Raw genomic sequence first — 57,671 nt, 5'->3', positions numbered from 1 at the left:
GTGCCAGAATCTATCTTGACTGTGGCAAAAGCTGTGAATTGCTCTGTCTATAGGGTGAATAGTGATTGGTATTATCAACAACTTAACAAAGATTCATGGGGTTTTGAGTCAAAATTTAAAAAGTATGAAAATTTACCTATTGCCAATGTTCCTTTAGCTAATGCAGCAACTGCAATTGCAGCTATAAGTTATTCACTACTTAAAATAACACAAGATGAAATAACTAAAGGACTGGCAAAATCCAATTTAATTGGGCGTTTTCAAATTATTCAAACATCACCACTGGTTATCCTTGATGTAGCACATAATCCACATGCTGCAGTTTATTTAACACAACAATTAGAAAAACTAAAAGAAGAATATTTGCATGTGGGTAAAGTTATATTTGTTGTTGGCATGCTTAAGGATAAAGATATTAAAAGTACCTTATCCAACTTAAAAGGTGATAAATGGTATTGTGCTTCACTTTATGGTGAACGAGGTTGTAGCGCTGAAGTGTTAAAACAACACTTACTAAATGAAGGTGAGCTCAATATATCAACATTTGATACGGTATCTAAGGCCTATCAAAAGGCAATGCGGGATGCTAAAGAGGATGATATTATCGTGGTATGTGGTTCATTTCATACCGTATCGGATGTTTTAGCTGAAACTGAGCTTTAAGTGAAATTAATCATGACGAACAATCAACAAATTAATTATAAAAATCAAAATAAAGTAAGAAATCGCCTTGTAGGTTTTGCTGCATTGTTACTTATTATTGCAGTATTTGCACCATGGATTTTAACGGATAAATCTAATTTACGAACTTCAACAACGCCAATTTTGCAACCAGAAGTGGTTACGCAACAAAATCAGAACGTAGCATCATCTAATGATATTAATGAAAATTTTACCAATAATCTATCAGAGACTCCTTATCTACCTGATTCAGATCAAGATTTAAGCTCGTTAGTTGCAACTGATATTGTTGATGATCCCGATGATTTGACAACAATAATTACACCTTCAATGTTACAGCAAGAATCTAAACCTTATCTTATCCAGCTTACCGCTTTAAAAAATAAACAAAAAATAGAAGAGTTAGTTGCATTGTTAAGGTTAAATAATTATAGCGTTAGAACGATACCTCAAAGACCTGAACCTAATCAATTAATTAAATTACAGGTTGGGCCTTATGCTAAAAAAGAACAAGCAGAACAAGTCATTATAAACCTGAATAATCTAACAAAATTGAAAGGTATTATTGTTGCTAATTAATCGTTGTTTTGCTTGTTTTATGTTGTAACCAATAATTAATATTAAATATTGTTAATATAGAATTGAGAGTTATTATGATGAACTGGGTTGATTTTACAATTATCGGTATAATTGCTTTTTCTGCATTAATTAGTATTGTACGGGGTTTTGTACGAGAAGCATTATCATTAATTAGCTGGATATTAGCTTTTTTTATTTCTAGCCGATTTTATACCTACGTTACCGATTATTTAACTTATTTTGATAGCGATGTTATACGTATTGCTGTAGCAATTGTTATCCTATTTATTGCTACCTTATTAGTTTGTTCGATTGTGTCTTATGTTATTGGACAATTAGTACAAAAAACAGGGTTATCTGGTACTGATCGTGTATTAGGTATCTGCTTTGGCACGTTACGAGGAATTTTAGTAGTTGCTGCTGTGCTCTTTTTTATTGATACTTTAACGCCGCTATCCCAATCCCATTACTGGACTCAATCGCAGCTAATTCCTCATTTTCATTTTATTATTCGTTGGTTTTTTGATTTTATACAACAGTCTTCTTCGTTTTTAGTATAATAAATTTGAGGTAACCATGTATGTGTGGTGTTATTGGAATTGTAGGATGTAGTACTGTTAATCAATCTATTTATGATGCATTGACTGTTTTGCAACATCGAGGGCAGGATGCAGCAGGTATTGTAACTATAGATAATCAAAATCGATTTCGTTTACGCAAAGCAAATGGATTGGTTAAAGATGTGTTTCAAGAACATCATATGCAGCGATTGCAAGGTAATTTGGGCATAGGACATATCCGTTATCCCACCGCAGGTAGTTCTAGCCCGTCCGAAGCACAACCTTTTTATGTCAATTCACCTTATGGTATTGCTCTTGCTCATAATGGAAATTTAACTAATACTGATGAGTTGCGTAAGAAAGTATTTGAACTTGCAAGACGTCATATTAATACAAATTCCGATTCAGAAGTGTTACTCAATATTTTTGCCAATGAACTTGACAAGTTTCACACCTATCCATTAACTGCCGATAATATTTTTATAGCAATACATAATGTTCATAACATAATTAAAGGGGCATATGCTTGTGTTGCAATGATTATAGGTCATGGTCTTGTTGCCTTTCGTGATCCTTATGGAATTCGCCCATTAGTTATTGGTAAACGAGAGCTTGAGGATCAAAAAATTGAATATATGGTCGCATCTGAAAGTGTGGCTTTAGATATTCTTGATTTTGAGTTTATGCGAGATGTTAAACCCGGCGAAGCGATCTATATTACTCAGGATGGACAATTATATTCTAAGCAATGTTCGAATAACCCTAAATATTATCCGTGTATTTTTGAATATGTTTATTTTGCAAGACCTGATTCTTTAATGAATGGTGTATCAGTTTATCAATCACGTATTCAAATGGGGAAAAAGTTGGGAGCAAAAATAGCAAGAGAGTGGAAGGACGTTAATATTGATGTTGTCATCCCAATTCCTGAAACTTCTTGTGATGCTGCCCTTGAAATTGCACGTATTTTAAATAAACCTTACCGACAAGGATTTGTTAAAAATCGCTATATTGGACGTACCTTTATTATGCCAGGGCAGAGCGCACGAAAAATATCAGTAAGACGAAAACTTAATGCTAACCGTATTGAATTTGAAGGTAAAAATGTACTATTAGTTGATGATTCTATTGTACGAGGCACAACCTCAAAAGAAATTCTTGAAATGGTACGTTCAGTTGGAGCTAAAAAGGTTTACTTGGCTTCTGCTGCACCAGAAATTAGACATCCAAATGTTTATGGTATCGATATGGCTGTTGCTAGTGAACTTATTGCTTATAACCGAACAGTTGATGAAATAGCAAAAGATATCGGCGCAGATAAGCTTATATTCCAGGATTTATCTGATTTAATTAATTCAATTACAGAGCAAAACTCAAACATTCATCATTTAGAGTGTTCTGTTTTTGATGGAAAATATGTTACCGAAGGAATTGATGATAGCTATTTATCATTATTAGAACAAAAAAGAAGGGAAACTAAAAAAACTCTAGTTTCTAAATCTAAAGAGTCAGAAAACTTAGAGATTTATAATGAAGAACAATAAACGATCATAATTAGCATAAATAATAAAACAACAGTAGGTTGTTTATAATTCATGAAATGTAGGTATTACTCGTTTTTTACATTGACTTGAACACTACTCTAATGAATAATATACTTAAAAATAAAACTAACACCTATTAAAACAAGAAATATGGCGTTTATATCATAAAGAAAAGGTAACTTACCGATTTAGCAAAACTCTTTATGGTCAATCGTTGTACTATTTATAACGTGCTAAAAAAGCCAGATTAAAGCTATCCGTTCCGTTAACTACTAAAAAAGAACGTTAAAACTATCAGTTATAGTAATAAACGTCTGGTTAAATTTGAAAAATTCATTTTAAGATAAATAAAGACAGCAAGCTAAACACGATCGGGGAGAAAAGCTTTATGTTGACCTCAAACGTTTTTCTTTTACTTAAAAATTAATTACACAACAAACTAGAATATATTAATCCTCAGTACCGATAATTTTTGTACGAGCTTTATGTGGGCATTTACATAGATAAATTTTAATTTAGTTTGTCGTAGTTTAGACTAACTATACATTAGGTTAATATCTTTATACCATTTTATAAATCAACAAGTTATGAAACTCAAAAGCCCATAAACAAAAGAGAAAACCGAAAAAAGTGATGCGTATTTTAATAGAAGTGTAGCATAGTAAACAAATAGTTAATGATTCAAAAGTTAGACAACAAAAGCCTAAGCGATTTATTCACTTTTATCGTACGGTGTGAAACACATAAAGCAATTTTGGAAGGAAAATGTCTTATGAGTTTTTAGAGAATTATTTTAACCATGATGTTTAAACAACATATCTCTTTCAGTAAATAACTATGTTTCATCAGAAAATAATTATAATTATTACGAAATTTTCATAATTAACTAAAATAAAAGCTATTGAATAATAAATATAAATATTAAATTTACAAAAAAATATCAAAAAAAAGCAATAAATTATTTTGATAAATGACTTTTTTGTAATAAAATTGTCATAACTTCTTAAGATTAAGAGGTTTTGTAAAGAAATTTAAAGCACGAAAAATAAATAGTGTTCTAAAAAATATACTAGTTAAAAAAACAATAAACACTCACGTTGATCTTTAAAAAAGAACAATTTATATTAACTATGTATTTTACGTGATATATTTTTGAAAGTGGAATATAAGGAATGTTAAGATGAGAAAGAATCTTAATTTAACAATTATCTCTGCATTTGTAATAGCTACATTAGGATGGCAATCTGTTTTTGCTGCTGAAGTGGAGGTATCACAAAGTTCTATAGATAGTGATAAAATAATTAAATTAAAAGATGGCACTAAAGCTCGCGAGATGATTAACAATCAACAACGTAGTCTTTATCAAATCGCTCTTTTAAGTAGTATTTCGATTTCAGAATTAAGGGCGATGAATTCGGGACGATTTGATAAGAAAGATGTTATTGAGGTTGGTGAGCGTATAGTTCTTCCCGAAAACTCCCCTTTGTTGCCTGCAATTAAATTAAAAGATGATAAAAAAGATAAGTATGGCAATTTACCTAAATTGGGATCAGATGATAATTATGATGTGAAAAAGGATAAGGAAGCATTATCAACTCAAGTTGCTTCAACGTTACAAACTTTAGCTAGTCAAGATTGGAAACAAATAACATCGCCAGAAAATGGTGGTTTAACAGGACATTTAAAAAATAAAGGTAAAGATTACGCAGAAAGTTATGTACGTAATGGTGTTAAAAACCAAGTTGTTGATCCAGTTCGCAATGCTGTACAGGATTTTTTAGGACGCTTTGGTACTGCTCAATTGCAATTTGACTTGAGTGATAAAGGGACATTTAATAATGTCAATCTGCAATTATTTAGTCCATGGTATGACACTGAAAATACATTAATATTTAGTCAAATTTCATTTCAAGAATATGAACACAATCGTCGAATAGGTAATTTAGGTATTGGTCAGCGCTGGGATGTTGCTGATAAAAAATGGTTAATTGGTTATAATGTGTTTCTTGATCATGATTTCCAGCGGGCACACAATCGTTTAGGTATTGGTACCGAAGCATGGACTGATTATATGAAATTTGCCGCTAACTATTACCATCCTTTATCTGATTGGAAAGATTCTAAAGATTTTGATGATTATTTAGAACGTGCAGCAAGGGGGTTTGATCTTCGATTCCAAGGTTATTTACCACAATATCCGCACTTGGGTGGATCGCTTATGTATGAACAATACTATGGTGATAAAGTCGCTTTATTTGGTAAAGACAATCTTCAAAAAGATCCAAGAGCGATTACTGTGGGTCTTGATTATACACCAGTTCCTCTTTTTACCATTAAAGCTGAGCATAAACGAGGTCAAGATAGTAAGAAAGCAACTAATGCTGAATTGACGATGAATTATCGTATAGGTACTCCATTAAAAGAGCAGTTGGATCCTGATATGGTTCAATCTGCGCGTTCTTTAAAGGGTAGCCGTTATGATCTAGTTGACCGCAATAACTATATCGTTCTGGAATATAAAGAAAAGAAAATGTCTGTCGATTTGGGGCTTGAACAAGTTCAATTAATTGAGGGACAAACTTATCCATTAAGCATTAGTGTTCATAATTCTAAAAACATATCAAGTTTAGCATGGTCTGGTGATATGCTTGAAATTGATGCAGGTGATGGTTTCTTATGTGTGACAACTGGGGTATGTACTGCTTCTTCTTGGCTTAATCCATCAGTTGATACAAATAACTGGAAAATTGTTGCACCTAGTTATGTCGACCAGAATGGTCAACGTCGACCCGTTTGGTCAAATGGTAAATATTCTTTATCGGTATCGGTTACAGATAGTCGTGGTAAATCTGCAACATCTAATGCTGTTAGTTTCGAAGTATTACCAGATCCAACAATGAGAAAAATTGGAGTATGGGCAGTAGATAGTTCTGGTAATAAAACGACTTTGGCGACTCAATCCGCAGATGGTTTAAGTAGTTTGACAGTACTAGCAACCCTAGTTAAACCGAAGGTGAATAATGGTTCAATCAACTCATTTCAAGATGTAGATGGTTTCAGAGATGATGAACTAATGAGTCGTATACCGGATACATTTAACGAATTTGCTGGATTATGGACCGCAACTAGTAATGGCCAAAAAATTGCTTTAATCAATGGTACATCGGGTAGTATAAGTCAATGTCCTGGGCATGAACCTTGTGTGATTGTAAAATCATTTGAAAAAATTACAAAAGGTCAAAAAGTTTCATCTCATGCTTCAACCGCAGCTGGTTTAGAAGTGATTGGTGATAGTTATGCATTAGATGTTGCTTCAAATATTCAAGGTATTGTAGATTTTTCTATTAACATTGATCAGTTTGGAGTTTCATTTAACAAGGCTTCTATTGATTTTTCAGGTGGTAAAGCAAGTTATATTGAAGTTTGGACTGCTTCTGGAGTAAAAGTAGCTACAAGTAATAATTCTATACTTCAATTTTCACCAGCAGGTCCAAATGAATGGCGAGTGGGTAATGAATATTATGTTAAAGCATTTACTGCAGGTGGTCAGCCAATTGCTAATTCATTTGTGATTTGGTCATTGGTTGGTTCAAATACTAGTGCTTGTCCTAGTTCAGCAGTGACATCATTACCTAATGATGTCTCTAATAAACCTAACGGACCGTGGTTTAATGTATCTATGGGAATGGATGCTCATTATACAATAAGAAGTAAAAATAAGAACAATTATAGTTATGCAACATCAGGTACTAGTATTCCAGCTGTCCAAGGTGCTCCAGATTATTTGGATTTAACTCCACAATCAGTTTCTGTACCTGCATGCGCTGGGGATCAAGGATTTAAATTACAAGTTACAGTTTTATAGTAGATAAAGTTTTTGATTACCAACTGGTGTTGGTAATCTAAAAGGGACACCAGTTGTTAATGGTGTGTTTATATAAGTATAATATTCTTTTATAAAAAAAAATAGGAAGTTAAACATGAAAAATTTAACAATTAAAAAGGTTGCATTAGGCTTATTTTTAGCTGGTTATGCAGCAAGTAGTGCGTTTGCATTAGATGCAACTACTCAAAGTGTTATTATGGGTAATGCACCAACGTTGAAAGCTAATAGCGCTTCAAATGATCACACTTTGACAGTTGGCATAACTTCAGACGCGGCTGGTAATAGCCCAATCGGTAACCGTGCAGCTAAAGTTGGTGATTATATCTTTATTAAATTTAATCTTTATGATGAAGATGGTGACATTGATAACCAACAAATCAAAGATACATTGACAGTCTTTGTGAAGAAAAATGGCACTTGGAATCAAATCACCACTCTTAGCAATTTAGACGCTTCCAATAATCAACAAACAGGTGACGGTGAGGTACATTTTCAAATAGATAGTAACTTTATTGGAGCACAGCAAATTGGTTTTAGAATCTTAGAAAGAACTGATTTCGGTCTTCCTTATGTTGGTAATTGGTTACAAGTAAATGATATTTGGGCAGCTGGTGTTACACCAAATACTAAGCCAGCAGATCCTAATGACCCAGATGCAAATGCACCTACAGATCCAGACGATGGTACTAATGGTAACACTCATGGACCAGGTAGTATTGAGAATGGTAGTGGTCATGGACCTATAGTATCAGATGGTGTCCGAGTTGGTATTTTCAAAATTGACGCAAATGGTACCGTAGATAAAACTGTAAACTACACTGCAGCGAATGCTCCGGCTCTAAATTACGGCGAAAAATTTGAAGCTATCGTGTGGGATGATGTTGATAATAATGAAAATATTGATCCTGGCGAAACTGATTTAACAAATTCTTATACCTACAAATGGTATCTAGATGGAACTTATGAGAATGTTACTGCAGATCCTGCTGAATTAACTGGTAATAATCTTTCTGGTCAAGACAATAGACAAATTACCTTAGGTGATCAAAGCGGCGGTAAGAATAATAGCATTTATGCAGCAGCATACAAAGCTGGTGCCCAAGGTTATCATCTTAAAGTTGAAGCCAACTAATAATTTTAAATTTAGTTATATACAGCATAAAAAACACTCTTTGGAGTGTTTTTTATTAAGAATGAAATACCACTCACTTAGTTATATGCTTCATATTATTTAAGGTTTGCTATAAAATAATTGCAATCTTTAATTCACTGTTATAAATATGATTATTCCTTGGCAAGATTTAGAACCTGAAACGTTAAATAACCTTATAGAATACTTCGTATTGCGTGAAGGCACTGACTATGGCTTGCAAGAAAAATCGCTACAAGAAAAAGTTAATGATGTTAAACTCCAATTGGAAAATGGTTTGGCAGCAATCTTTTGGTCTCAATTGCATGAAACAATTGATATTAAGTTAATTAAATAATGGTTAAAATGATTGTTTGTATATAATTTATTATGTAACTTTGTTATAGTGTCACTGTTGTAAATAAAATGGAGAGGTAGGAGTAATGATTGGAAAACAACAATCGGATACAACATTAGAATGGTTTTTATCTCATTGCCATATTCATAAATATCCGGCTAAGAGTACCCTTATACATCAAGGCGAAAAAGCAGAAACTCTCTATTATATTTTAAAAGGCTCGGTTGCAGTATTGATTAAAGACGATGAAGGTAATGAAATGATTTTATCCTATTTAAATCAAAATCAATTTTTGGGTGAATTAGGCCTTTTTAAGGAAGATACAGAGCGAAGCGCATGGGTTAAGGCCAAAACAAGTTGTGAAGTGGCTGAAATTTCATACAAAAAATTTAAACAACTCGTTCAAGTCAATCCTGATATCTTAATGCGCCTTGCCAGTCAAATGGCAAGTCGATTACAAGTAACATCTGAGAAAGTTAGTAATTTAGCATTTTTAGATGTTGCAGGGCGTATTGCGCAAACACTTTTAAACCTTGCTAAACAACCTGATGCAATGACACACCCTGATGGTATGCAAATTAAAATTACGCGTCAAGAAATAGGTCAAATTGTTGGTTGTTCGCGTGAAACAGTTGGTCGAATTTTAAAAATGCTTGAAGATCAACATTTGATTTCTGCTCATGGTAAAACGATTGTGGTTTATGGTACCCGTTGATTTGTCTAAATAATACAATTGATACAATGATTGATACAATACGAGATATCACATGATACAAAAAAGGTATATTCCAAGTCATGTGGCTATAATTATGGATGGCAATGGTCGCTGGGCTCAACAACGTAACCAGTTGCGTGCCATTGGTCATCGAGCTGGTTTAAAAGCTGTACGAAAAATTGTTGCTTATGCTGCAGGATTAAAAGTAAAAGTTCTTACTTTATATGCTTTTAGTAGTGAAAACTGGAAGCGTCCATCTAATGAAGTTTCAGCCCTAATCTCCCTTTTTATTTATGCATTAAATAAAGAAATTAAAAGTTTAAATAAAAATAATGTTCGATTGAATATTATTGGTGATATTTCACGCTTTAATGAAAATTTACAAAATATGATTATTCATGCGCAGAATTTAACAAAAAACAATTCTGGGCTAGTGCTGAATATAGCAGTCAATTATGGTGGCCGTTGGGATATTTTGCAATCAGCAAAAAAAATGGCTATGCAGGTTATTAAGGGCGAAATCACTATAGATGAAGTGACAGAAGACCGATTTGGTTCAACAATGTGTATGAGCGAATTTCCTGAAGTTGATTTAGTTATTCGTACTGGGGGAGAATATCGAATAAGTAATTTTTTATTATGGCAAATTGCTTATTCTGAACTTTATTTTACCGATATTTTATGGCCTGATTTTAGTCAAAGTTTATTTGATGATGCTATTAATGCATTTAATGCCAGAGAGCGACGTTTTGGTGGGATTCATAATAAGGAGCACTCATGTTAATCCATCGCATACTTGCTGCAATTGTGCTTATTCCTCTTGTGGTAGTAGTTATTTTTTTTGTTCCATTATCTGTATTTTCTTTAGCCATTATTCTGGTTTGCGGATTAGCTGCGTGGGAGTGGACTCAGTTCCTAAATATTAAAAAAAAATATTCAAAGTTAATTTTTGCCTTTTCAACTGTTATTTTATTGAGCATACTTTATTTGATTCCAAATTCAATTGAATTAAAAGTAAAACTATATATCACTATTTTATCTTTATCAGTTATATGGTGGTTAATTGCGTTGTGTTTAGTAACTAGCTATCCCAACACAACTAAATATTGGGGTAATTCAAATGCTATAAAGTTGCTATTTGCTTTTTTTACGATAATACCTTTTTTTATTAGTATGATTGAATTAAGAGCAATTAATTATAATGTTAATACTTACACTGGTGCAGTTTGGTTGCTTTACGTCTTTGTGCTAGTATGGGCGACAGATACAGGTGCTTATTTTGCGGGGCGCAGATTTGGTAAACGAAAATTAGCTCCAAAAGTATCCCCAGGTAAAACTGTAGAAGGATTTATTGGTGGTATCAGCGTAGCTATTGCAATTAGTATAATTACTTACATGTTTAACATGTTTAACATGACTTTCAGTACATTTTTTATTAGCTCTTTGTTAGCGGTTTTAGTTTCAGTTTTAGGTGATTTAACTGAAAGTATGTTTAAACGTGAAGCTGGTATTAAAGATAGTGGTTACATAATTCCTGGACATGGTGGAATTTTAGATCGTATTGATAGTTTAACTGCTGCAGTTCCTGTTTTTTCTGCATTAACTTTTTATTTATTATAAAAGGTGATGATTTTGTTGTGGTCACTGTTACTGTTTGTTATTACCATGAGTATATTAGTTACTATTCATGAGTTTGGACATTTTTGTGTTGCTCGTTTATGCAAGGTTCAAGTTGAATGCTTTTCAATTGGCTTTGGTAAAAAACTGTGGTCTCATAAATTTTTAAGTGGAACTGAATTGGTAATTGCTATGATTCCGCTTGGAGGTTATGTTAAAATGCTCGACGGTAGAGCAACGGCATTGTCAAGCAGCAACGAAAGATTTGCATTTGATAGAAAAAAGATTTGGCAACGGGCCGCAATCATTTTTGCTGGTCCATTTGCTAATTTTGTATTAGCTTTGATTATTTATTGGATTATTTTTTTGATAGGTGTAGTTGTTTATCCTGTCAAAATAAAAGAGATAATACCTAATACACCAGCCTCCACAGTAACTATTCCTGCTGGTGCAGAATTGAAGACTATTGATAATATAGAAGTAGAAACATGGAATGATGTTAATTTAGCTTTAATTGCAGCAATGGGAAAAGATAATGTTTCTTTGTCTTATATCGATAGTTCTGATGACGGTAATCAAAAAGAAATTAAAAAAAGTGTGGATATTAATAATTGGCGTTTTGATATAGAAAAAGATTTAGCTATTAGCGCATTTGGTTTTGTACCTAAAATGCTAGAAGTTCATCCTGTAGTGAGCAAAGTTGTTTCTGGTTCGGCTGCTGAGAAAGCTGGTTTACAAATTGGTGATAAAATTGTTGGTTATAACGATCAATCATACGTAGATTGGAATGATTTTTCCAATAACATTAAAAAAGCTCAGCTAATGATGCTAAAGGTTAATAGAGGAAAAAAAGATATTTATCTCAAACTCGTGCCAACTATTGGTATAGATGGAAAAGGTGTTGCTGGTTTGTATCCCACAACCGGGACAAAAATTGTGCAGTATGGTTTTTTAGAAGGTTTTAATAAAGGTATGGCGCAAACAATGTTAACTATAAAGTTAACAACTCGTTCGCTTTATCAATTAGTAACAGGAATTATTGGTCTAAAACATTTATCTGGACCAATAACAATAGCAAAAAGCGCAGGGCAAACAGCAAGTTATGGTTTTACTCCTTACTTATATTTTTTGGCTTTTATTAGTATAAGTTTAGGTATTATCAATCTTGTTCCATTACCTATATTAGATGGCGGCCACCTTGTATTTTTACTCTTTGAAAAGATAAAAGGTAAAGCCTTATCAAATAAAGCACAAGAGAGATTTTTTCGTATTGGTTTATTTTTACTGATGGTAATAATGGGAATTGCACTATTTAATGATATTTTACGATTGTGATGGGATGAGGTTATAAATATTTACGATGAAAATAAATAAATTACTTATAGCATCTTTGTTGTGTAGTACTACAGCAGTATATAGTTCCAACGTATTTTGTGTTGATGATTTTGTGGTCAAAGATATCAAATTTGAGGGTTTGCAGCGTGTCACTGTTGGTGCTGCATTACTTGAAATGCCAATTCAAGTTGGTGATTATGTCAGTGAAAATGATTTAGGTCATATCATCAAATCACTATATTCTAGTGGAAACTTTGATAATATTACTATCTCTCGTGATGGTGATAGATTAATTATCCACGTTCAAGAACGCCCTACTATTGCTAACATAACTTTTTCTGGTAATAAGTCTATTAAAGATGACATGCTGAAGAAAAATTTAGATAGTTCTGGTATTCGTGAAGGCGAAGCATTGGATCGTACTATGCTTTCTGGTATAGAAAAAGGTTTAGAAGACTTCTACTATAGTGTAGGTAAATACAATGCTCAAATTAAGGCTGTAGTAACTCCACTATCTCGTAATCGTGTCGATTTAAAATTAGTTGTTGCTGAAGGTAAATCGGCGTTAATTGATCAGATCAATATAGTTGGCGCAAAGGCTTTTTCATCTGAAGAGCTTATTTCACGTTTTGCTTTGCGTGATGAGGTACCCTGGTGGAACATGCTTGGAGATCGTAAATATCAAAAACAAAAATTAGCATCAGATTTGGATGAATTGCAAAGTTTTTATTTAAATCGTGGTTATGCTCGTTTTAACATTGAGTCAACGCAAGTTAGTTTAACACCAGATAAAAAAGGTATATACGTTACAATCAATATTCATGAAGGTGAACAGTATAAGTTATCTCAGCTTGAATTTATAGGTAATTTTGCAGGATATAAAGAAGAGATCGCCAAAATTGCGAAGGAAAAAGTAACAATTGGTGAGCTCTATAATGGAAAAAAAATTACTGAAATTGAAGATAATATTAAGCGTTTACTTGCTAATTTTGGTTATGCATACCCTCGAGTTTCAATCCGACCTGAAATGGATGATGCCTCTCATACTGTTAAATTAGTCATTCTTGTTGATGTTGGTGAACGTTTTTATGTTCGTAATATAAAAATAGTAGGCAATACTATAACAAGTGAAAACGTAATTCGCCGTGAACTTCGACAAATGGAGGGAGCATGGTTAAGTAATGGATTAGTTGAATTAGGTAAAGAACGTTTAAATCGACTTGGTTTTTTTGATACTGTTGAAGCTAATACCGAACGTGTACCTGGAGTCGCTGATCAAGTCGATGTTATTTATATCGTTGCTGAACGTAATACTGGTAGTATCAAATTTGGTGTTGGAATTGGTTCTGATAGTGGTCTTAGCTTTAATGCTGGAATTTCTCAAGATAACTGGTTGGGTACAGGTAATAGTGTCTCATTTGACATTAATACTACCGATACAGATAAAACTGCGTCTATTTCTATCGTTGATCCTTATTTTACCGTTGATGGTGTAAGCCTAGGTGGAAGTTTTTATTATAATACTTATAAAAATGACGATAAAGATGATGAGTCAGAATATTCAAGTAAGACTTGGGGGGCGTCAGCTAATTTTGGTTTCCCAATTAGTGAAAATAATTTTGTTCGTTTTGGTACTGAATTCGCTAACCATAAGTTGTCCGATATGAAGGCGCAATATGGCATGTGGCGCTATTTTAACTCTATGGGCGAAAAAGTTAAAAATAAAAATTCTGTTTCTTTTAGCACCAATGATTTATTATTAAATGCCTATTGGACATATAACTCTTTAGATCGTGGATTCTTCCCTACTGATGGATTAAAAATGACTACTAGTGCTAAAGTTACAGCACCATTATTTGATAATCGATTCTATAAACTAGTGTCAGATGCATCTTATTATTATCCAATTGACAATGACCATAATTGGGTCTTCTTAACTCGTGCTCGATTAGGCTATGGGGGCGGTTTTGGTGGTAAAGAGTTACCTTTTTACGAAAATTTCTATGCTGGTGGTGCGTCAGTGCTACGTGGATTTAAATCAAATACTGTTGGCCCTAAAGCGGTATATCTTAATAAAAGTGGAGTTTGTGATAGCTTAGATAATACATCTGGATGTACTAAATCAAAAGATGCAGTAGGTGGTAATGCTATAGCTTTTGCAAGCACAGAGCTGATTGTCCCAACGCCATTTGCTAGCGAAAAATACGCTGATAATATTAGAACATCACTATTTTTTGATGCTGGTACTGTATGGGATACAGAATGGGACCTAAAAGGAAATAATATTCCTGATTATAGTTCTCCGTCAGATATTAGAATGTCTGCTGGTCTTGCTGTGCAATGGATGTCGCCATTAGGTCCTTTGGTTTTTTCTTATGCTCAACCATTAAAAAAATATAATGGTGATTCAGCGCAACAGTTTCAATTTAATATAGGCTCTACATGGTAATTTCATGTTATAAATAAAAACAAGGTGATTAAAGTGAAAAAAATTATATCTATACTGAGCGTTAGTATAACATTACTTTTTGCAAGTTTTGCAAATGCTGAAGTTAAAATTGGTGTAGTTGATGTTATGTCAGTATTGCAACGCATGCCTCAACGAGAATCTGTTGCTAAAGCATTGGATAGTGAATTTGAAGCGAGAGCGAAAGCATTACAAGCTGAAGAAAAAAAAGCTGGCGAAGCTGATGCTCGTCTAAAAAAAGATGGTTTAACATTATCTTCATCTGAAAAAAGTAAACTGAATAAAACAATTTCTGAATTTGAAAATAAAGCTAAGACGTTTTCTGCAGATTATCAAAAACGTCAAAAAGAAGAGTTTGGTAAATTATTAACTAAAATCCAAGAAGCAGTAAAAGATATTGTTGAAACAGAAAAATACGATATTATCTTAAATGCTGAAACTACGCTATCAGCTTCAGATGTAGTTAATATTTCAGATAAAGTACTGGAAAAGGTTAAAAAATAATGTTTTCCATTCGGTTAGAGCAATTAGCTAAGCAACTTGATGCTAGGTTACTTGGTGATGGTGATTTAGTCATCACTGGTATAGCATCAATGAAAAGTGCAGTATCAGGTCAAATTACATTTTTATCTGATAAAAAATTACAAAAGAATTTATTAGAATGCAAAGCTTCTGCTGTGGTAATGACAGAAGCGAGTCTTGAGCATTGGAATAGTGCAGCCCTTATTGTAAAAGATCCATACCTTGCATATGCAAAATTAGCACAATACCTAGATACCACTCCAGCTCCAGCTAAGGATATAGCTACATCAGCAGTGATTGATTCGACAGCTCAATTAGGGAGTAATGTTTCTATTGGTGCTAATGCTGTTATCGAAAGTGGTGTGATATTAGGAGATAATTGTATTATTGGTGCAGGGTGTTTTGTTGGAAAAAATACAACAATTGGTGCTGGTACAAAATTATGGGCCAATGTCTCTGTTTATCATAACTGCGTTATTGGTGAAAATTGCTTAGTACAATCAGGAACTGTAATTGGTGCGGATGGATTTGGTTATGCTAATAATAAAGGTAAGTGGGTTAAAATTCCCCAATTAGGTCGTGTTGTTATTGGTAATGATGTTGAAATTGGTGCCTCAACAACGATCGATCGTGGTGCACTTGATGACACTATCATTGGTAACGGTGTTATTATTGACAATCAATGTCAGATTGCCCATAACGATGTGATTGGAGATCATACAGCAATTGCAGGTGGTGTTATTATGGCTGGAAGTTTAACTATTGGTCGACACTGTTTAATTGGTGGTGCAAGTGTGATTAATGGACATATGGAAATATGTGATCAAGTTACAGTGACAGGTATGGGAATGGTAATGCGCCCAATTACACAGCCAGGTGTTTATTCATCTGGTATTCCATTGCAGGAAAATAAAGTTTGGCGAAAAACGGCATCATTAGTTTTACATATTGACGAAATGAATAAACGCTTGAAAATGCTTGAGAAGAAATTATTAAATGTCTCGACGTAGGCGATTACGGTCGGTATAATGCATGCCTATTTTTTAATTTTTTAGCTCAATTATCGTTTTTATATAATTATGGGCAGATAATATTCAATAATTTCGAGGTATAAAGATGCAAGTTTCGGTAGAAACAACACAAGGGTTAGGTCGACGTTTATCAATTACAATTAAAGCTGAAGATATTTCAAAAGCAGTTGATAAAGAGCTTATTAATACAGCAAAAAAAGTACGTATTGATGGTTTTCGTAAAGGAAAAGTGCCTTTAAAAATTGTTGAACAACGTTACGGAGCTTCTATTTTACAAGATGTATTAAGTGATTTAATGCAACGAAATTTTGTGGACGCAATTATTCAGGAAAAATTAAATCCAGCCGGAGCTCCAACTTATACTCCACAAGAATATAAAAATGGTGAAGATTATACATTTACTGTTGAATTTGAAGTTTACCCAGAAATAAAAGTTGAAAATTTAGATAAAATTGAAGTTGAAAAACCAGTAGCAGAAGTTGCGGATGCAGATATTGAAACAATGATTGAAACATTGCGCAAGCAACAAGGTACTTGGAAAGAGGTTGAAAAAGCAGCTGAAGAACAATATCGTGTTACTTTAGATTTTGTAGGTCAAGTTGATGGTGCAGAGTTTGAAGGCGGTAAGGCTAATGATTTTGCATTAGTGCTAGGACAAGGTCGTATGATCCCTGGTTTTGAGGATGCTATTATTGGTCATAAAGCAGGTGATAAATTTGATATTAATGTTACTTTCCCTGAAAACTATCATGCTGAAAACCTTAAAGGTAAACCTGCTGTATTTGCGGCTACACTTAAAAAGGTTGAAGAACTTGAATTACCTGAACTTACAGAAGATGTTGTTAAACGTTTTGGTATTGTAGACGGTACCGTTGAAAGTTTACGAGCCGAAGTCTGTAAAAATATGACTAGGGAACTCAATGCAACAATTCGTAACAAAATTAAAACACAAGCTATTGATGGTTTAGTTAAAAATAATGAAATTGATGTACCGGGGGCATTAATTAACCGCGAAGTTGATGTATTACGTCAACAAGCTTTATCTCGTTTTGGCGGTAATGTCAAACAAGGTATGGAGTTACCGAAGGAATTATTTGAAGCTGAAGCTAAAAAACGTGTTACTACAGGATTACTGTTTAATGAAATCATTGAAAGTAATAAATTAACAGCGGAAGAATCGCGCGTTCAAGCATTAATCGAAGAAATTGCAACTGCATATGAAGATCCAAAAGAAGTTTTAGAATATTATCGCAAGGATAAGAAAGCGATGGAAAATATTAGAGCTGTTGCATTAGAAGATCAAGTTGTTGATCTGTTGTTAGCTAGCGCAAAGGTAACAGAAAAGACTTATTCGTTTTCTGAATTAATGAATCAGCAAATAGTCTAATTTATTAACCTTTTCGTTTAATCTAAAAAACTACTTTAAAGCCCAAATAAGGATTATCCGTTTGGGCTATTTTGTTAATTAGGAGAAAAAAATGCCTTTAGAATCATACATGGGTGTTATTCCAATGGTCGTTGAACAAAGCTCTCGGGGTGAACGTGCTTATGATATTTACTCACGACTATTAAAAGAGCGAGTTATATTTTTGACAGGTCAAGTTGAAGATAATATGGCAAACCTTATTATTGCTCAAATGTTATTTCTAGAAGCTGAAAATCCTGATAAAGATATCTATTTGTATATTAATTCTCCTGGTGGGGTTGTTACAGCAGGCATGGCAATTTATGACACCATGCAATTTATAAAACCAGACGTCAGTACAATTTGTTTAGGGCAAGCATGTTCAATGGGGTCATTACTTTTAACAGCTGGTGCTAAAGGTAAACGTTATTGCTTGCCTAATGCTCGTGTAATGATTCATCAACCATTAGGTGGTTTTCAAGGACAGGCTTCAGATATCCAAATACACGCACAAGAGATTTTACAGGTAAAAAATCGTCTAAATAGTATTTTAGCAATGCACACAGGTCAAGATATTAGTGTGATTGAAAAAGATACCGATCGTGATAATTTTATGTCTGCCGATAAAGCGGTTGAATATGGTTTAGTTGATGCCATATATAATAAACGATCTTAATGTTGGGTAGGTGATAAACGTGAATAAAGAAAGTTCAGAAAAATTACTCTATTGTACTTTTTGTGGTAAAAGTGAGCATGAAGTCCGTAAACTTATTGCTGGTCCAGCATCTATTTATATTTGTAATGAATGTATAGGATTATGTAATGATATTTTAAAAGATGAGAAAAAAAATTTTCTTTCTCATGAAGAGTTTATTAGTAAGTCATTACCGACACCACATGAAATTAGGGAACATCTTGATGAATATGTAATTGGTCAAGAACGAGCCAAAAAAGTTTTATCTGTTGCCGTTTATAATCATTACAAGCGTTTACGTAATCATGCTAGTCGTAGTGATGTTGAATTAGGCAAGAGTAATATACTGCTTATAGGACCTACTGGTAGTGGTAAAACGTTATTAGCTGAAACATTGGCCCGTTTTTTAGATGTACCTTTTGCTATGGCCGATGCAACAACATTAACTGAAGCCGGTTATGTTGGTGAAGATGTAGAAAATATCATTCAAAAGTTATTACAGAATTGCGATTATGATGTTGAAAAAGCTCAGAGGGGGATTATTTACGTTGATGAAATTGATAAAATTTCACGAAAATCGGATAATCCATCAATTACTAGAGATGTATCAGGTGAAGGTGTTCAACAAGCTTTATTAAAAATTATTGAAGGTACTATTGCTTCAGTTCCGCCAAAAGGTGGGCGAAAACATCCTCAACAGGAATTTTTACAGGTTGATACTTCAAAAATTTTATTCATTTGTGGCGGAGCATTTAGTGGCTTGGATAAAGTCATTGAAAATCGTGTATCGATTAATACAGGAATAGGTTTTGGCGCCGATGTGAAAAGTACCAAAAATAGACTTTCTGAGTCGGAGCTATTAGCACAAATTGAGGCTGAAGACTTGGTTAAGTTTGGTTTAATTCCTGAGTTTATTGGAAGGTTACCTGTCATTGGAAAATTATCTGAATTAGATAAAAATGCTTTAATTAATATTCTAACTGAACCTAAAAATGCTTTAACTAAACAATTTCAAACATTGTTCAAGCTTGATGGTGTTGAACTTGAGTTTACAAAAGAAGCTTTAGATGCTATAGCTATAAAAGCGATGCAACGGAAAACCGGTGCTAGAGGTTTGCGTTCAATTGTGGAAAATATATTATTAGATACAATGTATGACTTACCATCAATGAATACCATTAATAAAGTAGTTGTAGAAAAAGAAACTGTTGAACAATCTTTAGCACCAAAATTTGTCCATCGTAACGATATTGATATTTCTATTTAAAATACATATTTGCCATCATAAATACGGATGGCAAGAGATATAACTTTAAATTAATACTAAAAAAAATTCTACATAAATACAGTCAAGATGTTCTAGAAAATAGTGTATATTTAAAGCAAAAAAGATAGGCTTGAATATCCAAAAATGATCCCAATATTTATTTAATGGGTTTATACAACTAGAGAGAATAAAATGAAAACAAAACGAACTAAACATATGATTATGCCTATTTTACCATTGCGTGATGTTGTTGTATTTCCACATATGGTAATTCCTCTCTTTGTTGGTAGAAGTAAATCAATACGTTGCTTAGAAAGTGCAATGGAAATGGATAAGCAAATCTTTCTTGTAACTCAAAAAAACCCTTCCCAAGATGATCCAGATATAGATGATTTATATGATGTTGGAACTGTTGCTAATGTTTTACAGTTACTTAAATTACCTGATGGCACAGTAAAAGTTCTTGTTGAAGGTGTTGAAAGAGCTAAAATGATTGATGTTGTTGAACGCGATAACAATGAATTTTTTATTGCAAAAGTTAAGTCATTTAGTGAAGCAAAAAAAGCTGATGATATAAGTGAAGCTATGATACGCCTAACTTTGTCCAACTTTGATGAATATGCAAAACTTAACAAAAAAGTAACCCAGGAAGTTGTTGATTCTATCCGTTTACTTAAAGAACCATCTCGTTTGGCTGATTCTATTGCTGCATCTCTATTTTTGAAAGTTGATCAAAAACAAGAGATTTTAGTAACAGCAAATCTTGTAAAGCGTTTTGAATTGCTTATTTCATTGATGGAATCAGAAATTGATTTATTACAAGTTGAGAAAAATATTCGACAACGAGTTAAACAGCAAATGGAGAAAGCTCAAAAGGAATATTACCTCAACGAGCAAATTAAAGCTATTCATAAAGAATTAGGAGATATAGATAATAAGCCTGATGAATATGAAGAATTAAAAGAAAAAATTACTAAGGCAAAAATGCCTAAAGAAGCTACGGATAAAGCATTAGCTGAGCTTAATAAATTAAAAATGATGCCGGCAATGTCTGCAGAAGCAACGGTTGTTCGTAGCTATATTGATTGGATGATTCAAGTTCCTTGGTATAAGCGTAGTAAAATTAAAAAAGATATTGAAGTTGCACAAAAAGTATTAGATAAAGATCATTATGGTCTTGAACGAGTAAAAGATAGAATTTTAGAATATTTAGCAGTTCAAGGTCGTGTCAATAAAGTTAAAGGTCCAATTTTATGTTTAGTTGGTCCTCCAGGGGTAGGGAAAACATCACTTGGCCAATCGATAGCTAAAGCAACAGGACGTCAGTATATACGAATGGCGCTTGGTGGCGTGCGCGACGAGGCTGAGATACGCGGACATAGACGTACTTACATTGGTTCGATGCCGGGTAAATTAATTCAGCGTATGGTCAAAGTAGGAGTTAAAAACCCGTTATTTTTATTGGATGAAGTAGATAAGATGGCATCGGATATGCGTGGTGACCCTGCATCTGCTTTATTAGAAGTCCTTGATCCAGAACAAAATAATGCTTTTAGTGACCATTATTTAGAAGTCGATTACGATTTATCTGATGTGATGTTTGTTGCAACTGCTAACTCTATGAATATTCCTGCGCCATTATTGGATAGAATGGAAGTTATTCGCCTTTCTGGTTATACAGAAGATGAAAAATTGAATATAGCAAAGCAACATTTAATTGCTAAGCAGATAGAAAATAATGGTTTAAAATCAAAAGAAATTAGTATTGATGATCCAGCTATTATGGGAATTATTCGATATTATACGCGGGAAGCAGGAGTTCGAAGCTTAGAGAGAGAGATTGCAAAAATTTGCCGTAAGGTTGTTAAACAATTAGCATTAGATAAAAAATTAAAAAAAGTAACGGTTACACAGGCTAACTTAAAAGATTTTTTGGGAATACAGCGTTTTAATTACGGAAAAACGGATAATGAAAGCCGAATTGGTCAGGTTATTGGTCTTGCGTGGACAGAAGTTGGCGGAGACTTACTTACAATTGAATCAGTAAGTGTATTAGGTAAAGGAAAATTAACTTATACAGGTTCATTAGGCGAGGTTATGCAAGAGTCAATTCAAACAGCACTGACAGTTGTTCGATCACGTGCTGAAAAATTAGGCATAAATAGTGATTTTTATGAAAAACGTGATATCCATGTCCATGTACCTGATGGAGCAACTCCAAAAGATGGACCAAGTGCAGGTATTGCAATGTGTACATCACTTATTTCAACCTTAACAGGTAATCCTGTTCGATCTGATGTTGCTATGACAGGTGAAATAACTTTACGTGGTGAAGTTTTACCTATAGGAGGGCTAAAAGAGAAGTTACTAGCTGCACACCGAGGTGGAATTAAAACCGTTTTGATCCCTATGGATAATGTTAAAGACTTGGAAGAAATTCCTGTTAATGTAAAATCTGAAGTTAATATTCATCCAGTAAAATGGATTGATGAAGTACTCACAATTGCACTACAAAATAATCCATTTGGTATAGAGCCAATAACTAAAAAAACTATTAAGAAATTAAAAAACAGTATTGATAGTTCTGTAATATTGAACTAGTAACTTAATACTATATATAAAAGATCAACTTTATGTTGATCTTTTTTGTAGACGTAACATTCGTACAATAGCCAATTTAGTTAAATATGCTATACTTTCATAATTCAACATTAGGTATATGGAGAGTCGCAAGAAATGATGGAAACAATCCGAACAGTAGCAAATAATATTGTGGTTAAGATTATTTTTGCAATAATTATCGTATGTTTTATTTTCACAGGCGTCGGATTTTTAGGCTTTGGAGGTGGTAAGACTAGCGCACTAGATCAACAGAAATACATCGCAAAAGTTGATGGTGACGGTATCAGTCGAGCCGAATTTGAAGCTCAAGCTAGAACAGTAACAGCGAATGCTGGAGGTGACAATTCTTTTATAAAACAACTGCGCCGTAAGGTATTATCCTATCAAATTGATAATTATTTAGCTTATAAATTTTCCCAAAAGATTGGTGCAGCTATTAGTAATGATCAAATTAAAAAATTTATTAAAAAACAAAAAGAATTTTTTAAAAATGGTAAATTTGATAATCAGACATATTTAAACCTACTAGCTGAAAATAATTTTACTCCAGATAGTTATGCTGAAATCATAAGAACAGTACTACAGCAACAACAAGTTGTTAATGCCATAACAAATAGTAGTTTTATTCTGCCTATTGATTCTGAAATATCATCTCTCAAAAAGCAAACTAGAAGCGTATACGCTACTTCTGTTAATACTTCTGTAAGTGATATTGATGAGTCAAATATTACGTTAGATGATGAACAAAAATATTATAACGAACATTTAAAAGATTTTTTTAAAAATGAGCGTGTAAAAGTTAAGTATATTGTTACTTCTGATGATATCGTGAGAAAAACAATTAGTGTTACTGAAAAAGAAATTAAAAATGAATATGATAAAAATATTAAAACTTATTCATATCCGCCCAAGAAAGCTTATAGTGTAATTTTTGTTACTGACAAAGAGCGAGCTGATAATATTGCAAAAGATCTTCTTTCTGGAAGAAATTTTGAAAATATTGTTAACATTGTTAACCAAAATAATGATATTTCTCCATATGGTAAGAATGGTTCATTAGGTTGGTTTGCTGATGATGACTCTTTACCTCAAGTTTTTAAAGATGCCCAGCTGAAAAAAGTCGGAGATATTTCATTACCAATCAATGTTGATGATGGTTATTTAATAGTGAAATTAGATGGTATACAACCTAAAAAATTCATGGATTTTGATTATGCGAAATATCAAATTGAGTCAAAACTTACTAAACAAAAAATAGAACAAGCTTTAGAAAGTGAAGAAAATAAAATTAAAACTATACTTAGCCAAACACCTAAGAGCATCGAAGAGGTTGCTAACAAAGTTGGACTTGAAGTAAAGATTTCTGATTGGATGTCTTTCAATGATAAGTCATCAATTGTTTCTCATCCTGAAATTAGAGATGTAATTTTTAGTGAAGAAATGATAGTTGATGATAGGGTGACGAATAAAATTTCTGATTTAATACCTGTAGACAGAAAATACGGGAAGTATGATTTTGTTGTACAAACTGTTGATTATCGTCCTGAAGGTATTGCACCATTTGATGAAGTTAAAGATGATATCCATAAAAAACTTTTTACAGAAATGGTTCAAAACCAGTTTAAATCTAGTGTTGATAATATATTGATTCAACTGAATGAAACTGGAAAAGCTAAAAATGTAAAATTTGCAAAAAAATATACTTTGAATCGAAATTCAACAGAACTCGATGAAAAAGTTGTTAATATGGTCTTTAATTTAAGTCCTTCTCCATCGGGTAAAACTGTTTATGGCGTGGAATTTTTAGATGATAAAAATGCTGATATTGTCGCACTAACTAAAGTAGACACACCAGAATATAAAGATATTTCTTCTGAGTTGCTACCGTTATCCATTAGTAATACGCATTATTATCTTGCTGCTGACATACGCTCTAAAGCTAAGATAGAAATTATGCCTGATTCTAATTTGTGATTTAATTCCCAAAATAATAGAAATAATTGAAAAAAAGAAAAGTCACCTTGGTGGCTTTTCTCATTTTTATTATTAATGAAATTTTTTTATTTGATTAAGTGAGATAGTTATAAAGCAAATTTACTTGCGGAACTATTTTATGAGGTTAATCAAATGAAAGTATTTTCACTATTATGTATCATGTTATCAAGTCTTACTTTTTCGAGCATAAGTTTTGCTAATTCGGTTCCTGAAATACATACGGCTGTTAAACAAGAACAGAAACAAGTTGTTCAAGTAAACATTAATACTGCAACAGCAGAAGAATTATCAAAAGTATTAACTGGGATTGGAACAAGTAAAGCTCAGAAGATAATAGAATACCGAGAAAAGTTTGGCCCTTTTGTTTCAGTTGAGCAATTAAAAGAAGTTTCAGGTATTGGGCAGGCAACATTGGATAAAAACGCTGGTAAAATAATATTATAATTTATTATCTCCACTAATTAATTATTGGTGGAGATAATATCAATCTAATTATCAATAGGATCAACATCAATGCTCCATCTTACTTTTGATGTTTCACTCCATTTCTCTATTACTATTAATAGTTGATCCAAAATTTTCTGTAATTGTTGCCTACTTGTATGTTGAAGTAGTAATTGCCAACGATGATATCCTGCTTTCTTTGGTTGACTTGCAGGCATTGGCCCCAGCTGCCATAAAGTATTATTACTATGTTCTTTTAGCCAATCATGCACATGTTGTAAGAATGTTGGAGCGTAATGATTGTTACGATCAGCTGCACGAATTAATGTTTGGTAACTAAACGGAGGTAATTGTGTATGTTGCCGTTCTTGTAACGTTAATTTGGCAAATTTTTCATAACTTTGAGTTAGTAAAATATTGAGTAAAGGGTGATCTGGATGATAAGTTTGTAAAATAACTTGCCCTACTTTAGTTTCACGACCGGCTCTTCCAGATACTTGAGTATAAATTTGGGCAAATCGCTCAGTTGCCCGAAAATCACTTGAGAATAAAGCTCCATCAACATCGACAATTCCAACTAAAGTTACATCCGGAAAATGATGCCCTTTAGCTAAAATTTGCGTGCCAACTAAAATGTGTGCGCCACCTTGTTGAATACTTTGTAAATAGTTATCTAACGCGCCTTTTTTACTCACTGTGTCTCGATCAATGCGACTAATTTTAATATTAGGAAAAAGGATTTCAAGTTGTTGTTCAAGTTGTTCTGTTCCAAATCCAATAGGCATTAAATGAGTTGATCCACATTTTGGGCATTGTTTAGGAACCGTCCTTGGTGTATCACAATAATGACATATAAGTTTGTGTTGTTTTTGATGTAATGTATAAGGTTTATCACAGCGAGGACATTCAGCAATCCATCCACAGTCATGACATATTAACAATGGTGAAAAGCCTCGGCGATTTAAAAATAGCATAACCTGATTATTATTAGATAGATGCTTTTTTATTTGTTCAATTAACGGTTGAGATAAACCTGCAGTAAGTACTAACCCACGCAGATCCAAAATTGACTGTTTGGCTAGCATTGCATTACCGGCTCTTTTGGTTAATTGTAATAAATGGTATTTATGATTTTGTGCATTATTGAGTGTTTCAAGCGACGGTGTTGCAGAACCTAAAACAATTGGAATATTGTTAAATTTTGCTCGAATAATTGCTAAATCTCGGGCATGATAACGCCAACCTTCTTGTTGTTTATAGGAACTATCATGCTCTTCATCAATAATAATCATCCCTAAGTCTTTAAAAGGAGTAAAAAGTGATGAGCGAGTGCCAACAACAATAGAATTTTCACCATGTTTACTTCTTAGCCAAACAGTGAGTCTTTGTTTATCCGTTAATCCTGAGTGCAAAATATCAATTGGCGCATTAAAGCGTTTTTTAAAACGTCCAATTGTTTGTGGTGTTAACCCAATTTCTGGAACTAGTACTAATGCTTGCTTACCTGTAGTTAATATATTAGATAGTATATTTAAATATACTTCTGTTTTACCCGAACCAGTCACTCCTTCTAATAAAAATACTTCAAATTGATGATTTTTTTTGTTGATTGTTTCTATAGCATAGGTCTGCTCTTTATTTAGCTGAATTGAATTAGTATTTATTGAAAAATTGGTTTGCCATTGAATATTATCTGATTGACAGTTTACTTGCTCTATAAGATTTTTTTTCTGTAATTCTTGATAGATAGTACTACTTACTTCATTTTCAGAAGGGGTATCATTTCTGAATGATGATAATAATAATTTTTGTTTCGGAGTCCGTGATAATGATTTTAAATCAATATTTTTACCCAATTGAGTTAATTGCCATCGTTTGATGTCTTCCTTGATTGCTTTTCGCCCTTGTCGTAATAAAACAGGTATAGAATGAAAAAGAACTTCGCCAATAGGATAATGGTAATAACTAGCGGCCCAGTTCAATAACCGCCAAATAGAAGGCGTAAAAACAGGTTCTGTATCAATAACAGTTGTAATTGTTTTTAAGAATTTAATATCAAATTCAGTTTTTTCATCAATACTAACAATAATTCCTATTACGTCACGTTTACCAAAAGGAACTTTAACTCGCATTCCAACTTGAGCTGGTTTGGTTAATTGATAATCAAATATTTGGTAAAGTGGTACCGGTAAGGCTATATGAGCGATAAGCATTAAAAAATCACAGGTATTATAATTTATATAAAGCTATATTGTACGCAGTTTTTACATAACCCGCAAAAGTTATAAAAACAATCTAGTTTTTATTCATCTAGATTTACTACATCAATAGCTTAAAAAGGATTAGTAGTAACTATTAATAAAATTTGCTATCTTGGTAAAAATTGATGATTAATAAAATAGTAAGGATTAAAGGATGAGTGAGTCATTTTCTCATATTAATTACCGTGGTGAGGCTTATATGGTTGATGTGTCTGAAAAACTAATAACAACACGCGAAGCAAGAGCTGAGTCATTAGTCTTAATGAATGCTGAAACACTGAAGATGATTATTGAGGGTAAACATCATAAAGGCGATGTTTTTGCAACAGCAAGAATTGCAGGGATTCAAGCTGCTAAAAAGACTTGGGAGCTTATTCCGCTTTGTCATCCACTTTTTTTGAGTAAAATTGAAATTAACATAGAAGTAGATCAAATAAAAAATTGTGTCCGAGTTCAATCGTTTTGTCGATTGAATGGGCAAACAGGTGTTGAAATGGAAGCAATGGTTGCCGCATCCGTTGCAGCTTTAACCATTTACGATATGTGCAAAGCGGTTCAAAAAGATATGGTGATTTCTCAAGTAAGATTGTTGACGAAGAGTGGTGGTAGGTCAGGTGATTTTATTGCCCAAAAGGTTTAATAGATAGAAAGATGAATAAAGTTATTTTTTTCGCTCAAATTAGAGAATTAGTTGGGACTGAGAGTGTTATGTTAGATGCTAATCAACTTTCAGTTTCCTATCTTATCGATCAGTTAAGTGAACGTGGTGAACAATGGTTTTTGGCATTTAAGGAAAACTCTGTTTTATGCGCTGTAAATCAAACTTTGGTTGATTTTGATTATATTGTGAAAGAAGGTGATGAAATTGCTTTCTTTCCTCCTGTAACAGGTGGATAACATTATGGATCTTATCAATGTTAGTGAGCAGCCGATTGATGTTAATAAGCTAAACGACTGGCTTTCACAATTACCACAAGATGGTGCTGTTGTCTCTTTTATGGGCAAAGTTCGTAGTAATGAAAAACAAATAATAAGTTTATTTTTAGAACATTATGCAGGAATGACAGAGAAAGTCTTGGCTAATATCATAGCCCAAGCTAGAGATCGGTGGCAATTAAGCCGAGTTGCGGTAATTCATCGAGTAGGTGAAATTAGCGCAAATGAAAAGATTGTCTTTGTGGGAACAAGTAGTGCACACCGTTCAGATGCCTTTGCAGCCGCAGAATTCATAATGGATATATTAAAGAACGAAGCGCCTTTTTGGAAGAAAGAGCGAACGCCTCAAGGCGAAACTTGGGTAAAAGCTAAAAAAACAGATAAAGAAGCATTGAGAAAATGGTATTAGTATTTATTTAGTATATAATGATATTAAGTTATGTCATTCTTTTTTAACGAGAGGTAATTAATGAGAAATTATTCACCTAATGGTTCGATTATTGAACAATCTAGTAATCGCGTGCAAACATACATGAGTCATGTTTATGGTTGGATGACCGTCGGATTACTATTAACAGCTCTGGTTGCTTGGTTTGCATCCAATAACTATGAGCTTTTGAACGTTTTATATCAAGGTATGTGGGTATTGCTTATTGCTGAATTTGCTTTAGTTTTTGCCATTTCTGGATTGATTAATCGTCTCTCTGGATCTGTTGCGACAACATTATTCATGCTTTATTCGGTTTTAAATGGTTGCACATTTTCGATTTACTTTATTGTTTATACTTCATCATCAATAGCAAGTGTATTTTTTATTACTGCTGGAATGTTTGCAGCTTTGGCTTTTTATGGGTATACCACTAAACGTGATTTGTCTGGTTTTGGACGCTTTTTATTTATGGGATTAGTGGGTATTGTAATCGCTTCGCTCGTTAATATCTTCATGCAAAGCCAGCCGTTGATGTGGGCTATTACGTATATTGGTGTATTTGTTTTTGCTGGATTAACAGCTTATGATACACAAAAACTGAAAGAGTTAGGCGATCAATTATCGCAGGATGATCCTAATATGTTTAGGAGATTTGTTATTTTAGGTGCACTAACCCTTTATCTTGATTTTATTAACTTATTCATTATGTTGTTAAGAATTTTTGCAGATCGTCGATAATTGCATTTAATTCAACTAAAAGGGCTCTAAATTGAGCCTTTTTTGTTAAAATTTTATTAGAATCGTATTTTTTAGTGCTAGTTTGTTAAAAAGTTTCAGGAAAGACTATGTTTCAATATAAAATACAGTAAAATTCTTATTATAATGAATTAATAACTTACTTAACACTATGAAAAAATTATACTATTTTGCCTTAATTAATCTATTTATTTCATCAATACTATCAATTCGTTTCTTTCTTGTCCCTGAGGCATCATTTAATTGGCCGAGTGTGGCATTTTCAATATTTGCTGTATTGGGGCATTTTTTCTCGGCTTATTTATTACTTTTGGTTGTTTGTATACCTCTTTTATGGTTTAAACAAGCTATTCGCAATATTATTTTAGCTGCAATATTTAGCTTTATTCAAATTGGATTATATATCGATACTATTGTATTTCAACAGTATCGATTTCACGTAAATCAATCTGTCTTATCCATGGTTTTGTCTGGACAGGTTGTCGATTTTTCGATAATTACCTATTTTTTAATGTTTACGCTTATTGTTGTTGTATTTTGCACCGAGTATTTTATTCTTTACTTGCTCAATAACAAATTAACTTCATTGCATAAAAATTTAAGAATTGTTTTATTATCAACAATATTTCTTTTTAGTTCATTTTTAATTAGTCATGTTGTGCACATGATTGCATTTTATTATGCTTATTCGCCTATTATGGTAGTGAAAGAATATATTCCACTTTATCGACCATTTACGTCAAAAAGAATCATGAATTTTTTTGATGAAAAAGGGCAACGAAAAGTCGTGTATAACAAAGATAATAGTAATGCTAGTGTTGATTACCCCAAAAATCCTTTAGTGATTAATCCGGAAAATAAAAAAACTAAAAATATTATGTTTATTGTTTTGGATTCTTGGCGATATGATACGTTTAGTGAAGAAATTTCGCCTAATACATTTCGTTTTGTTAAGCAGAATAATGGGGTTATTTTTGATAACCATTATTCAACTGGTAATGCAACACGTACAGGTATTTTTGGTTTGTTTTATGGTATTCCAGGTACTTATTGGGATTCATTTTTACGAAATAGTGTTCCTTCACTCTTTATCACAACACTACAGAAAGAAAACTATAATATTGGGATTTTTACGTCAGCTAAAGTAACTGCTCCAGAATTTGATCGAACAGCCTTTGTTACCATTAAAAATTTAAGAATTAGTAGTAAAGATGGTTCGGCATCTAATCGAGATAAACAAATCACTGATGATTGGCTTGCATGGTATAAACTACGAGATACATCTAGACCGACATTTTCTTTTTTATTTTATGATTCTCCTCATGCTTATGATTTTCCTAATGATTTTTATGTGAAGTTCAAACCTATTGGGGATCTTAATTATATGACATTGAGTAATGACACCGATCCTTTGCCTATGTTTAATCGTTACAAGCAAAGTGTTTATTATGATGATTATTTACTACAAAATATTTATGATGAGCTTTTAGAATCAGGTTCGTTAGATAATACAATATTGATTATTACAGGTGATCATGCTCAAGAGATGAATGATAATAAATTAGGATTTTGGGGGCATAATGGTAATTATACGGATGCACAAACAAAGGTGCCTTTTATTATTATTGGTGGTAAAGAATTAGAGAGCCTGAAAAATAATAGTACAAAAATAACAAGCCATGAAGATGTCGTTCCAACCCTAATGAAACATTATTTATATGTGAAAAATGATATAAGTGATTATTCGACAGGTTATGATTTATTTAATTCTATAACTGAACGTAACTGGCTTTTGATGTCTAATTATAGCTCTTATGCGGTGAGAACATCTGATAATATTTATCTTGTTAATCGATTAGGTATTAGTCATTATATGGATTTACATAATCGTGAAGTTGATGAAGTGCCAAATTATCAATATATTCAAGAAGCAATGAATCATATGCGTTATTTTTCTCAATCAGCAAAAAATAGCTTAATAAATAATTAATTATTCATTAAGCGTAAAGAAAGAAACATTATCTGCCACAAATGTGGCGGAAATGAACTAAGTATATTAACGAACATCAGCACAATTTAAGCAATAAATATAGCGATTTAGTGGATCATTAAACTTATTCCATAAAGAAACATGCTGTTGAAGTTGTTTTGTTGCAGGAAGTTGTTCAAAAAATATTTCTGCCGTTGATTTAGGCAACATGGCTATCATATCTGAATAAAATGCACTAAACCAATTTCCTTTTGGCTTTTGCCAGTCAATTTCATAATCAGTTAAATTAGCTAATGTTGCTGCTGTTTCAATGGCATCATCAAAGTCACCTAATTTATCAACAAGTCCAATTTTACTTGCTTCTGAACCTAACCAAACTTGTCCTTGTCCAATTTTATCGACTTGTTCGGTTGTCATATTTCGTGCTTTTGCTACTAACGAAATAAATGTTTGATAGCCATTATCAATATTTAATTGAATTAATTGATTCATTTCGGTTGATAGATCTTGCGTAAAGTTATTACTTGCTAGTGAAGAAGTAGTTACACCATCGCTATAAACACCAATATGAGATAAAGATTTTTCGAATGTTGGAATAATACCGAAGATACCAATAGAACCGGTAATTGTATTTGGGCTTGCAACTATGTAATCTGACGCGGTTGATATCCAGTATCCACCAGATGCAGCCATTCCGCCCATGGAGATAACAACAGGAATTTGGTAATCACGTAATGCTTCTAATTCACTACGAATTGCTTCTGACGCATCCACACTCCCTCCTGGGCTATTTACTCGCAATACTATTGCTTGTGTGTTATGTTTATTTAAATTTATACGGATATTTCTCAATTGTTCAACAATGTCTTGACTACCAGCGATATTACTACTATTTTCCCCATTGGTAATAGTGCCATTTACAAATACAACCGCAATTAGTGGTTTATTGCTTCCGTTATCACCATCTAAATTTGTATCTTTTGACTTAAGTTGATAATCATAAATGCTGATTTGATGTTGCTTATTAAGCTCAGATTCAAATTGGTAATTAGATGCAATTTCATCGATCAACCCATTAGATATAGCATATTTGGTCATATTACCATTAACTGCTTTTAAGTTGGTCAACATAGTTTCTGGCGCTGGAACCAATTGGGTACCGGCTTTTTTCCGTTGTGTTGAAATGTCTTGAAGATAATTGTTCCACATAAGTGTTAGCCAACGTGTTGTATTGCTTTTTGCCTCTTCTGACATATCATCACGAATAAATGGTTCGATGGCTGACTTATAAGTTCCTACTCTAAAAACATGAGTGTTAATTTTTAAATTATCAAGTAAGGTTTTATAGTATAGGTTGTTAGCTGCTAACCCGTATACATTAACTGAACCAAGTGGTGTTAAATATATTTTATCAGCATAGCTAGCTAAATAATATTGGCTTTGACTAAAATTGGAACCATAAGCATAAATTGGTTTATTCGCCTTACTAAATTTGGTTAAATATTTACCAATATATTGTAGCGAACTCATATCAGCGCCAACAAAATGATCTAATTTAATAACCATGCTTGTAATCTTTGGATCTGCTGTTGCTTGAGCTATTTTTTGAGTTAGCTCAAATAAACCATTTTCACGAGAGGTATTTACTTTTTTACCATAAATTTTGCTTTGTAAAGCATAAATTTCATCACCGTAAAGTGTGTTGTCAACAATCACCCCTTCAATATCTAATACCAGTGTTCCATATTGTGGAACAAGTTCTTGTTCTTGTGTTTCTTTGATTAATGCGATGACGCTAAAGATTAAAATAATAATAATTAGAAATATTAGATTAAGAAATATTTCCCTTATTAAGTTAATCACTTTCCATATTGATTTAATGACAGGTAAAGCAGACATAATAAATGATCCTTTTCATAGATAGTTTATCTAATTTTTTGCTTCAATATTTTTCTTTTTGAAGTATTTTTTATCTTCAAATCTTAAGCATGTTAATTTTCCACCCCAACAGCATCCTGTATCAAGTGCATAAACATTATCTGGTGTACCTTTTCCATTTAATGCAGCCCAGTGGCCAAAGGCGACTGCATACTCGTTTGGAATTTTGCTTGGTAATAAAAACCACGGTTTAAGTTTCGAAGGTGCTTGCTCAGGTGATTTTTTGTAATAAAAATCTAATCGACCATCTTCATAACAAAAACGCATACGAGTTAATGCATTAGCAATATAACGCAATCTATCTAATCCTTGTAGTTCAGGAAACCATTCATCCGGAAAGTTGCCATACATTTTATCAAGGAATAGGATATAGGAATCACTAGATAGCATAACATTCAGATCATAAGCACATTTTTTTAGTGTTTCGATATCCCATTGTGGTGAAATACCAGCGTGGGTCATAATTAACTTTAATGATTCGTCAATTTGGACCAATGGCTGTCTACGCAGCCATTCCATTAATTCACTAAAATCTGGTGCACGAATAATTTCATCAAGATTATCCTTCTTTTTAGAAGGGGTAACATTGGCATAAATTGATAATAAATGTAGGTCATGATTACCTAATACCAATCGAATTTGGTTAGCATTATGTTTAACAAATCTTAGAACTTCTAATGATTTTGGACCTCTGGCAACTAGATCTCCTGTTAGCCATAAAATATCCGATGATGAGAATTTTGCTTTTTCAAGTAAACGCATAAACTCATCATAACAACCATGAATATCACCAATAAGTAAGTTTGCCATCCTGTTAACTCCATGAGTTTGCCAGTTGGCAGTATTGTTGTACTGTTAAATTTTCGGCACGTAAATTAGGATCAATATTTAATTCAGTTAATTGTTCAACAGTAAACAAGTTACTTAAACTGTTACGGATAGTTTTACGACGTTGGTTAAATGCCTCTTTAGTTACGCGAGAAAGTATTTTTATATCATTAACAAGATAAGGCTTTTCTTTATAAGGTGTTAATTTAACAACAGCAGAGTCAACTTTTGGAGCAGGTTTAAATGATGCTGGTGGTACTTCAAGAACAGGAATGATTTGACAATAATATTGAGCCATAACGCTTAATCTACCATAATGTTTACTGTTAGGCGATGCAACTAAGCGAGTTACTACTTCTTTTTGTAGCATGAAATGCATGTCAGTGATGATATTTGCATGTTTAAATAAATGAAACATTAATGGTGTCGAGATATTATAAGGTAAGTTACCAAACACTCTTAATGGTTTTCCTAGTTGATCGGCTAACTGATTAAAGTCAAAGGTTAGGGCATCTTGTTCAATAACAGTTAGTTTATTATTTAAAAATGGATTTTCAATTAACCTACTAGCTAGATCCCTGTCTATCTCTATAACTGTCAAATGATCAATATGTTTACTGATAGGTATCGTTAGTGCTGCAAGTCCAGGACCAATTTCAACCAGTGCTTGATCTGTTTTAGGTTGTATAGCTGAAACAATACTTTCGATAATGTAATCATCATGTAAAAAATTTTGTCCAAATCTTTTACGGGCAAAATGCCCTTGGTGAACACGGTTATTCATGTTTATCTTCACCTGTAATTTTAATATAAGCGTCGCCTTTTATTTCTTGAATCCATACTTGGGCTTCTTCAGAAAATTTACGATTAAAAATGAGTCGATAAGCTTGATCTTTATTCATTGCATTTGTTCCATCAGCTTTTCTTTTATCAATTAATTGGATTAAGTGCCAACCGTAAGCTGATTTTATTGGTTGGCTAATTTCTCCTTTTTTTAACTGAATCAGAGCAGTTCTAAAGCTATTATCATAAATTTCAGGACGGTTCCAACCTAAGTTGCCCCCTTTACTTGCTGAACCTGTATCTTCAGAGTTAGCTTTAGCAGCAGCTTCAAAGGTTGTGGCTCCACTGGCGATTGCTTTACGGATATCAATTAATTTTTGTTTTGCGATTTGGTCGGTGACTAATACATTTGTTTTAATCAATATATGGCGTGCATTTACCTCTTCAATTGTGACAGTTCTCGGTGCTTCTGAACGGGTATCATCAACTTTTAGAATATGCAGACCAACCCCAGAACGGATAGGTCCAATAATACTACCTTTTGGAGCTCGTACTAACCGTTCTTCAAAGATAGTAGGTAATTCATTAAGTTTATGCCAACCCATACTGCCACCTTTTAATGCAAAATCATCGTTTGAATATGAAGTGGCTAATTTAGCAAAGCTTTCTCCCTTTCTAATCCGATTAATAATATCTTGTGCTTTATTTGTAGCATTATCAATTTGTTGTTTAGATGCTTTTTCTGGAATAGAAATTAAGATATGGCTAATTTTCACATCAATATTATTGGTTGGTTGTTGAGCAATATTTTTAGCTAAGTTTTCAACTTCCTTTTCTGAAATTTTAACCCTTGACCTAACTTCGTGCATCCGCGTTTTGTCCATTAACATATCATTGTGGATTCTTTCTCGGTAAGCACTATAACTTATTCCCATTGTCGAAAGTCTACTTCTAAGTTGATCTATATCCATACCATTTTCAGTTGCGATTCTATCAATAGTGTCAGTAACCTCGTTATCACTAACAGAGATTTTAGCTTTAGCTGCTTTCTGTAAAATTAGATTTTCAATAATTAAACGATCAATAATTTGTTGTCTAAGTACTTTATCATTAGGTAGATTTTGTGCATCGGTAGTAGCTTTAATTGTTTTTAACATATCATTAACATCGCTTTCTAAAATGACATTGTTATTAACAACTGCAGCAACCTGTTCTACAACTTTAGGTACGGCATTGGCAGATAATGGAGTTATAATTCCTAGAGCTATGCTTAGGTTTAATGTAATAAATAATTTTAATAATTTCATATTAACTTAACTCACTTTGTTTTTCAGTATAGACAGTTTGCAATTAATTTATTGGTAATCTATTTTTACTGAAAATATTTTATTCAAATGTTGTGTTATATGGTAGCTTTCCAAAATTGAGCATTTTAGCTCTGGTATCTCGATTGTTACTTAATCCTTTTAATTCGAAGTTGATGGATAACTTATTTTCATACTTACTTTTTTTAGAAATATTGTCCCAATCCGTTAGTTTTCTACCATATTGTACCGAGGTACCCCAACAACAATCACTGTAATGCAATCCTACAAAACCATCTACGGATTGCCCTAATTTAACATCATAATAATATGAACCAACAGCACTGACTGTTTGTGATAATGGCCAAGCAGTCATTATTCCTACTTGAGAAATATCTTGTTTATAACCTTTATAAAAAGAATTTTTATCAACTGTATCAATATAATTACGATTTGCATAGCGATAAGATAATTGTGTTAACTTATCATTAGTTGGTCGGAACTCAAATATTGCATTGGCTAATGAAATTGTATCAATTCGAGTATCATATTGAACACCGCTTCTAAATATCATATCATCATTTAGTCGCCAAAAATTATCTGTTGCCCAAGTAATACTGCCTGTATCAGAGTTTTCATCTAAACCGTTATTATGTTCACTCGTTTTTGATTTAGTAAAATAAGTAATTTGACCAATTGATAAGTTAAATTTTTCAACTTTTTTCTTATCATAAAACCGAGTTGTTACGCCAGTTGATACTTTATTTGTTGAAGCTATTCTATCTAAACCGCTATACGGTTGATCTCTAAATAATCCAATATAATCTGATTGCAATATAGTAGAATCATAAGCCCCAATATTCGATTGATTTCGGTATGGAATATAGATGTATTTTATTCGTGGTTCTAAAGTTTGTGCATAACCATCACTAAAAGGTATCTCACGCTCAAAAATAACTTTACCGTCAATACTAAATTTAGGTAAAAAACGATTTACGTTCTTTTCTAAATATTTATATTTATAAATATTTCTTTTAATATTATTTTGATTATAGCGTGTTGCCATAAAGCCACCAGAGGTTGTTAATGTAGCCCATGTATTTGTTACTGTATAATCAACAGTTGGTTCAATATGGGTTCGCCAGGCTTTAGGATTATTTTTTCCTGAACTTAAGAAATGAGATATTTGCGAAAATGTTTTAAATTTAAGTGGACCAAAATCATAATTATAATAGTTTATATCTAATTGTGGTTCAGTTTGATAAAGTGAATCTTTCACTTCAGAATGAAATGGCTGGAAATGCTTATATCCCAATGTAATATCCCAATTCTCATTATTATAAGCTATTTTATAAGACTGTGTTAAATACCCTGCAGTTTGGGATGCATATTTAGAATTTAGATTAGTGAGATACTGATTGTCACTGACTCGAGTTGTATCCGCATAAAAACGCCAATTAGAGTTAATTAATTCATCATTTTTCCAATGAAATAACCAGCGGTGGCGATTATTGCCATAATTGTTGCCATTAAAATGGCTATCTTTGTCATTATTATATTTGCTATCATGCTGTAGCCAATCAAATGCAAGTGTACCCAAGCCTATTTCATTTAAATAGCGAAATTCTGTTTGGAATTGTACACCTCGATTTTGCAGAACTCTTGGAACAAAAGTTGCATCATAATTTGGCGCAATATTCCAATAAATTGGTATTGAAAAATCAATGCCATCAATACTATCATAGCTTAAATTGGGTATAAGCAATCCTGAACGGCGTTTATCACCAGTTGGTAATTGTAAATAAGGTGAGTATAGAACAGGTACTTTGCCAATACTGAATATAGCATTCCAAACTTCTACTAATTGTTCTTCGTTGTCATGAATAACCGTTGTTCCCTTAATGTCCCATGTACTGTCATTAGTAGGACATGAAGTAAAGCTACCTTTTTTTAAAATCACATATCTATTCTTTCTAAGTTGTATTTTATCTGCTATACCGTGACCAAGTCTATTGACAAGATAGTACTTACTTGGGCTCATATTTGCATCATTGTTATTTAGATTCATTGATGCATTATCGCCTTCCATTTTTATTAAATTATCTTGATAAATAATATCACCCTCTAATGTTACGGTTCGATTATTATTATCTTGAGTGTCAATTGTTACCTTATCTGCTTGAACTGTTCGGTTGCCTTGTTCTAATAATACTTCACCTTTATATATGGCGATATTTGGATTGATTGCTTCAAATTGGTTTGCTTCAGCATTTACAGGTAAGGTATTTATATCTCCATTAACTAAAGGACGATCAAACTTCGGAACGTCAATAAGGCATTGAGGATTATCGCTTACAACTTTAGGTAAATTTATAGCATAACTAGAGCTATCATACAAAGAAAGAGTAACGGCTATAGCAATAAGAGAAGGCGTTAATTTTTTCATTAATGGTTATAAAGTTATTATGATTGCAACATTATAGCGGTTATTTATAAAAGTGCGAATTAAAAATTAACGTTTCACTGTGCGTTTATTTATTTTATTAAGCCGTTTTACCATCACCATTCTTTTTTCGAGTGAAGTGTTTTGAAACTCATTCCACCATCTAGCTAATTGCAAGAGTTCTCCTTTTTCGATTGAGGCTCGCATTTCTAAAAGGTCATAAGCAGCTCTAAACTTAGGGTGTTCTAAAATGGCAAACGCACGTTTACCACTCCGTTTTTTCATACGTAATTGTAAACGCCATATATCTCCCATTATGGTGGTTAAGCGTCTAGGTATGGCAATACTTTTACATTGTTCACTTAGCACTTCGTTAATTGCCATTGAGAACGAATCATGAAATGGTAATCCACTTTCGATACATGTTGCTTGTGTTTGTTCAATTATTGGATACCAGAAAAAGGCTGCAAATAAAAATGCGGGATTAACCCGTTTATTGTTAGCAATACGATAATCAGTATTTTTTAAAACTTGTTCGATGATTTTTTCTAAGTAGCTATTTGAATTGTTAGCAAACAGATGCTCAATAACAGGAAATAGTTGTTTGAAAAGACAATATTCTCTTAGTAACTTGTAAGTTTTGTAACCATTTCCAGTTTGTAATAGTTTAAGTGACTCATCAAAAAGTCGTGCTGATGGTACGTTTCTTAATAATGATGCAAGCTGTTTAATTGGTTTAGCAGTAGCTGGCTCAATTTTCATGTTCAGCTTTGCTGCAAAACGGACTGTCCTTAGCATTCTAACAGGATCTTCCCTATAACGTGTTTGCGGATCGCCAATTAATCGAATAATTCCTTTTTGTAAATCTTCCAATCCTCCGCAATAATCACGTAATGTAAAGTCATTTACATTATAGTAAAGTGCATTCATAGTGAAATCCCGACGGATAGCATCTTGCTCAATAGTTCCGTAGACATTATCACGTAATAGCATTCCTGACTGGGATCGTTTAGAAATATTGGTTTGTCTTTCTTGAGAGTCGTGCTCGCCACGGAAAGTAGCTACTTCAATAATTTCTTTGCCAAACATAATATGAGCAAGACGAAACCGTTTTCCTATTAAGCGACAGTTACGGAAAATTTTCTGAATTTGTTCTGGTGTAGCATTAGTTGTGATATCAAAGTCCTTTGGTGTTTTACCCAAGGTAAGATCTCTGATACACCCGCCTACTAAATAGGCTTCGTACCCTTGTCTATTTAATCGATAAAGGACTTTTAACGCGTTTTCACTAATCTCATTACGAGATATATTATGTTCATTACGCGAAATAGACACATAACCGACTTTTTGTTGTTCTTCATTATGAAAAAACTTTCGATAAAAGCGTGAGACTTGTTTAAAAATAGTACACCTCAAAAAGGTTTTTGGCTTAATACAATATAGCGGGCAATTATATCGTAATTACTAATAAGTTTCCATGTTTCTTGGAATTGGTGATTTTTACTCAATAAAATTGTATTTTTATAGATAATTTAAATATTCTATTTGATTTTTTAAACATAATTATCAACAATAGTGCTTTATATAGTAATATTGATAAAATCTAATAAAAAGCAATAAACTTTGTTTTGCTGTGGTTAGTGTATTTTAACTAGCTAATTAAAATGAAATAAAACCGTACTCAGAACTTCTTTTTACTTATTTGCTTCACAAAATATAATTTATAACGCATGATAATTTAATAAATGATGAAGAGATTTTTGATGTTATTTTTTAAACCATCACATAATAGAAGTTGTTTGAGTATATACCATTAACTGATAACTTATTGGGGACACTATGAATATTCGTGATTTGGAATATTTTGTTTCGTTAGCTGAATTTTGCCATTTTCGTAAGGCAGCTGATGCTTGTAATGTGAGTCAACCAACACTTAGTGGTCAGATCAGAAAATTAGAAGATGAATTAGGCGTAATGTTATTAGAGCGTACAAGCCGGAAAGTATTATTTACACAAACTGGAATGATGCTAGTTGAACAAGCTAAAGAGATTTTGCGTAATATTCAAATCCTAAAAGAAATGGCTAGCCGTCAAGGTGAAGAAATGTCTGGACCAATGCATATAGGATTGATTCCTACTATAGCGCCTTATCTTTTACCACATGTCATTACAGTGTTACATGAATCTTTTCCTCAATTAGAACTTTACTTGCATGAAGCACAAACTGCTAATATTGTTGCTCAACTCGAAAGTGGTAAACTTGATTGTGCCATTGTTGCGCAAGTTAAAGAAACATCACAATTTATTGAACTACCTTTATTTGATGAACCCATGTTTTTAGCTGTTCCTGCTACTGATGAATTAACTAGCAAAAAGACAGTTAAACTTTCCAGTTTAAAAGGTAAAAAATTCTTGATGCTTGAAGATGGTCATTGTTTACGAGATCATGCAATGGGGTATTGCTTTCAAGTTGGTATTGATGAAGATAAACAGTTCAAAGCAACTAGCCTTGAAACACTTCGAAGTATGATTTCTGCTGGTCGAGGTATTACTTTATTTCCAGAGCTAGCTGCACCTAATGAGCGAAGTCGTGATAATATTTGCTATATTCCGTGTACAGACCCAGTACCATCACGTAGTATTACTTTCATCTATCGACCTGGTTCACCATTACGTTCCCGTTATGAAACAATAGCTAAAACGATTAGAGATCATATGCCCCAAGTTTTTGCTGAAAAAGAGCGATTATTAAGCAAGGTTATGTAAGGATGGATAACTATAAATATTAGAACTGAGCTTTCAAATGAAAAATATTAAGACTGGTGGTATTCGGGCACAACAAAAAGAAAGAACCCGTCGAAATTTAATCAAAGCAGCGTTTAATCAACTTAATGCTGAGCAAGGTTTTACAAGTTTAAGTTTGCGAGAAGTAGCTCGTGAAGCTGGAATAGCGGCTACTTCTTTTTATCGACATTTTCGTGATATGGATGAGCTCGGCTTAGCCATGGTAGATGAAAGTGGCTTAACGCTTCGCCAATTGTTACGCCAAGCACGTAAGCGTATTGAAAAAGGAGGAAGCGTATTACGGACATCAATAACCACATTTATTGAATTTATCGATAAGAATCCCAAAGTCTTTTTATTGCTTCTTCGTGAAAGGGCTGGGACATCATCTGCTTTTCGTTCGGCTATCGCGCGCGAAATTCAATATTTTATTGTTGAGCTCACCGATTATCTTGATAATGCTAACCAAATTCCTCATCATTATAATGAAGCTCAAGCCGAGGCAATGGTCACCATTGCATTTAATGCTGGTGCTGAAGCGATTGATTTTGACATAGCGCAACGTCAAAAATTAATTGAAGATCTTATTTTTCAACTTCGAATGATATCTCAAGGTGCTTACTATCTTTATCATAAAGAACAAATTAAACAGAGTAATGATTAATACAAATATGATTTTATATTAAAACACAGATTTTCCTGAAACTTTTTAACAAAACAAACTGCTTTTTTAGCTAGTATGAAATAGAATAGATTAATATTCTTTGTGGAGTTTAGGAGTAATAGTTTCTATTATTTAAATTTATATAACTAGGTTGTGAGAGATATGTGCTGATAATTACTGCGGCAAAAGCCGCAGTAATACTTTTAGTGATACTTAAAGGTTTTGTAGTACTTTTTCAACACTGTCTTTAGCATCACCAAATAGCATATAGCTATTTTCTTTAAAGAATAGTGGGTTTTGTACACCTGCATAACCAGTATTCATTGAGCGTTTAGAAATAACAACCGTTTTTGCTTTCCAAACTTCAAGAACAGGCATGCCTGCTATTGGGCTATTTGGATCTTCTTCTGCCGCTGGGTTGACTGTATCGTTAGCTCCAATTACCCAAACCACATCAGTATCAGGGAAGTCATCGTTGATTTCATCCATTTCTAATACAATATCATAAGGGACTTTTGCTTCGGCTAATAATACATTCATATGCCCAGGTAAACGTCCTGCTACTGGGTGAATACCAAAACGAACTTCTATACCCATACCACGTAGTCTTTCAGTAATATTACTTACTGCACCTTGAGCTTGAGCAACTGCCATACCATATCCAGGAACAATAATAACTGAGCGGGCTTCTTTTAATGTTTGCGCAACTTCGGCTGGTTGCATTTCACGGTATTCACCTTGTTCTTCATCTGATGAACTAGCTGCGCTACCATCGCTACCGAAACCGCCAGCAATAACACTAATAAATGAGCGGTTCATCGCTTTACACATAATATATGAAAGAATTGCGCCTGATGAACCAACTAACGCACCAGTTACAATTAGTAGATCGTTGCCTAACATAAAGCCTGCTGCTGCTGCTGCCCAACCTGAATAAGAATTTAGCATTGAAATAACAACAGGCATGTCAGCACCACCAATTGAAGCAACAAGATGGAAACCAAACACGAATGCAATAATTGCCATGATCAACAAACTAATTGTTGCACCAGCGCCACTTTTTACTTCAACAAAAGTAAACATTAAAATGGTAGAAACAACAATTGCTGCTAGATTCCAATAATGTTTATTTGGAATTGATAATGGTTTTGAGCTAATGCGTCCATTTAATTTACCAAATGCGACAACAGAGCCAGAGAAGGTTACTGCGCCGATAAAGACACCAACAAAAATCTCTACTAAATGTACAGTTAACTCTCCACCTTGAAAATTTTGAATGTGTGGATCTAAATAACTGTTTAAACCAACTAGAACAGCAGCCATTCCAACAAAGCTATGAAGTAGTGCAACAAGTTCTGGCATTTGAGTCATTTCAACTTTTTTAGCCAAATATAAACCAATTGCAGCACCAATAATCATTGCAATAACTATCCAGTGTAATCCGCCTTTAATACTTGCAACTGCAGCAATAAGAGCGATAGCCATACCAATCATACCGTAAATATTGCCTGATTTGGCTGATTCTTGGTTAGATAGACCGCGTAAACTGAATATAAAAAGCAACGCAGCAATTACATATGCCGCTTGAATAATTCCATTACTTAACATAATTTATGCTCTCCTTTACTTGCCACGTTGGAACATTTTTAGCATTCTTTGGGTAACAAAGAATCCACCAAAAATATTGATACTAGCAATTAAAATAGCAACAAAAGCAATTGCCGTAGTTAAGCCATTATCATCACTGATTTGCAAAATTGCTCCGACTAATATAATTCCAGAAATTGCATTAGTTACTGACATTAGAGGTGTATGCAAAGAATGTGTAACATTCCATACAACGTAGTAACCAACAACGCAAGATAATGCAAATACAGTAAAATGTCCTAAAAAGCTTTCAGGAACGGAGTTTGCAAGCCAGAAGAAAGCAATGAGAACTAAAGCTAAAATACCATATTTTTTGCGAGGATCCATTGGCTTTGGTTCTGGTTTAACAATTGGCTCTGATGCTTTTTTCTGAGGTTGAGCAGATACTTGAATCGGTGGTGCAGGCCAAGTGATTTCTTTATCTTTAACCACAGTTACACCACGAATTACAACATCTTCAAAATTGATATCAATATTACCGTCTTTTTCTTTAGCAAGCAGTTTTAATAGGTTAACAATGTTAGTACCATAAAGCTGTGATGCTTGTGCTGGCATACGATTAGCTAAATCAGTATAACCTACAATTTTAACATTGTTATCTGTTTCGAAAATTTCACCTGGTTTAGTTAACTCACAGTTACCACCAGTTAATGCAGCCAAATCAACTATAACACTACCCGGTTTCATTGATTCAACCATTTCTTTCGAAATGAGTTTTGGAGCGGGTTTACCTGGAATTAGTGCAGTTGTTATGATGATATCAACATCTTTAGCTTGTTCTGCAAACAGTGCCATTTCAGCTTCAATAAAGGCCGCTGACATCTGTTTAGCATAACCGTCACCAGAACCTGCTTCTTCTTCAAAATCTAACTCTAAAAAGTCAGCGCCCATGCTGTTAATTTGTTCGGCAACTTCAGGGCGAGTATCAAAAGCACGAACAATTGCACCTAAACTTACTGCAGCACCAATTGCTGCTAGGCCTGCAACACCTGCTCCAATAACTAATATTTTAGCTGGCGGTACTTTACCAGCAGCAGTAACTTGCCCTGTAAAGAATCGACCAAATTGATTTGCTGCTTCAATAACTGAACGATAACCAGCAATATTAGACATTGAGCTTAATGCATCTAGAGATTGTGCGCGTGAAATACGTGGTACACAATCCATAGCCATTACAGTAATATTTTTGGCGGCTAATTTTTCTAATAGTTCTTTATGTTGAGCTGGATAAATATAACTAATAAGGGTTGAACCCTCTTTCATTAAAGATATTTCATCGTCGCTTGGTGCATGAAACTTCAAAATTAAATCATTTTGCCAAATGTCTTGTGCGTTTTGAATTGTAGCCCCAGCATCAATAAAAGCTTGGTCTTCATAATGAGCAGCATGTCCAGCGCCTTGTTCTACGGAAACTGTAAAGCCCAGTTTTAACAGTTGTCCAACAGTTAAAGGAGTCGCTGCAACTCTAGCTTCATTGGCTAACCGTTCTTTAGGTATACCGATATGCATTTCGTTACGTCCTTATGTTAGTTTATTGTATGTAAGTTGATTTTAGCATAAATAGGGTTCTGTGCGAGTAGTGAATCTATTTTTTATTCAAGAAATAAGATTTTTAAATTATTTGAGTAATATTTATTAATTAATATTATTATAAGGCTATATCGAAATAGCTATAATTTAAATAAAACAGTTTTAATGCTTTCATCGAATTCCATTACAAATTTACTCTATATTGTTATATAATTAGCGTTATTTTTGTGTCTACCTTGAAGTGTAAACTTTGAGGCATGATTCGATTTTGTTCTCCTTGAATTAAGGATTTTTTATGATTGATTTTTCCCAATCAGTGCCAGAACTGGTCTCTTGGGCAAAAAAGAATGATTTTTCGATCGCTTTGCCTGTGGAAAGGTTAGCTTTTTTATTAGCTATTGCCGTATTAAATAGCGAACGTTTTGACGGTGAAATGACGGAATCTGAATTAATTGATGCTTTTAGGCATGTTTCACAAATTTTCGAGCAGAGTGAAGACACTATTACATTGCGAGCTAATAATGCTATCAATGATTTGGTACGCCAACGCTTAATCACACGTTTTGCAAGTGAAATGACAGACGGTTTTTCGATTTATCGTTTAACTCCGTTAGGGATAGGTATTTCTGATTATTATATTCGCCAACGTGAATTCTCAACGCTGCGTTTATCCATTCAATTATCTATTGTTGCGCAAGAGTTAAAACGAGCTGCAGATGCAGCCATCGAAGGTGGTGATGATTTACATTGGCATCGAAATGTCTTTGCGCCATTAAAATATTCAGTCGCTGAAATTTTTGATAGTATCGATATCACACAACGAGTGATGGATGAACAACAAGCTGATGTTAAACAAAATATTTCTGCCTTATTAAGTCAAGATTGGCAAGCAGCAATTAGCAGTTGTGAAGGGTTACTGACTGAAACATCACAAACATTGCGGGAGTTACAAGATACTTTGGCTGCTGCAGGTGATAAATTACAAGCCAGTTTACTTTTAATACAAGATGCGACGCTTGATAATCCAGAACTCGATAAAATCAACAATGTAGTTATGGATCTGCAAGGTAAACTAGATCGAATTATTGGTTGGGGGCAAAAAGCGATTGACCTTTGGATCGGTTATGATCGCCATGTTCATAAATTTATTCGTACTGCTATTGATTTAGATAAAAATCGTGTGTTTTCGCAACGCTTACGAAAATCGATTCAAGGATACTTTGATTTGCCTTGGTCACTCACTTTTGCTAATGCCGATCGCTTACTAGATATGCGTGATGAAGAATTGGCACTACATGATGCTGAGGTAACTGGAGAATTACCTTCGGAACTTGAATTTGAAATGATTGAAGAGATTCAAGAACATATTATTGCTCATATTGAACAAAATTTAATGGTATTTAAGCAAGAAAATAAACCACTTGATATGGGCGCTACCATTCATAACTATTTGGCTCAGTTCCCGCGTGAACAACATTTTGATATAGCGAGATTATTTATTGATCAGGCTATTCGTCTCGGTATTGCTGAAGATGATTGGCTTGGAATTCCTGCCGAATGGAAACCTATTAACGATTATGGAGCTAAGGTACAAGCACATGTCATCAACAGATACTAACGATTTCGAAACACAACAAACCGCACATCATCTTGATGAAGTTATGGGGCGCATAGTCGCTAGTTCTCAAGCTTCTATCGATAAATATATGCCCGTTAAATTGGCCCAAGCAATTGCTAATCCGATCTTTCCAGAACTGGATAGTTTACTACGCTCTGGCCGTCATATTGGTATTGATGAACTTGATCATCATGCTTTTCTAATGGATTTCCAACTTGAGCTTGAACAATTTTATCAACGTTATAATGTTGAGCTAATCCGTGCGCCTGAAGGATTTTTCTATCTTCGTCCTCGCTCAACAACATTGATTCCTCGTTCAGTATTATCGGAGCTTGATATGCTTGTTGGCAAAGTACTTTGTTATTTGTATTTAAGTCCCGAGAGATTAGCGCATGAGGGGATTTTTACCTTACAAGAATTGTTTGATGAACTGGTTTCATTAGCAGATGAAAGTAAGTTACTCAGATTAGTAAACCAACGTTCAACAGGTTCAGATTTAGATCGCCAAAAACTATTTGATAAAGTAAAAACAGCGCTAAATCGCCTGCGTCGACTAGGTATGATTTTTTTTATTGTTGGTAATGACAGTAGCCGTTTTCGCATTAACGAATCAATTTTCCGTTTTGGTGCAGATGTACGAAGTAGTGATGACGCACAAGAAGCGCAATTACGCCTAATTCGAGATGGCGAAGCAATTAAAATCGAATCAGCACTTATTTTAGATGATAATAATGAAGAACAAGATGAAGATGTTAATGAGGAGACTGAATAATCATGATTGGACACGGTAAATTTCACTCATTAACGCTAATTAACTGGAATGGTTTTTTTGCACGAACTTTTGAGCTTGACCAATTAGTTACGACATTATCTGGTGGTAATGGTGCTGGTAAATCAACTACCATGGCGGCATTTGTAACTGCATTAATACCTGACTTAACTTTATTACACTTTAGAAATACAACCGAAGCTGGAGCCACATCAGGCTCACGAGATAAAGGCTTGCATGGTAAATTAAAACCAGGCGTCTGTTATTCTATACTGGACGTAATTAACTCACGGAACCAAAGGATTATTTGTGGTGTACGTTTGCAACAAGTAGCAGGGCGGGACAAAAAAGTCGATATCAAGCCTTTTTTATTGCAAGGATTATCTATCAGTGTAAGCCCAACAGAGTTGGTTACGGAGCGTTTAAATGATAAACAAGCGCGAATCTTATCGTTACCAGAGTTAAAAGATAAAGCCGAATCAATGGAAGGCATTATCTTTAAACAATTTAACTCAATTACTGATTATCATTCGGTTATGTTTGATTTTGGTATTTTACCAAAACGCTTGCGCTCTCCATCTGATAGAAGTAAATACTACCGTTTGATTGAGGCATCACTTTATGGTGGTATCTCAAGTGCTATTACTCGTTCCCTACGTGATTATTTATTACCAGAAAATAGTGGTGTGCGAAAAGCTTTCCAAGATATGGAAGCCGCATTACGCGAGAATCGGATGACGTTAGAAGCCATTCGAGTAACACAATCGGATCGTGACTTATTTAAACACTTAATTACTGAGTCAACTAATTATGTGGCAGCTGATTATATGCGCCATAATAATGAACGCCGAGTTCATATAGAATCAGTACTTGGCCTGCGCCGTGATATGTTTAAAACACAAGATCTGCTTATAAGCAATCAATACCGCCAAGTTGAAATGGCAAAAGAACTTAAAGAACATCAAGATGCGCAAAGTGATTTGGAAACCGACTTACAGGCGGCTAATGATCACCTCAATTTAGTGCAAACAGCATTACGTCAACAGGAAAAAATTGACCGTTATCAAGCAGATTTAGATGATTTAAACTTAAAGTTAGAAGAACAAAACGAAGTGGTACTTGAAGCGAATGAACAGTACCAAACCTATCGTGAGCAAGTAGAACAAACAGAACAAGAAGTTGACGAAATCAAGACTCAATTAGCTGATTACCAACAGGCTCTTGATGTTCAACAAACACGTGCAATTCAATACCAACAGGCCTTACAGGCGTTAAAAAATGCTCAGTCATTATGCCAGTTACCAAAATTAGGTATTAGTAATATTGAAAATCACTATGAATTGTTTGAAGAAAAGCAAAAAGAGATCACGGAACAAGTTCTTGAACTCGAGCAAAAATTAAGTGTATCTGATGCGGCAATTAATCAGTTTGACCGTGCTTATCAATTAGTGATTAAATTAGTTGGCGATGTTACCCGAAGTGACGCTTTTGCGGCAGCTAAAGAAGCATTAAGACAATGGCCATCACAATGTTACCATGCAGAACAAGCCGAGCATTTACAGCTACAACTAGATGAGCTTGAACAACGATTTTTTGAACAAAAAGAAGCAGAATCGTTATTAACACAATTTTGTAAACGTATTGAACGCCAAGTTAATTACGATGAACTAGATGATTTAAAACAAGAACTTGAATTGCAATTAGACGAAACAGCCGAACGAGCTAATGAATCTAGCGAAAAACGTATCGAATTTAGGCAAGAGCTTGAACAAATTCAATCAAAAATAGCTGATTATCGTCAAAAAGCTCCACTATGGTTGAAAGCACAAGATGCATTAATCGCTTTACAAGAACAAACTAGCGAACAGTTTAATAACAGTCAAGATGTCACTCAACATATGCAAAAACTGCTAGAAAAAGAGCGAATACTTGTTACTGAGCGAGACCAAATTAGTTTTAGACGCAACCAATTAGATGTTCAAATTGAGCAACTAAATCAACCTAGTGGTGTCGATGATAGCCGTTTGTCTTCGTTAGCAGAACGATTTAATGGTGTATTACTTTCTGAAATTTATGAAGATGTAACAATTGATGATGCACCTTACTTTTCTGCATTATATGGTCCATCAAGACAAGCTATTGTTGTACCAGATTTATCATTAGTTAAACAGCAATTAGAAAACCTTACCGCAAGTGATGAAGATTACCCTGAAGATATCTATTTTATCGAAGGTGATCCGTCATCATTTGATGATAGTGTTTTTGATTGTGAGGAAATGAATAAAGCGGTACTTGTCAAAACGGGCGATCGTCAATGGCGATTCTCAAGCTTTCCTAAAGTACCACTATTTGGTCGTGCTGCTCGTGAGATTCACCTTGAAAAATTATCTGCCGAACGTGATGAATTACATGAGCGCTATGCAACTATCTCATTTGATTTACAAAAATTACAACGAATTGAACAAAATGTTGGGCAATTTATTGGTCAACATTTAGGAGTTGCTTTTGATATTGATCCTGAAGCTGAAGCGCAAAAATTAATGACAAGACGCACTGAAATTGAACGACAATTATCGTCTCAGGAAAGTATTGATAAACAAAATCAGCAACAGGTTACTAATTGCAAAGAACAATTAGCAACCATAAATCGCTTGGTTGCGCAAATGCATTTATTGGCTGATGATGATCTTGTCGATAGGGTTGACGATTTACGTGAACAAGTTGCACAAGCACAAGAATCTGCGCAATATGTTAGCCGTAATCGCAATACCATTTCAGAACTTGAACCAGTTTTAGCTGTTTTACAAAGTGATCCTGAGCTAAATGAAGCTTTACGAGAACAATACAATACGGTTAAAGCACAACAACAAACTATCCGCCAACAAGTTTTTGCCTTAACTGAAGTAATGCAACGTCGTGCCCACTTTAGCTATGAAGACTCGGCAGGTATGTTAAATGAAAATAGTGATTTAAATGAAAAATTACGTTCTCGCTTAGAAATCGTCGAAACTCAAAGAACTGAAGCTCGCAGCCAGATGCAACAGTATCAAGACAAATACAATCAATATAATCAAACGCTAGCTTCGCTTAAAAGTGCATTTGAAACCAAGCGCGATATGTTGCATGAGCTACAAAAAGAAATTGAACAAATTGGGGTAAAAGCCGATGCGATCACTGAAGAACGTGCTCGATTACGTCGTGATGAAATCCATCAAAAATTAAATAACAATCGTCAACATTGTACATCGCTTGAAAAGCAACTCATTATGTGCGAAAGCGAAATGACACAATTGCAAAAACGGCTAACTCAAACACTGCGAGATTATAAGCAACTACGCGAACAAGTAGTGCAAGCCAAAGCGGGTTGGTGTTTAGTTTTAAGGCTTGTTAAAGAAAATAGTGTTGAACGGCGTTTACATCGACGTGAACTTGCCTATTTAAGTGCGGATGAATTGCGCTCAATGTCAGATAAAGCATTAGGCTCCTTACGTTTAGCTGTTAATGACAATGAACATTTGCGGGATGTATTAAGACTATCAGAAGATCCAAAACGCCCAGAACGTAAAATCCAATTCTATATCGCTGTTTACGCACATTTGCGTGAACGGATTCGCCAGGATATTGTTAAAACTGACGATCCAATTGAAGCCATTGAACAGATGGAAATTGAATTGTCACGCTTAACAGAAGAACTCACTTCGCGTGAACAGCAACTGGCAATTAGCTCGAAGAGTGTATCGAATATTATTCGTAAAACCATACAGCGCGAACAAAATCGTATTCGTATGCTTAACCAAGGATTACAAGCAGTGGCATTTGGTCAAGTTAATGGCGTGCGTTTAAATGTCAATGTTCGCGAAGCTCATTCAACTCTTTTAGCTGCACTTGCCGATGAGCAAAATGAACATCAAGATCTATTTAGTAATAATCGTATTACCTTCTCAGAAGCGTTAGCTAAACTCTATCAACGTTTAAATCCACATATTGATATGGGACAACGAACTGCTCAAAATATTGGTGAAGAACTGCTAGATTATCGAAATTATCTTGAAATGGATGTTGAGGTGAATCGAGGTGCAGATGGTTGGTTACGTGCTGAAAGCGGTGCATTATCAACGGGTGAAGCAATTGGTACAGGTATGTCAATTTTACTTATGGTGATTCAAAGTTGGGAAGAAGAATCCAAACGACTTCGGAATAAAGATATTTTGCCATGTCGTCTACTATTCTTAGATGAAGCAGCTCGACTAGATGCCAAATCAATTGCAACACTATTTGAACTTTGTGAACGATTAGAAATGCAATTAATCATTGCTGCTCCAGAAAACATCAGTCCTGAAAAAGGAACAACCTATAAACTCGTACGTAAAGTTATCAATAACCAAGAACATGTGCATGTAGTTGGTTTGAAAGGTTTTGTTTAACTTTTTTTGTTTACTAGACATCTTCGTCTACCTTTATCGGTGAAGATGTTCTATTTTAATTTATTTATATGCTATTTAGCTAATAATCGAACGTTTTATTGAATTGAATACCAGCAATCGATTGAATCTGAACAATAAATCGTTTTTACATCTACAATCAACATTCCCAATGCTTTTATTTCTAGTGATGATTGTTTTGTATATTTCTAAATATTGTCATCTTATTTTAACCATTCCATCAAAGAAAAAATTTTATATGTAAGAAAACACCGAGTTGTTTACACTTCATGGTTAAAATAATCCTCTAAAAACTCATAAGGCCTTTTTTTCCAAAATTGCTTTATGGGGTTTAACAGTATTATCAAAATTAATAAAACTCTTAACTTTTTATTTTCTATCTTTTTAATCGCTAAATATTTTTTAGTTATGTCACGTTGCTATTAAAGTATGCATCACTTTTTTGGTTTTCCCATTCGTTTGTTATTAGGTAGCTTTAATGTGTGTTTGGTTTATCCAATTAAGCTATGAGCAAATCAGAGTATTGTGCCTACATACAGTTTGTTGATATTGAATATGTATAGCGTCTTTATAAACAATTAACTATTCAAAATATTGCTGTTGAAGAAAAGCTTGATGGTGCAGATTTTGAAATAAGTTTTTTAACAAGTTTGGTCCTCATATTGAGACAAAAACCAAGTAATCGCAATTAAATCCGCTGATCCGCCAGGGCTTAAATTACGTTTTATTAATTCACTATCAAGATGATATAAATTTTCTCGTACTTTGGGATTGATTACGCCACCTTGTTTGATGAGTTTTTTAGCTTGTTCTTGGACAAAGGACAAGCCATCAAGTCCACCTCGTGAAACTACATTCGTGTCTTGATTAAAAGCAAGTAAATGTAACATCGCTTGTAATAAGCAAGTTTCTTCATCATAGCCGTTCTTTTGCATTTGTTGAAAGATAGGCAGTGAGATATTTCTAACTGTTGCATAACCTGATTCTGCTTCTCCTCTTGCTCCTGTAAGGTTATGGAGTTTAAATAGCTTTTCACCAACAGAGTTTGTTAGATTATTTTGTTTTAGCTCGCTTTGAACAATGCCTTGGCAAATGGATGAAACTTCGTTACAAATGCTTTGTATATTGATTGGTAAGTTTAATTGCTCTAACTTGCCAATAGCGCCGAGCAGCAAACCAAAGGCAAATATCCCGCCTTTATGAGTATTAACTTGATTGGTGGCTTTAAACATCGTTTGTTCGCAATTAATACCAATTGGTCTAATGCCAGCTAAAAAAAGTTGATTTTTATGCAAAGCTGATGTTTTACCATATTGGTAAAAACGTTCAAACCAGACACAAATAGCACTAATACTTTGAATAAAGGTTTGGAAATCCATATCACGATGTGCTCCACTATTATTCATATCAACTAATCCGGGTTTTGGTGATAAGCAAATTTCTTTGATTAATGCTTTAGTTGCTAATTGCGCAGGTAAACATCGGTTAGGGTCATTATTGAGTTGTAATTCTAATAATGCTAGTTGCTGAGAATAATCACTCATTACTATTGGTTACCTATAGGGATTCGATTTAATTAATTTGCATGATGCTATGATGTAAACACCAAGCCACTCTTTTAAATGGATTGGTGTGTGATAAAACTAATAATCGTTATGTGTTGATACAGCTAGTACTTCCCGATTTCCATTATGGCTTGGGGCGCTAATAATGCCTTCTACTTCCATTTGTTCGACAATTCGGGCTGCTCGGTTGTAGCCAATTCTAAATTTTCGTTGTACGCTAGAGATAGAAGCTCTTCGTGTTTCTATGACAAAAGCAACAACTTGGTCAAATAATGGATCGAGTTCTTCATCTGACGAGTTGGAATTGCCATTTTCGCTATCATCGGTCGCAACTGTGACATTTTCAACGTATTTTGGTGTTCCACGTGCTTTCCAATCTTGCACAACGGCGTGCACTTCTTCATCACGCACAAATGCACCGTGAACACGAATTGGAATGGAGCTATTAGGGGCTAAATAAAGCATATCTCCCATACCAAGTAATGATTCTGCTCCCATTTGATCTAAAATAGTGCGAGAATCAATTTTGCTTGATACTGTAAAAGCGATACGAGTTGGTATATTCGCTTTGATTAAGCCCGTAATGACATCCACCGATGGACGTTGTGTGGCTAAAACTAGATGAATACCTGCTGCTCGCGCTTTTTGAGCAAGCCGTGCAATTAGTTCTTCGACTTTTTTACCGACAGCCATAATCAAATCAGCAAACTCATCGACCATGACCACAATATAGGGTAATTTTTCGAGTGTTGGCATATTAAGATCCATACTATCAGTTGGTTTCCAAAGTGGATCGGGAATTGGTCTGCCCATTTGTTCTGCTAGTTTTATTTTTTCGTTATAACCAGCAATATTACGCACACCTAATGCTGACATTAGACGATAGCGTCGTTCCATTTCGTTAACACACCAATTTAATGCATTAGCGGCATCTTTCATATCAGTAACCACTTGTGTTAATAAATGTGGTATTCCTTCATAAATAGATAACTCTAGCATTTTGGGGTCAATCATAATAAACCTGACATCTTCAGGTTGCGATTTATATAAAATGCTTAAAATCATCGCATTAACACCAACTGATTTACCCGAGCCAGTAGTACCAGCAACAAGTAAATGAGGCATTTTAGCAAGATCAGCAACCACTGATTGCCCAGCGATATCTTTCCCTAATACGACAGTTAACGGCGATTGAGCATCTTTAAATTGAGGGCTGTCTAAGACTTCTCTAAAATAGACTGTTTGACGATTTTTATTGGGCAATTCAATACCTACATAAGGTTTTCCCGGAATAACTTCAACTACACGAACCGATGGCATTGATAATGATCGTGCTAAGTCACGATCTAGCGTTGAAATTCGTGCCGCTTTGATACCCGGTGCAAGTTCAATTTCAAATCGAGTAATCACCGGTCCCGGTAAATAATCAACCACTTTTGCCTTAACTCGATAATCCGATAAACTTTTTTCAATCAGTTCCGACATTGCGTTTAAGGCACCATGATCGACTTCGATTCGAGCTGTTGGTGGTGCAGTTAATAAGTTCAGTGACGGTAGTGGCGTAGTCGGTTTAGGTAACGGTTTATCATTACGTCTTAATAACGGATGAATTAAGCTATCTTCGTCATTTTCATTGAAATGATTATGTTGAATATCTTCAACACGATCTTCTTCAGGATAGATATCGTCAATAATTGGATTTGCTTTTTTTAGAGCTTCAGTGTCAACATATTCTAGTTGCTCTACGTCTGCTTTCACTTCTTTTATTTCAGTTTCAGTCTCTGTATCTGTTATGTTTTCTATATCTTCTATAGATGCAGTGTCTTTTGTACTTGTAATAACCTGTGGTTCTTGAATAAATGGTTGTTTGGTTTCAGTTGTTTCTATAGCTGAAATGCCGATTGATGATTCAAACGGTGTTTGTTCATTAGTAAAATTAATTTTGGGTTCGTTGTGTACTGATGTAAACAGTGGTTTACTTGGTGAATCTGAAATTGTGTATTTTTCTGATTCATCAAATGGTAATTTTTCTTCTGATTTTTGTGTTTGTATTACCTGTTTTATTTGTTCTATTGATGAAGACAAGGTTTGCTCTTGATCTGGAGTAGCTTTGTTTCTATTCATGTTTTGAATAATTGATTCAAGGCGAGATAAAATCTCGTTAGGATCGAGCTCTTTATTTGGTGGATTATCACTTGTTAGAGGCGCTGTTGTTGACTGTGGTACTTGAGTATCTTTGTGGGATGATTTGATTAATTCATCGGTTGTTTTTATTGAGATTGTTTTATCGTCAGTCGATATGATGGTATTTGCAGTCTGATTTTGAGTTGTTTCAACACTAGAGATAGTATTTGATGTTGGAATGATATTGGTATCATCATCTGATTTTTTATCTAGTTTTGTATCAAAAGGTATTGTAAATTGAGGATCTTTTATTTCCTCATTAGTCTGTGCTATTGGTTTTTCGTTTAGTGAATCTGGTTGTTTAAGTTTATTGGCTGTACGAGGCTTAATTAACCATCTAATCGGTAGTAGTAAAATCATGACAAAAGCACCTAATTTTTCAATTAGATTCAACCATGATAATCCAGTTAATAATGTGACACAAGCCAAGCAAGTTGCAAGAAGAATTAAGGATAAAGTAATACTATCTATAATTGGTAAAAGGCTTTCGATGACAATCGCACCTAAATAACCGCCCGCTTCAAATTGTTCAGAATCAGCAATATTTAAAGCAAAAAATCCTGTAGCACTAAATATAAATGCTAACACACCAATAATCCGAAATGAAAGACTAAAGTAGTTTATAGGATCATTAGCATGTTTATAAAAATAAACGATTGACTGTAAACAAATAAAAATAGCGATAAAAGGTAGGCTATAAGCAATAAAGCCTAAAAATTGAAAAAGAACGTCACAGATGTATGCACCAATATAACCGCAAAAATTACTAATAGGGTAGTGCCAAGCCGTACGAGACCAACCGGGATCGGATGGATCGTAACTGAACTGTGATAGAAATAAACAAACAGATAAACCTATTATTGTTAGTAGAATCAATTGAGTGATGATCTGTTTTTTTGTCATTTTGGGCTTTTTCAAACAAGTACCTAAAAACTATTGCTATTAAAATAGCTAGTATTTTATCATAAATTGTGCTTGCTCACAGACCCAATACCGTCTAAAACGCAATTTATTGTTGGGTTATTATGCAACAGGAAGTAGGCTAGTTTTAAATCTTATACCATTTTGTACATATCGTTGTGCATTAGTGATATTTGCTGTAATGTCAGCTTTAGTTAATTTGCGGATAATTTTTGCGGGTGATCCCATAATTAAACAACCTTCTTCATAAGGTATAGTGTGTGTTACTAGCGAGTTGGCGCCAACAAGGCAATTTTTTGCAATTTTAGCATTGTTTAATATAGTACTACCCATACCAATTAATACATTATCTTCAATGGTGCAACTATGTAGGATAACATTATGCCCAATAGTGACATTCTCGCCAATAATGCAAGGGATATCTGTTTTAATAAACGATGGGATGACATCTGTATAACCAGTATTATTATCTATTCTTGTGACATAAGGTTGTAGTTGTTTTAACGGAAATAAAAAACACTAGCGACAATACATATTAATTTTCTAGATTTCTCTAGATTATTAAACATGTTCTTTTCGAAAGTTCTACTTTATTTTGTTAATAACAGTACAATTGCATCTCCACCGTTAACGGCTAACTCCTTAAACTGTTTTACAGATGCAATTGTAATATTTATCAATCCGTTAGTATCAAATGCGATAGAAGGAATTATTGATATCGTTAATATTCGATGTGTAACTCTCCCCTAAAATAATACAGCAAAAAAGTAGAAAATTCTCTATGATAAAAGTAAAGAGGATTTAAACATGAAAAAAATGACTGAACATCAAATCGTCGCTATTTTAAAAGAAGCTGAAGCGGGTATTCCGGTTAAAGAACTCTGTCGTAAATATGGCATGGGTAATTCAACTTTCTATAAATGGCGGGAAAAATACGGCGGAATGGAAACTTCGGATATCAAACGCTTAAAGGAGCTGGAGGCTGAAAACCGTAAGCTTAAACAGATGTTTGCCGAACTGAGCTTAA

The 57,671-nt window shown here is 33.8% G+C and carries 42 protein-coding genes and 1 pseudogene (1 of these 43 running past the window's edge); 31 read left to right on the top strand and 12 right to left on the bottom strand.

Annotated elements, in window-relative coordinates; genetic code table 11:
* From folC to A9G43_RS09860, 20 genes are all read left to right on the top strand, one after another.
* Nucleotides 1-663 carry the 3' portion of a bifunctional tetrahydrofolate synthase/dihydrofolate synthase gene (gene folC / locus A9G43_RS09955; protein WP_065608759.1) on the top strand. The gene continues 609 nt to the left of window position 1, outside the view, so only the last 663 of its 1,272 coding nucleotides appear in the window; its start codon lies off the left edge, out of view; its stop codon occupies nt 661-663.
* Nucleotides 664-675: 12 nt separating this feature from the next.
* The gene (locus A9G43_RS09950) at nt 676-1,260 is read left to right on the top strand and encodes an SPOR domain-containing protein (RefSeq protein WP_065608664.1); all 585 of its coding nucleotides are present in this window, start codon (nt 676-678) and stop codon (nt 1,258-1,260) included.
* A 77-nt stretch (nt 1,261-1,337) separates the two neighbouring features.
* The gene (locus A9G43_RS09945) at nt 1,338-1,820 is read left to right on the top strand and encodes a CvpA family protein (protein ID WP_065608758.1); all 483 of its coding nucleotides are present in this window, start codon (nt 1,338-1,340) and stop codon (nt 1,818-1,820) included.
* A 20-nt stretch (nt 1,821-1,840) separates the two neighbouring features.
* Complete coding sequence (gene purF, locus A9G43_RS09940; RefSeq protein ID WP_065608663.1) at nt 1,841-3,364, top strand: amidophosphoribosyltransferase; 1,524 nt, start codon at nt 1,841-1,843, stop codon at nt 3,362-3,364.
* Nucleotides 3,365-4,544: 1,180 nt separating this feature from the next.
* Nucleotides 4,545-7,229, top strand: coding sequence for an inverse autotransporter beta domain-containing protein (locus A9G43_RS09935; protein ID WP_065608662.1), 2,685 nt, complete (start codon nt 4,545-4,547; stop codon nt 7,227-7,229).
* A gap of 115 nt (nt 7,230-7,344) precedes the next feature.
* The gene (locus A9G43_RS09930) at nt 7,345-8,382 is read left to right on the top strand and encodes a hypothetical protein (protein ID WP_065608661.1); all 1,038 of its coding nucleotides are present in this window, start codon (nt 7,345-7,347) and stop codon (nt 8,380-8,382) included.
* Nucleotides 8,383-8,530: 148 nt separating this feature from the next.
* Complete coding sequence (locus tag A9G43_RS09925) at nt 8,531-8,737, top strand: YheU family protein (protein WP_065608660.1); 207 nt, start codon at nt 8,531-8,533, stop codon at nt 8,735-8,737.
* Nucleotides 8,738-8,822: 85 nt separating this feature from the next.
* Nucleotides 8,823-9,452 (top strand): cAMP-activated global transcriptional regulator CRP, encoded by a 630-nt coding sequence (gene crp, locus A9G43_RS09920; RefSeq protein ID WP_065608659.1) that lies wholly within the window; start codon nt 8,823-8,825, stop codon nt 9,450-9,452.
* Between the two features lie 52 nt (nt 9,453-9,504).
* Nucleotides 9,505-10,236, top strand: coding sequence for an isoprenyl transferase (locus A9G43_RS09915; RefSeq protein ID WP_065608658.1), 732 nt, complete (start codon nt 9,505-9,507; stop codon nt 10,234-10,236).
* Nucleotides 10,230-11,072 (top strand): phosphatidate cytidylyltransferase, encoded by an 843-nt coding sequence (locus A9G43_RS09910; RefSeq protein WP_065608657.1) that lies wholly within the window; start codon nt 10,230-10,232, stop codon nt 11,070-11,072. The genes A9G43_RS09915 and A9G43_RS09910 overlap by 7 nt, the downstream gene beginning before the upstream one ends.
* A 12-nt stretch (nt 11,073-11,084) precedes the next feature.
* On the top strand, nt 11,085-12,404 hold the full coding sequence (gene rseP, locus A9G43_RS09905; protein ID WP_176701727.1) for an RIP metalloprotease RseP: 1,320 nt from the start codon (nt 11,085-11,087) through the stop codon (nt 12,402-12,404).
* A 25-nt stretch (nt 12,405-12,429) separates the two neighbouring features.
* Nucleotides 12,430-14,853 (top strand): outer membrane protein assembly factor BamA, encoded by a 2,424-nt coding sequence (bamA, locus tag A9G43_RS09900; protein ID WP_065608655.1) that lies wholly within the window; start codon nt 12,430-12,432, stop codon nt 14,851-14,853.
* A gap of 33 nt (nt 14,854-14,886) precedes the next feature.
* On the top strand, nt 14,887-15,375 hold the full coding sequence (locus tag A9G43_RS09895) for an OmpH family outer membrane protein (protein WP_065608654.1): 489 nt from the start codon (nt 14,887-14,889) through the stop codon (nt 15,373-15,375).
* Nucleotides 15,375-16,403, top strand: a complete 1,029-nt coding sequence (lpxD, locus tag A9G43_RS09890) for a UDP-3-O-(3-hydroxymyristoyl)glucosamine N-acyltransferase (RefSeq protein WP_065608653.1) — start codon at nt 15,375-15,377, stop codon at nt 16,401-16,403. Before A9G43_RS09895 ends, lpxD begins: the two co-directional genes overlap by 1 nt.
* 106 nt (nt 16,404-16,509) lie before the next feature.
* Nucleotides 16,510-17,811, top strand: a complete 1,302-nt coding sequence (tig, locus tag A9G43_RS09885) for a trigger factor (protein WP_065608652.1) — start codon at nt 16,510-16,512, stop codon at nt 17,809-17,811.
* Nucleotides 17,812-17,902: 91 nt separating this feature from the next.
* Nucleotides 17,903-18,505, top strand: coding sequence for an ATP-dependent Clp endopeptidase proteolytic subunit ClpP (gene clpP / locus A9G43_RS09880; RefSeq protein WP_065560779.1), 603 nt, complete (start codon nt 17,903-17,905; stop codon nt 18,503-18,505).
* A 19-nt stretch (nt 18,506-18,524) separates the two neighbouring features.
* The gene (gene clpX, locus A9G43_RS09875) at nt 18,525-19,790 is read left to right on the top strand and encodes an ATP-dependent protease ATP-binding subunit ClpX (RefSeq protein WP_218058669.1); all 1,266 of its coding nucleotides are present in this window, start codon (nt 18,525-18,527) and stop codon (nt 19,788-19,790) included.
* A 192-nt stretch (nt 19,791-19,982) separates the two neighbouring features.
* Nucleotides 19,983-22,391, top strand: a complete 2,409-nt coding sequence (gene lon / locus A9G43_RS09870) for an endopeptidase La (protein WP_065608650.1) — start codon at nt 19,983-19,985, stop codon at nt 22,389-22,391.
* A 135-nt stretch (nt 22,392-22,526) separates the two neighbouring features.
* Nucleotides 22,527-24,386, top strand: a complete 1,860-nt coding sequence (locus A9G43_RS09865; RefSeq protein WP_065608649.1) for a SurA N-terminal domain-containing protein — start codon at nt 22,527-22,529, stop codon at nt 24,384-24,386.
* A 153-nt stretch (nt 24,387-24,539) separates the two neighbouring features.
* Nucleotides 24,540-24,851, top strand: coding sequence for a ComEA family DNA-binding protein (locus A9G43_RS09860; RefSeq protein WP_065608648.1), 312 nt, complete (start codon nt 24,540-24,542; stop codon nt 24,849-24,851).
* Between the two features lie 44 nt (nt 24,852-24,895).
* On the opposite strand, the gene priA is transcribed toward A9G43_RS09860, so the two are convergent.
* Complete coding sequence (gene priA / locus A9G43_RS09855; RefSeq protein ID WP_065608647.1) at nt 24,896-27,064, bottom strand: primosomal protein N'; 2,169 nt, start codon at nt 27,062-27,064, stop codon at nt 24,896-24,898.
* 202 nt (nt 27,065-27,266) lie between these two features.
* Between priA and moaC the strand changes: the two genes are divergently transcribed.
* The 5 genes from moaC to A9G43_RS09830 all read left to right on the top strand — a co-directional run bounded on the left by moaC (nt 27,267) and on the right by A9G43_RS09830 (nt 31,224).
* Nucleotides 27,267-27,752 (top strand): cyclic pyranopterin monophosphate synthase MoaC, encoded by a 486-nt coding sequence (gene moaC / locus A9G43_RS09850; RefSeq protein ID WP_065608646.1) that lies wholly within the window; start codon nt 27,267-27,269, stop codon nt 27,750-27,752.
* An 11-nt stretch (nt 27,753-27,763) separates the two neighbouring features.
* Nucleotides 27,764-28,009, top strand: a complete 246-nt coding sequence (gene moaD / locus A9G43_RS09845) for a molybdopterin synthase sulfur carrier subunit (RefSeq protein WP_065560773.1) — start codon at nt 27,764-27,766, stop codon at nt 28,007-28,009.
* Between the two features lie 4 nt (nt 28,010-28,013).
* Entirely contained in the window at nt 28,014-28,457 is a 444-nt protein-coding gene (moaE, locus tag A9G43_RS09840; RefSeq protein ID WP_065608645.1) for a molybdopterin synthase catalytic subunit MoaE, read from the top strand.
* Between the two features lie 60 nt (nt 28,458-28,517).
* Nucleotides 28,518-29,216 (top strand): Bax inhibitor-1/YccA family protein, encoded by a 699-nt coding sequence (locus A9G43_RS09835; protein ID WP_065608644.1) that lies wholly within the window; start codon nt 28,518-28,520, stop codon nt 29,214-29,216.
* 169 nt (nt 29,217-29,385) lie between these two features.
* A complete protein-coding gene (locus A9G43_RS09830; RefSeq protein WP_065608643.1) occupies nt 29,386-31,224 on the top strand; it encodes a sulfatase-like hydrolase/transferase in 1,839 nt (612 codons plus the stop codon).
* Nucleotides 31,225-31,290: 66 nt separating this feature from the next.
* On the opposite strand, the gene sppA is transcribed toward A9G43_RS09830, so the two are convergent.
* The 6 genes from sppA to pcnB all read right to left on the bottom strand — a co-directional run bounded on the left by sppA (nt 31,291) and on the right by pcnB (nt 39,924).
* Nucleotides 31,291-33,123, bottom strand: a complete 1,833-nt coding sequence (gene sppA / locus A9G43_RS09825; RefSeq protein WP_065608642.1) for a signal peptide peptidase SppA — start codon at nt 33,121-33,123, stop codon at nt 31,291-31,293.
* Nucleotides 33,124-33,153: 30 nt separating this feature from the next.
* Complete coding sequence (gene apaH / locus A9G43_RS09820; RefSeq protein ID WP_065608641.1) at nt 33,154-33,972, bottom strand: bis(5'-nucleosyl)-tetraphosphatase (symmetrical) ApaH; 819 nt, start codon at nt 33,970-33,972, stop codon at nt 33,154-33,156.
* A gap of 4 nt (nt 33,973-33,976) precedes the next feature.
* On the bottom strand, nt 33,977-34,774 hold the full coding sequence (gene rsmA, locus A9G43_RS09815; RefSeq protein ID WP_065608640.1) for a 16S rRNA (adenine(1518)-N(6)/adenine(1519)-N(6))-dimethyltransferase RsmA: 798 nt from the start codon (nt 34,772-34,774) through the stop codon (nt 33,977-33,979).
* A complete protein-coding gene (gene surA / locus A9G43_RS09810) occupies nt 34,767-36,080 on the bottom strand; it encodes a peptidylprolyl isomerase SurA (protein WP_065608639.1) in 1,314 nt (437 codons plus the stop codon). Before surA ends, rsmA begins: the two co-directional genes overlap by 8 nt.
* Nucleotides 36,081-36,159: 79 nt before the next feature.
* A complete protein-coding gene (gene lptD, locus A9G43_RS09805; protein ID WP_065608638.1) occupies nt 36,160-38,523 on the bottom strand; it encodes an LPS assembly protein LptD in 2,364 nt (787 codons plus the stop codon).
* A 66-nt stretch (nt 38,524-38,589) separates the two neighbouring features.
* Nucleotides 38,590-39,924: a polynucleotide adenylyltransferase PcnB gene (gene pcnB / locus A9G43_RS09800; RefSeq protein ID WP_081298126.1), complete on the bottom strand. Its 1,335-nt coding sequence runs from the start codon at nt 39,922-39,924 to the stop codon at nt 38,590-38,592.
* 435 nt (nt 39,925-40,359) lie between these two features.
* Here pcnB and oxyR point away from each other — a divergent pair, with 435 nt between their 5' ends.
* Both oxyR and fabR read left to right on the top strand, forming a co-directional pair.
* Complete coding sequence (gene oxyR, locus A9G43_RS09795) at nt 40,360-41,286, top strand: DNA-binding transcriptional regulator OxyR (protein WP_065608636.1); 927 nt, start codon at nt 40,360-40,362, stop codon at nt 41,284-41,286.
* Nucleotides 41,287-41,323: 37 nt separating this feature from the next.
* Entirely contained in the window at nt 41,324-41,968 is a 645-nt protein-coding gene (gene fabR, locus A9G43_RS09790) for an HTH-type transcriptional repressor FabR (protein ID WP_065608635.1), read from the top strand.
* 213 nt (nt 41,969-42,181) lie between these two features.
* Here fabR and pntB read toward each other — a convergent pair whose 3' ends face one another.
* Together pntB and pntA are read right to left on the bottom strand one after the other, a co-directional pair.
* Nucleotides 42,182-43,576: a Re/Si-specific NAD(P)(+) transhydrogenase subunit beta gene (pntB, locus tag A9G43_RS09785; RefSeq protein ID WP_065560365.1), complete on the bottom strand. Its 1,395-nt coding sequence runs from the start codon at nt 43,574-43,576 to the stop codon at nt 42,182-42,184.
* 15 nt (nt 43,577-43,591) lie between these two features.
* Nucleotides 43,592-45,124 (bottom strand): Re/Si-specific NAD(P)(+) transhydrogenase subunit alpha, encoded by a 1,533-nt coding sequence (gene pntA / locus A9G43_RS09780; protein ID WP_065608634.1) that lies wholly within the window; start codon nt 45,122-45,124, stop codon nt 43,592-43,594.
* 316 nt (nt 45,125-45,440) lie between these two features.
* On the opposite strand from pntA, the gene mukF reads away from it, so the two are divergent.
* The 3 genes from mukF to mukB are packed head-to-tail and all read left to right on the top strand — an operon-like array spanning nt 45,441 to nt 51,956.
* Nucleotides 45,441-46,763 (top strand): chromosome partition protein MukF, encoded by a 1,323-nt coding sequence (gene mukF, locus A9G43_RS09775; protein ID WP_065608633.1) that lies wholly within the window; start codon nt 45,441-45,443, stop codon nt 46,761-46,763.
* Between the two features lie 43 nt (nt 46,764-46,806).
* Nucleotides 46,807-47,535 carry a chromosome partition protein MukE gene (gene mukE, locus A9G43_RS09770; protein ID WP_080702356.1) on the top strand — a complete coding sequence of 243 codons (729 nt, stop codon included), beginning with the start codon at nt 46,807-46,809 and terminating at the stop codon, nt 47,533-47,535.
* Nucleotides 47,536-47,537: 2 nt separating this feature from the next.
* Nucleotides 47,538-51,956 carry a chromosome partition protein MukB gene (gene mukB / locus A9G43_RS09765; RefSeq protein WP_065608632.1) on the top strand — a complete coding sequence of 1,473 codons (4,419 nt, stop codon included), beginning with the start codon at nt 47,538-47,540 and terminating at the stop codon, nt 51,954-51,956.
* A 659-nt stretch (nt 51,957-52,615) separates the two neighbouring features.
* Here the strand turns inward: mukB and citG are convergent.
* The 3 genes and pseudogenes from citG to A9G43_RS11190 form a co-directional block, all read right to left on the bottom strand.
* Nucleotides 52,616-53,518 carry a triphosphoribosyl-dephospho-CoA synthase CitG gene (gene citG / locus A9G43_RS09760; RefSeq protein ID WP_081298117.1) on the bottom strand — a complete coding sequence of 301 codons (903 nt, stop codon included), beginning with the start codon at nt 53,516-53,518 and terminating at the stop codon, nt 52,616-52,618.
* A gap of 99 nt (nt 53,519-53,617) precedes the next feature.
* Nucleotides 53,618-56,599: pseudogene (locus A9G43_RS11440) on the bottom strand (DNA translocase FtsK 4TM domain-containing protein); the annotation flags it as partial.
* 147 nt (nt 56,600-56,746) lie between these two features.
* Nucleotides 56,747-57,052: a gamma carbonic anhydrase family protein gene (locus A9G43_RS11190; protein WP_255308791.1), complete on the bottom strand. Its 306-nt coding sequence runs from the start codon at nt 57,050-57,052 to the stop codon at nt 56,747-56,749.
* 399 nt (nt 57,053-57,451) lie between these two features.
* Here A9G43_RS11190 and A9G43_RS09745 point away from each other — a divergent pair.
* A partial coding sequence (locus A9G43_RS09745; RefSeq protein WP_065606286.1) for a transposase occupies nt 57,452-57,671 on the top strand: 220 nt, incomplete at its 3' end.

This window comes from Gilliamella sp. Occ3-1, from assembly GCF_001690655.1.
GTDB classification, from domain to species: Bacteria; Pseudomonadota; Gammaproteobacteria; order Enterobacterales; family Orbaceae; genus Gilliamella; species Gilliamella apicola_P.
The sequence above is the reverse complement of the archived record's forward strand: the minus strand, read 5'-3'. Positions and strand labels throughout refer to the sequence as shown.

Coding starts and splice junctions, on each gene's coding strand:
- A9G43_RS09950 (WP_065608664.1), top strand. CDS start 676: ATGACGAACAATCAACAAATTAATTATAAAAATCAAAATAAAGTAAGA.
- A9G43_RS09945 (WP_065608758.1), top strand. CDS start 1,338: ATGAACTGGGTTGATTTTACAATTATCGGTATAATTGCTTTTTCTGCA.
- purF (WP_065608663.1), top strand. CDS start 1,841: ATGTGTGGTGTTATTGGAATTGTAGGATGTAGTACTGTTAATCAATCT.
- A9G43_RS09935 (WP_065608662.1), top strand. CDS start 4,545: ATGAGAAAGAATCTTAATTTAACAATTATCTCTGCATTTGTAATAGCT.
- A9G43_RS09930 (WP_065608661.1), top strand. CDS start 7,345: ATGAAAAATTTAACAATTAAAAAGGTTGCATTAGGCTTATTTTTAGCT.
- A9G43_RS09925 (WP_065608660.1), top strand. CDS start 8,531: ATGATTATTCCTTGGCAAGATTTAGAACCTGAAACGTTAAATAACCTT.
- crp (WP_065608659.1), top strand. CDS start 8,823: ATGATTGGAAAACAACAATCGGATACAACATTAGAATGGTTTTTATCT.
- A9G43_RS09915 (WP_065608658.1), top strand. CDS start 9,505: ATGATACAAAAAAGGTATATTCCAAGTCATGTGGCTATAATTATGGAT.
- A9G43_RS09910 (WP_065608657.1), top strand. CDS start 10,230: ATGTTAATCCATCGCATACTTGCTGCAATTGTGCTTATTCCTCTTGTG.
- bamA (WP_065608655.1), top strand. CDS start 12,430: ATGAAAATAAATAAATTACTTATAGCATCTTTGTTGTGTAGTACTACA.
- lpxD (WP_065608653.1), top strand. CDS start 15,375: ATGTTTTCCATTCGGTTAGAGCAATTAGCTAAGCAACTTGATGCTAGG.
- tig (WP_065608652.1), top strand. CDS start 16,510: ATGCAAGTTTCGGTAGAAACAACACAAGGGTTAGGTCGACGTTTATCA.
- clpP (WP_065560779.1), top strand. CDS start 17,903: ATGCCTTTAGAATCATACATGGGTGTTATTCCAATGGTCGTTGAACAA.
- lon (WP_065608650.1), top strand. CDS start 19,983: ATGAAAACAAAACGAACTAAACATATGATTATGCCTATTTTACCATTG.
- A9G43_RS09865 (WP_065608649.1), top strand. CDS start 22,527: ATGATGGAAACAATCCGAACAGTAGCAAATAATATTGTGGTTAAGATT.
- A9G43_RS09860 (WP_065608648.1), top strand. CDS start 24,540: ATGAAAGTATTTTCACTATTATGTATCATGTTATCAAGTCTTACTTTT.
- priA (WP_065608647.1), bottom strand. CDS start 27,064: ATGCTTATCGCTCATATAGCCTTACCGGTACCACTTTACCAAATATTT.
- moaC (WP_065608646.1), top strand. CDS start 27,267: ATGAGTGAGTCATTTTCTCATATTAATTACCGTGGTGAGGCTTATATG.
- moaD (WP_065560773.1), top strand. CDS start 27,764: ATGAATAAAGTTATTTTTTTCGCTCAAATTAGAGAATTAGTTGGGACT.
- moaE (WP_065608645.1), top strand. CDS start 28,014: ATGGATCTTATCAATGTTAGTGAGCAGCCGATTGATGTTAATAAGCTA.
- A9G43_RS09835 (WP_065608644.1), top strand. CDS start 28,518: ATGAGAAATTATTCACCTAATGGTTCGATTATTGAACAATCTAGTAAT.
- A9G43_RS09830 (WP_065608643.1), top strand. CDS start 29,386: ATGAAAAAATTATACTATTTTGCCTTAATTAATCTATTTATTTCATCA.
- sppA (WP_065608642.1), bottom strand. CDS start 33,123: ATGTCTGCTTTACCTGTCATTAAATCAATATGGAAAGTGATTAACTTA.
- apaH (WP_065608641.1), bottom strand. CDS start 33,972: ATGGCAAACTTACTTATTGGTGATATTCATGGTTGTTATGATGAGTTT.
- rsmA (WP_065608640.1), bottom strand. CDS start 34,774: ATGAATAACCGTGTTCACCAAGGGCATTTTGCCCGTAAAAGATTTGGA.
- surA (WP_065608639.1), bottom strand. CDS start 36,080: ATGAAATTATTAAAATTATTTATTACATTAAACCTAAGCATAGCTCTA.
- lptD (WP_065608638.1), bottom strand. CDS start 38,523: ATGAAAAAATTAACGCCTTCTCTTATTGCTATAGCCGTTACTCTTTCT.
- oxyR (WP_065608636.1), top strand. CDS start 40,360: ATGAATATTCGTGATTTGGAATATTTTGTTTCGTTAGCTGAATTTTGC.
- fabR (WP_065608635.1), top strand. CDS start 41,324: ATGAAAAATATTAAGACTGGTGGTATTCGGGCACAACAAAAAGAAAGA.
- pntB (WP_065560365.1), bottom strand. CDS start 43,576: ATGTTAAGTAATGGAATTATTCAAGCGGCATATGTAATTGCTGCGTTG.
- pntA (WP_065608634.1), bottom strand. CDS start 45,124: ATGCATATCGGTATACCTAAAGAACGGTTAGCCAATGAAGCTAGAGTT.
- mukF (WP_065608633.1), top strand. CDS start 45,441: ATGATTGATTTTTCCCAATCAGTGCCAGAACTGGTCTCTTGGGCAAAA.
- mukE (WP_080702356.1), top strand. CDS start 46,807: ATGGGGCGCATAGTCGCTAGTTCTCAAGCTTCTATCGATAAATATATG.
- mukB (WP_065608632.1), top strand. CDS start 47,538: ATGATTGGACACGGTAAATTTCACTCATTAACGCTAATTAACTGGAAT.
- citG (WP_081298117.1), bottom strand. CDS start 53,518: ATGAGTGATTATTCTCAGCAACTAGCATTATTAGAATTACAACTCAAT.